A 57671-nucleotide genomic window follows, 5' to 3' on the forward strand; every position below is an offset into this window, starting at 1 on the left:
GGTGACGCTCAGGACGACGGCGCCGAGCACCGAGGCCAGCAGAGCCGAGCGGACGGCGGGCCGTCGTACGAATACGGACATGCGGGATCTCCTTGAAAACGGAAACGGAAAAGGGCAAGGGCTGAGGCAGGTGGGAAGAGTGCGGAGCACAGGCCGCAGCAGAGGATCGACGCCGCGCGGAAGCCGGGTACGGCGCGATGCGGCAGGGTGAACCGGGGAGGGGGCACGCAGGCCCGGAGGAGGACCGGAGGGATCCAGAAGTCCCCGGCGGAGAAAGGTGCGACGCGCGTTCCCCGGTGCCGGACCGGCCGGGAACATCCCCGCATTGGCGGCGCGTCAGATAATCCGGAAGCCGTCGCGGCGGCCGGAGCGCCGACCGCGGTTCAGGCGGAGGGAACCACGGTGCCGCCCTCCCCGGCGGTGACAGGGCCCGCCGCCGGGGTCGGCGTCGTCACCGTCGGGAACAAGGGCCGGTGGCTGTCAGCGTGTGCTGTGCCGGAAAGGACGCCGAGCCCGAGCACGGTGGTGGTGGCGAACGGCATGGCGGTGCGTCGGGCCTGCAAGGAAATCCCCCTGGTGCTGTGAATGTTCGTCGTGCCGCGGCAGGATCACACGACGCACGGGGCCTCCCGGTTCCCCTGCGCCTCCTCCGTGCCGGCTGTTACCCACCATGTCGGACACACTGCCGGAAGTCGTTCGCACAGAGCCCACAGTTATTGGCAATCAGTTCACACTGTTGGCTCAGGACCGCAGAGGGCTTGGAGCCGGTAGTCCCTGGGCGGCATGCCGTAGGCGGTGCGGAAGGCGCGCGTGAAATCGCCGGCGCGGGTGAAGCCCCAGCGAGCGGCGATCGCGTGGATGGTGGCGGAGCTCATCGCGGGGTCGGCCAGGTCGCGGCAGGCGCGTTCCAGGCGCTGGTGGCGGATGAAGGCCGCGACCGTCTCGTGCTCGGCCTGGAAGAGGCGGTGCAGATAGCTGGTGGAGATGTTGTGCACGGCGGCGATCCCACCGGGGGTCAATCGCGGGTCGTGAAGGTTCCGCTGGATGTGGGACCGGATGCGCAGCACGAGAGTCCGGCTTCGTGTTTCCGGCGGAAGGGACCGATCGGCATCCAGAACGTGAGCGAACAGTGCGGACAGCAGGTCGATCACGACCGTCCCCAGACGCGGGCCGTCGGACGGCCGGTAAGGACTGCTGTCCGTCGTCAGCTGAGTGAGGAACTGTACGAGCAGGGCGCCCAGCCCTTCCCGGCCGGACAGTCCTCGGGCGAACAACCGGTCCATCTTGTCCTGCGGCAGGTGCAGCAGCGACTTGGGGATTTCGATCCCGATCCCCGAGAACAGATCCGGGCCGTTGGCGGAGAAGACTTCGACAGCTCGTGAGCTGTCGAAGATCTGTATCTCATAGGCGCCGTACACGGCCTTCTGGTCGGACCAGGAGACCCGGTTGGTCCCGGAAAGGGGAATCCCGATGTGGTACTGCTCGGGGTCGGACCGGCGTATGAGCTTGGGGGTCCTTCTGAAGCGAAGGCTCTGGTGGGTCGTGGGCCAGACGTGGAGCGCCCCGAGCTCCAGCACCCGCTGATACGCCTGGTAGTCCGCAGCGTCTTCGCTGTGCAGGTCCAGCGGCGCGTGGGTTCGGCCGACGCGCTCGCACCAGGAATCGAACCGGATCTCGGGAGGCAGACGGTCGGTCCGGAACTCGTTCTCTATCAGCATCCGTTTTCTCCCTCTCATGGTCTCGGCACTGTCCCCGCCGCTCCCCGGATCAGGCGCCGAGGGGGCAGACAGCAATTCTCGGTGCAGTCCCCGGAACTCTGCCGTCCGGTACCGTTCAGCCATGTGGGCGCCCGTCCAGCGGGCGCTGGCGTTGCGCGGGCACCGCAGCTTCGCCGACAACCTGTTGGCCCCGTTGTACGCGTTGAACGTGGGCGACCCGGCCGCACTCGGCGTCGGGCGGGCGGGCGAGTCACCCTTGCAGCGATAGCCGAATCGCAGCAAGGGTGACCGTGCCCTGGAAGACGTACGCCCTCTGGTCGTACCGCGTCGCCATGGCCCGGACTCCCGAGGAAGACATTGACTGCCCCCGGACCATCGGGGCCTCTGGCACCGGTCGGTGCCTTGGTTCAACTCGATGTCGGCGGGCGGTGCTTCCACCGGTGCTCGACCTTGGCCAGGCGCCAGTAGCCCAGGGCGCAGGCCCATACCGCGATGAAGAGTCCGACGATGATGAAGCCGACGTTGTTGAGGTCGATGCCCGAGATCCAGTCGGTGACCGGGTCGTTCAGCGCGAGCTGGTCGTGCAGGACCCCGACGAGCTCGATGGTGCCGATGAGGAAGGCCACGGCGATCGAGAGACCGGTGATGGTGAGGTTGTAGTAGACCTTGCGGACGGGGTTGGAGAACGCCCAGTGGTAGGCGAAGTTCATGAAGGTGCCGTCGAGGGTGTCGAAGAGGCTCATGCCGGCGGCGAACAGCAGCGGCAGGCACAGGATCGCGTACCAGGGCAGCCCGGCGGCGGCGCCGGATCCGGCCATCACCATCAGGGTGACCTCGGTGGCGGTGTCGAAGCCGATGCCGAACAGCAGACCGACCGGGTACATCTGGCCGGGTCGGCTGATGGATTTGGTGAGGCGGCCGAGGACGCGGTTGAGGAACCCGCGGTTGTCGAGGTGTTTTTCCAGTTCGGACTCGTCGAACTGTCCGGCGCGCATGGCCTTGAAGACGCGATGGATGCCGGCCAGGGAGGCCAGATTGAGCGCGGCGATGAGGTAGAGGAAGCCGCCGGAAACCGAAGTGCTGACCACGCCGAGGGTCTGATGGGCACTGGAGTTGTCGTTGGTGAGTGTGCCCACGACCTTGGCTCCGGCAGAGATGAGGCCGGCGAGGACGACGACGATGGTGGAGTGGCCGAGGGCGAACCAGAAGCCCACCGATATAGGGCGTTTGCCGTCGGCCATCAGCTTGCGGGTGGTGTTGTCGATGGCGGCGATGTGGTCGGCGTCGAACGCGTGCCGCATGCCGAGGGTGTAGGCGGTCACGCCCAGGCCGAGGCCGAAGACCTGATTGCCGACGGTGTAGTGGTGCGGGGCGACCATCGTCACCAGGATCCCGAAGGCGACGACGTGGAGGGCGGCTATCACCGCCAGCAGCCCGCCGGTGCGTATCCAGTCCTTGCGTTCCCAGCGGATCACCGGAGTGGCCGGGACGGCCACTGCATCGGCGACGGACGGTGGGGGAGCGTTTTGGGGCAGGGACATTTCGCGGCCGCCTCTCCAGCACCTCGTGGATGGTCATCGTGCGGTGCCGTGGCCGGTCTCCTGGCTGACGGGTCGAACGCCGATGCACCGGCCTTCCAGGGCGGGGTGCCCCGTGGCTTTCCCGCTCGCGCGGGGGTGAGTGGTGCGTCAGCTTCCCGATCACAGTGGCGAGGGCCGCTCCGGTCTCACACCGGTCTTCCCGAACACCACGGCGGGAACACCGTATTGGCCGAGAAGCATCGGCTGCAAGCCTGCAAAGGTATGCAGGTATCGATTTTTTACACAGCAACGGGTAAGGATGGGATCATGCATCTGATCCCCGAGGGGCGTACGCGCCGAAGCGCGATCGACGAGCACACGGTCTGTGACGCCATTGCGGGCATCGGTGACCACACGCAGGTACGTGCCTGGGCGGAACGATTCGGCTTGCTCTCGGACCCCGGGCGCCTGTCCCTTCTGCTCGCCCTGCACCGGGCCGGCCCCATCGCTGTGTCCGACCTTGCCCTCGCCACCGGCATCAGGGACACCGCCGTGTCCCAGGCCCTGCGCCTGCTGCGCGCCTCCGGCACCGTCCTGGCCGAAAAGGACGGTCGCGTCGTCCGCTACAGCCTCCGCGACCCGGAGATCGCCGCCCTCCTCGACAGCCTTCCCGCCGCCGGACCGATGGTCTGAATCCTCAGGCGGGGACTGGATGATCAGGCCACCAGGTGGTGGGCGAGGGCGGCATGGGGGTCGGCGCCGTCGCTGGTGTGGTCGATGTGCACGGTCGCGGCGGTGAGACGGGGGACTGTGTGGATGAGGGCGTGCTCGGCGGCGACAGCGAGGGCGTGGGCCTGGACGACGGTCAGGTGCGAGTCGACGATGATGTCGGCCTCGGCGCGCAGGGCATGGCCGATCCAGCGCATACGGACCTGACCGACGCCGCGGACACCGTCCACGGTGTGCAGTGTCTGCTCGGCCGTGTCGACGAGTTGAGGATCGACGGAGTCCATGAGTCGTCGGTAGACCTCGCGGGCGGCGTTCCGCAGCACCATGAGGATGGCGGCTGTGATGAGCAGGCCGATCACCGGGTCGGCCAGGCGCCAGCCGAGGGCGGCGCCGCCTGCGCCGAGAAGGACGGCGAGGGAGGTGAAACCGTCGGTGCGGGCGTGCAGCCCGTCGGCCACCAAAGCGGCCGAGCCGATCCTGCGGCCGGTACGGATGCGGTACCGGGCCACCCACTCGTTGCCGATGAACCCGGCCACGGCTGCCCCGGCCACGGCCCACAGATTCGTGATGTCCCGGGGGTTCAACAGCCGGTCGACAGCTTCGTAGGCGGCCAGCGCGGATGAAGCGGCGATGGTGAGCACGATGGCGACGCCTGCGAGGTCCTCGGCACGACCGTAGCCGTAGGTGTAGCGGCGGTTCGCCGCGCGGCGCCCGAGGACGAAAGCGGTGCCCAGTGGCACGGCGGTCAGGGCGTCGGCGCCGTTGTGGATCGTGTCGCCGAGCAGCGCCACCGACCCCGACAGCGCGACGATCACTGCTTGGACCACTGCGGTCGAACCCAGGACACCGAGCGAGAGCCAAAGGGCGCGCATGCCCTCGCGTGAGGTCTCCATCGCGGCGTCGACCTTGTCCATGGCCTCATGGCTGTGCGGGGTCATCAGGTGGGCGAGCTGGTGCCGTATTCGTGCCCACCTGCCGGTACGGCCCTGGTCATGTGTGTGGCCAGGGCCGTGCGAGTGAGTGCGGGTGCCTGCCATGTGCCCACCGTGGCATACCAATTCGATTGCGGCTACAACCGTCGTACTCCTGCTGACCAGGTGCGATGTCGTCGCACCTGCTGAGGCCGGGCATCTGTGCAACGAGGGCCCGGGAGAAAGCTCAGGTCGGTCGCCTCTGGGCAGGTGTGCTCAGGGTGCCGCTCTTGATGGGTCGTATGTGTAGCCGACGTTGCGCACGGTGGTGAGGGCGGCGCGGTGTTCCGGTCCGAATTTGCGGCGGAGGCGGGCGATGTGGACGTCGATGGTGCGGGCGTCGCCGACGGGTGGCCGGCCCCATACGGCGCTGATGAGCTGGTGGCGGGTGTGCACTTGACGGGGGCGGGAGGCCAGGTGGGCGAGGAGTTCGAACTCGACGTACGTCAGGTCGAGCTGTCGTCCGCCGATGACGGCCGTCCGTTGCAGCCGGTCGATGACGAGGGCTCCGGATTGGACGGGGAGGGGCGTGGTGAGCCGTGGGGAACGGGGTGCCGGGCCACCGGAGGGACGCGTGTCCGCCGGGGCGGCGGACGGGCAGCCGCTGTGGAGGCGCTGGAGTCGGGGGTAGCTCAGGTACATGGCTGCTCCTGGCGTGCTGGGCGGAACAGGGGAAGGAGAGAGAGGGGCCGGGGCGGGTCGTCAGGGTTTGGGCTCCAGGAATTCCAGGCGGTTGCCGACCGGGTCCTGGCTGTAGAAGCGGCGGTATCCGGGGAGGTTGTCGTCCCAGACGACCTGGGCGCCGTGGGAGGCGAGCCAGGCGGCGAAGGCGTCGATGCCGGTGACGCGGAGCCCGGGGTGGGCCTTGGCCGAGGGGCGGAACGGCTCCTCGATGCCCAGGTGCAGCTGGACGCGCCCGTCGGCGGCGGTGAACCAGCACCCGCCACGGGTGGCGAGGACGGGTGGCTTGGGGACTTCCTTCATGCCGAGGGCGTCGATGTAGAAGGCGCGCAGGAGGTCCTCGCTGCCGGCGGGGGCTGCGAGCTGGATGTGGTCAAGTGCGGTGAGCATGTCGGGGCCTTCGCTGGTGTGCGGGTGATCGGGGGCTGCGGTGCCAGGGGCGACATGGCCGTATTACGTGCCCGTGGCCTGTCGGCCGACGAGTGCGGCCTCCTCCAGCAGCCCTGGGACGTGCTCGTCCGTGGTCCGGTAGAACATGCGCGTCCCCTCGCGGCGGGAGGTGACCAGGCCCACCGCCCGCAGTCGTGCCAGGTGTTGGGAGACCGCGGCGTAGTGCGAGCCGACCATCTCCGCGAGTTGTCCCACCGACTGTTCCTTCTGGTTCAGCGCCCACAGCAGTCGGAGCCTGGTCGGATCCGCCACGGCCTTGAGCACCACGACCATGCGGACGGCTTCGAACGGGTCCGGCGCCGCGGTCCGGCCGGCCGCGTGGCCGGTATCCGTACGGTTCCGGTGCGGTGCTGTCGCGGTGGTGCCGATGCGGGTGGGGTTCACGCGACGGCCTCCCTGCTGAGCTGGCGAGCCTGCGCGCCGTGCAGGCTCCAGTGCAGGTCACGTACGTCGCTTTCCGCGGACAGTCTGGTGATCAGCTGTTCCAGGAGGACGACGGCGGGGCCTTCGACGGCGAGGGTGACCCACACATGGACCGCAGAGTCATGGTCCTGGCTGGTGCGCAGGCCGAGCAGGTGTATGCCGGGCTTGAGGCCGAGTACGCACAGGGCCCGCACCTTGGCCTCGTTCCGGGCGTCGCACAGCGCGTGCACCGTGGCACGGGAGCCGGGGCCGACGGCTCCGGTCCGAGCGACGCGGGCGGGCGACCCGGTCGTCCTGTGCAGGTGTCGGGGAAGAAAACGCATGGTGGCACCCCCTCTTGGGTACGTCCCGTCGGGCGCCGACGGGGTGGACGGATCAGTGGGCACCGTGCGCTCGCGGTGCCGCCTTCGTCGGGTCGAGTACGTATCCGGCTTGTCCCGCGCTCATGACGACGGCTCCGTAACGGTGGCCGAGCTTGTGGCGCAGGCTGCCGATGTGAACGTCGACCGTGTGCTTCTCGCCCACGGCGCACTGCTGCCACACCAGCTGCATCAACTGATCGTGACTGAAGGGCCGTTTGGGGTGGGCGAGGAGGTGGGCGAGGAGTTCGAACTCCATGCAGGTCAGTTTGACCGGGCGGCCGAGGACCGAGACGGTGCGGCGTTCGAGATCGACGACGAGGCCGTGCAGTCGGTGCACGGGGGCTCGCGGAAGTTCCCCGTCGTCGGAGTGGGGTTGCAGGGGCAGTTGGTTCAGGTGCCAGTGGAGGTCGCTGACGGCGGGTTCGAGCCAGACCAGGGCGAGCAGCTGCGACAGGGCCGCGGTGACGGGCCCTTGGGTCGCGAAGGCCGCCTCCAGGAGTGTGAAGCCGGGCTTGTCGCTTCGGCTGGACATCTCCGTCAGACGGACGTCGTCGCCGGTCAGGGCTTGGGCGAGCCGTTCGCGTACGCGGGGTTCCCTGTCGCTGTCGCACATGACGTGCGCGACGCCGTGCAGGGGAGAGTCGGTGGTCGTGTGCTGGGCGGTGTCGATGAGCCGCTCGACGGTCTCCAGCAGCAGGCCGGCCGGGAAGGACATGTCGGCGTCTCCTCTCTGTTTCCAGGGGAGTTGGGCTGGGTCAGTGGGTCAGGTGCCAGACGGCTTCGAGGTGCCGTCGGCCGTCGGGGCCGGTGACCATGTGCCAGTGGGCGTGGGGGCGTTCGGGCTGGTCGTGTGCGGCAGCTCTGGGGGTGGGCGCCGTAACGGGGGCCGCGCGCAGGACGGTGCTGTCGAGGGGGCTGTCGGCGATGCGCCGGACGGCTGTGGCGAGGAAGGCCAGGACGGTGCCGTGGCGGCGCGTGGAGCGCTGGCGCGTGTGGATGGCGGTGAGGACGGACATGTGAAGGTCACCTCCGTGAGGTGGCGCGCCTGCGGGGAGGCAGGGGGCGGCCAAGGGATGGTGGAACGTTTCGGCAGAGAAAGCCCTCAGGCGCGGGACAGCGCGGCGGCTCCGGCGATGCGGTACGCGGCGGGCAGTGGCAGTCCGGTGAAGCGGGCGAGCCAGTGGGCGTCGTGGCCCTGTCGGGCGAGGATGTAGGCGAGGTGCACGCGCGGGTCGTAGGCGGCGTGTGCGGCATAGGGCCGGGGGCAGGTGCTGGAGTCGTCCAGCCGGTAGTCCCGCTCGGGCCCGTCACCCAGGATCAAGCTCACGTGCAGGCAGACGTGTTCAGCGGGGTCGGCGTGGTGGTGACCGGTGGCATGCGGGCGTCGGCGGGCCGGAGCGGTGAGCTCGGTGGCGTGCGGGAGAAGGCGCACGGTGCACTCCTTTCCGCTAGGGAAGTGGCTGGTGCGGTGGCAGCGGGCGGGTACGGCCCGCTGCCACCCGGGGACGGGTCAGTTGCCCATCGCGAGCTGCACAATGCGGACGATCACCAGGATCATCGCGACGAGCAGGTACGTACGCAGGGCGGTCACGCCGACCTTGCGGCCGGTGGAGATGACGGGCTTGGGGAGCTCGTCCAGCGGAGGCATCCGCCAGGCCTCCTTGCCCGTACGGTCGATGACGCGCCCCGTGCGGGCCCAGCCCTTGCGCCGGCGGCGGGTCTCGGCGTAGCCCAGGGCGAGGATGCCCGCGACACCGCAGATGGCCATGATGTCGAGAATCGCGGCGGAGGTGATGCCGGGGAAGAGGACGGCCGCCGTCAGGATGATCGACAGGGTGACGAGGACGGCGACGACCAGCGAGGTGAAGGCGTTGGTCCAGCGGCCGTTGACCCAGGGGCCGAGGACGGCCTTGTCGTTGCAGAGCAGGAGGAGGAAGACCGAGGCGGAGGGGAGGAGGACACCGGCGAGGGTCTGGACGCCTTCGGTGAGCAGGCCGAGCGGTGAACCAGGAATGATCACGATGATGGCGGCGGCCAGGATGACGCCGGCGAAGATCGCGTAGAACCCCTTGGCACCCTTGACCCCCCGGTGCAGGGAGTGCTTGAGGCCCAGCACGTCACCGAGTGCGTAAGCGGTGGAGAGTGACACGGCGGAGGCACCGATGATCGACGCGTCGAGCAGGGCGATGGCGAACAGTACTCCAGCCGCCTTGCCCGCGTAGGCCTCCAGGCCGTGGGCGATCCCCGCGGCGTCGTCGAAGTTGCCGAACTCCTTGGTGCCGGTGAAGGCGGCGGCGGTGAAGCCCATCATGGCTGCGGCGCCGATGACCACGATGACGATGCCGAGCCACAGGTCGGCCTTCTCGTAGCGCATGAAGCGCGGGGTGATGCGCTTGTCGATGACGTAGGACTGCTGGAAGAACAGCTGCCACGGGGCGACGGTCGTGCCGACGATCGCGATGATCAGCAGCATCACGTCGGAGAGCTGCGAGCCGTGCGGCATGCCGGGGACGACGAAGTCGTGCGCCATCTGAGAGGTGGCAGGGTGGGCGAAGAAGTAGATCGGCACCAGCAGCAGAGATCCGGCGCACAAGATGACCGCAGTGCGCTCGAAGCGACGGAAGGACCCGGTGGAAGCGGCGACGATCACGACTGCTGCCGCGACGAGCACGCTGGCCGTCTTCGGCAGCCCCAGATAACCGACGGCAAGCGTGACACCGATGAACTCGGTAACAATCGTAAGGGCGTTGAGCAGGAACAGGTCGATGACCGAGAACGCGCCCCAGAACTTCCCGAACCGCTCCAGGATCAGCCGCGCGTGCCCCACCCCGGTGACCGCGCCGAGGCGCAGGACCATTTCCTGGTTGACATAGAGCACGGGGACGAGCAGGAGCAGGGTCCACAGCAGGGTGGTGCCGTAGTTCTGTCCGGCCTGGCCGTAGGTGGCGAAGGCGCCGGCGTCGTTGTCGCCGACCATCACGATCAAACCCGGGCCGATGATGGCCAGGAGCGTCTTCAGCTTGGCGGGTATGCCCCGGCGCGGGGCGTTGTCGCCCTGCTTGATGGTGCCCAGCGCGCCGCGGATATCGCCGACGTGGGCGTCGTCCAGTACCGCGGCACGCGGCTGCGGAACGGCCGGACTGGTGATCGTCGTTTCGGTCATGACGGACCTCCCGAGCCCCCCGGCGGGGGGAGGTGGTGGGGCACGCGGCAGCAATCCCCCCTGCGAGCGCGCAGCCCGACGGCCCGGGGCGGCATCAGGCCGCACGGGTGCCAGGGCAATCACGCGAGTACGCGCAGAGAAGGTGGTTACCGCATGCCGAGCAGAAGCGGGGACAGGCGGAGACGGGGCCGATGATGACCCGGACTACTGTGACTGCAATCCATCTCTCGCCTCCTCCCGGCCAAGGCGCACGCGGGCGCCAAAACGACTCGGCAAAGAGCGGACCGACCCCTTGCGGCCGGTTCACCCCCACTCGTCAGAGCTTTGGCACTGCACGGCGTAATCCCCTTTGCGGGGAAGCCACTTGGGATCACCCCTTAGGCCGGGGAGATCTGTCCTGAACCTGGGCGTCTCTCGACGTCGTGGGGTCAGTGGCCTGTGTCCGTGCAGACGCCTCACCGAACGAGGTGTCCTCTTCAAACGCCTAGCAGTCTGCCCTGTACTTGCACATCGACGCAACTGCTTGGCGCAACCTTGACGCCGTCGATCCGCTCCGGACACACCGGTTCGGCGTGGCTCGTCGTGCCGGGGCTGCCGCGTCGACCAGCGCCTGGGCCACCTCTCCGGGCAGGCCCGGGTGATGGACGATCCGATGCGGCGTCGCAGTCGTGTATGGCGTAAACCCATGTGAAGTAGCGTCCGTACCGGCTGCGCACCCGCCGAGGCGGAACCCGGAGCGGTTCAGCAGGTTGTCGAACTCTCGTTCACTCCGGAGGTGAGGAAGGACATCGCGGTGTCGAATCCGGTGCGGCCGGTGAGCAGGGTGTCCTCGATGTGCTCGGCGGAGCGGCGGAACATCTCGTCGGCGAAGAGCAGGGCGCGGCCTGCTGGGAGCCGGGTAGGTCCGCACGCAGGGCGAGCAGGCGGAGCACGTGGTGCAGGGGGGCCGGATCGTGTGCCGGAGCGGGCGGCCAGCTCGCGGGTGGCCGGCTCCGGGGCGGGGGTGGCGGGCAAGGGGGGCTCCTGTCGGTGGTGCGGGCACTTTCCGCACCTCCGTGTATCGATGATTTGCGCAGGTCAGAGCAGATATCGGCCCGCCGCGCGGGTGTATCCGGCCTGACCCACACGGCGCGTCCCAGCATGGCGCGAGCTCGACGATCGGCTCTCCGAGATGCCGCAGAACGCTGCGACTTTGCGGGATAGGTGACACCAAGCCTGTGGCCTGAACTGGGCTTGAGCGACGCAGTTTTCGCTCCGCTTGACATCAGAAGGCCAAGTTTGTTGACACCTATGCCCAGTTTTCAGCCCAGTCGCCACCTACCATCGTGCAACTCGGCTGGCATCTGAGCCCAAGTGGGCACTGCGGAGTGTGCAATTCGGCAGCTTGCCCGGAACATGAGGCATAGGGGATGGGCGGGGCCGAAAGTACCGGGCGGACAGCAGTTCATGCCAGGGTGACGTCCATGCCGCCTTCGGCCAGGGCCTCAAGGACTGCGGCGAACAGGTCGTAGGGCTGGCCGTCTGGTGTCAGGACGTGGGACAGGTGCTCGCGTGCGATCGCGGCGTCCCGCCAGAGCAGGGTGGCGGGGGCGGTGTAACCGAAGGTGCCGCGCAGGCAGTCGTCAAGGGCGGCAAGACAGCCGCCGAAGTAGCCCCCCGGCCCGTTGACCGCCTCGCCGAGCGCCAGGTAGAGGGCTGGTTCGTCGGTGATGTGCCGGCCGTCGAGTTCGTAGGCCTGACCGGCTGACCGGGCACGATGGGATCGTCGGCAGGCCCGCTCTCGGACGAGGTCATGCCAGGCCCCGCGGCGGCGGGTATCGAGACCGGCCCAAGCGTTGACGGCGCCCGGAGGCCCGGCGAGCCACCGCTCCCAGACGGGCCGGGCGTATTCGGGAACGGGGGCGAAGCGGCCCCCATCGAGCTCCAGGTCGATCAGGTCCGCCCCGCAGGAGGATGGGCGCCAGTCGCTGACCGTGCCCCACAGCAGCCGATCAGTAAGCAGCTCACCTTGGCTGTCCCGTATCTCCAGAGCGGACTCCTCCAGATCCAGCGCCCGCCGGGTGCCCTTCATCAGCGCCGCCCTCAGCTGATCGCTCTGGGCGAGCCCCCGCAGGACGAGCGGGGGCGGTATCTCCTCGGGCGACAAGACGCGGGTGAATTCCCGGCAGGAGCCCAGCCAGCGGCGTCCGTCGTGCACGCGAACGCGACCCCTGTACCCCTCGGGTGGACCTTCGTATTCGTCCAGGCCGGTGAGCAAGAGACTGTCCGTCCCGGGAGGCTGCCCCAAGCTCTCCGCGTCCTCCAGCAGCCAGGCGTCGAGTGCCCCGTCGTCCGGCACCAGCCACACCCGGCTGCCGACCCAAGCGGGTACGCCGGTTTTCTCCGGAACCCAGCCGAACAGCTCGTACGTCCCGCGCTGGGGCTCTCCGAACAGCCCCTCCGCCTCGACGCAAACGCCCCAGACATGGCCGTGCTCGGTCCCAGTCAGCTTGTACCGCGCGCTCCTGCGCTCGTTCTCGTCCTCATGCACAGCGCAAATCATGCCCGCCCAGGTTCCGACGACGAAGCCGGGATCTTCTGCCGGCCACAGGCTCAGGGCCGTCCCTGGTCGGCGGCGCACGCGCTCAGTGTCAGCTGGCATGACTCGATGTCATCCATCTCGAAAAGTCGCAAACGCACAGTGCGACATGGCGGCACGATCCGCTTGGCCTTAACGCCCACTGACAACTATCGCGACCAGTCACAGCAGTGCCGCACATGGCCGGGTGATCATGCGCGAGCAGTGCGAACATGTATTTGATTGAGGGCCCGGCCGAGCGCCTCGCGTGAGCGGCTGCTGGGTTCGGCGGCGAAGGCTACGCTGTCACCCGTTGCGTGGCCCGTGTCCGCGTTCCGGGATCAAGGCCCCTTGACCAATTCCTGAAGGCGCCTGGAGGAAGCCGTGACCACTGAACTACCTGACTGGATGATCCCGCCCAGGCCGAGCGGCTGGGAGGCGGATGATCTTGACAACCTCCCGCAAGCGCCGAGGCACACCGAACTCATCGATGGAGCCCTGATCTTCATGATGTCGCCGCAGCGATCCTGGCACTCCCGGCTCGTGGAGAACCTCACTTTCGCACTGAGGCAGGCGGCCCCCGATGGGTTCGAGGCCGAGCGTGAGATGACCATCCGCCTTGACAAGAAGAGTCGCCCCGAGCCGGACATCCTGGTCTCGACTGCCGCATATGATCCTGACCGCACCTGGTACGTACCCGAGGAAGTCGTTCTGGCCATCGAGGTCGTCTCAGAGGAATCAGCGGACCGTGATCGGTCCCTGAAACCTTTCAAGTACGCCCAGGCCAAGATCGCGCACTTTTGGCGCATCGAGGACGAGGCCGGAGCCCCCACTGTCCACGTCTACGAACTCGATGCCTTGACCAGTTCTTATGTGCCCACTGGCATCCACCGGGGCAGGCTGCGGGTCGCCGTCCCCTTCCCTCTCGATATCGATCTCAACGTTCTTGTGCCGTGAATCGCACGGCTCGGCTCGATCGGTGCCGGGGAAGCGGGGGTCTATCGGAGGCCGTGGCGGTCGAGGCGGTGGATGAGGCCGGGGCGGCGTTGACTGTCTTCGCGTAGACGGGTCAGGCGCTGGTGGTAGTCGGATTGCCGTCCGGTGTGAGCGTAGGCGTCGCGCAGTTCCGTGAGGAGGGTGACGGCCTGGTCGTAGGCGCTGGTCTTCCTGGTGGCGATGTGGGCCTCGATCTGCCGCCAGGCGGATTCGGCCTCGCGCGCGAGGGCGGTCAGGCGCTGGGCGTGGGCAGTGGCTCGTTCGTGTTCGGCGCGCTGCCGGCGTTCGGTGCGCAGGGTGTTTGCGGCGTCCAGGAGGTGGGCGGCGGATCGGCAACCGGAGACCGCGATGGGGGCGGTGGTGCCCTGCAGACGGTGCAGGAGTTCGGTGTGCAGCCCGGGTTCCGGGCCGAGCGCGAGCCGCAGGAGCAGGGCGTCCTTCTCCTTCTGGGGCATTGCGGCGATCAACGGGGCGAGTTCCTTCTTCGTGCGTTTGGGCGGCCTCTTGGGCGCGGCGGTACTGGCCTGGGCCGCGACTGTCAGCAGGTCGTCGTCCACGCGCAGGAAGTCCGCGAGCGCGCGCTGCGGTGCGGTCAGTTCGTCGAGCCCGGCCGGGACGGGCGGCTCCGGGCAAGTCTGGTATTCCGCTTCGGAGTCGTCCTCGAGTTCCCAGGCGGCGAGTGCGGAGAGCCAGGCGAGGTAGAGGGGACGCAGGTCGCCGGTGGCGAGTTCGTCGCGTACGCCGATGAGGGCGGCCAGCGAGTCGTCGGCGCCCTCGATCCAGTCGCCGCCCTCGTCCTCGCTGGTCAGGTCGAGGAGAAGGTGGGCGCGGGTGGTCCAGGCGTCGACGTGGTGGTCGAGGCAGTAGGGCTGGACGGTGGGGAGGTTCAGGGTCTGTTTGGGCAGGCGGAGCATCAGCCGGTGGGTGCCCCAGTTGGTGACGTACAGGTGGGCGTCGAAGTAGCGCTCGGTCATATGGCGCGGATCCCCGCTCAGGTCACCCCAGTTGTAGGTGTTGGTGAAGCTGGTGGCGGTGATCCGGGCCCGGGTGGAGAGGGCCCGCAGCTCGTCCTGTTCCTCGCGGCTGAGCGGACGGTCGAGGGCTTGGAACTCGTAGTACTGGTACTCGCTCACACGGCGGACCCTATCGCCGCCGCGGATGGGCGCGGATGGGGAGCGGGCAAGCTCGGCATCGCGATCCAGGGCCAAGGAGCATTCCGCCACTTCGAGGACATGCCGGCCACCTCGCCGTCACGGCTGTGACGGTACCGGTTGTTTGCCGCGGACCGGCAGTACGGCCGGACCTGGGCCTGGCTCGCCGGTCAGGGCTACCGGCCGATGCCACCGGGCGACCAGTGATCGGGGTGCCTTCATGACCCCCAGCGCCGGTAGGCCTCAATCCACTCAGCCCCCTCGGGCGCCGGATGCGGCAACGGAAGGTCGAGAACACCGATTGCCTGCCGGTGCCTGGCACGGGCGCAGACCGCCACGATCTGGCTGCCGGGCAACAAGTCCACATTCTTCACGGTGACCTCGACCCCGAGAACGACCGTCTTGAACGGGACGGCCAGATGCTCAGCGAGCATGGTGAAGAGACCCATGAGCTGCTCCGCATCGCCGTAGGCGTCCACGGTGGCCTGCTCAACCAGCTCATCGAGTTCCGCGTCACTCAGCTGTCCGTTCACAGGGAACACGGTACCGACGGAGCCCGTGGCTCTCCCCCCTCTTTACCGGATCGCCCCCGGCACGGGGCGCAACCCGTACACCACTTCGTCGGACGCAATCGCTTCGCACTCAGGACTACTACGAACACCGCATCAAGGAGTGTGACGCCCGGACACCGATGAGGAATAGCCCGGAATTCCTCCGGATCGCGTTACCGGGATGCACTTTTGATGGGGAGTCATATGCTGTGCGTTACGTGGGCCGAGGGGTCGGAAGAGGGCGAGGGTCGGTGTGCTCTCTTCTCGCGAAAGGCGGTCTCGTCCGGAATGGCCGGATCTCAACTGAAGGTCCACTTGATCACGTAGGTGAAGGCGTTCACCGGGAAGGCGAACGGAGTCATCCGCGATAGCCTTCTTCACCGGTAGCATATTTTTCCCGTCAAGACGGGATATTCGGACTCTTGGTTGCAGACGGTGCAATCACCCCGAAAGGCCATGGTGTCCGGGTGCCGGAACTGCTGGAGGGCATGGCTGGCCGGACTGGTCGCGACGTCGAAGGGCTGGAGATCATCTCGGAACTCTTTCTTTCTCGTGATCGCAGGGCGCCCTGTGGGCAATTCGGACGAAACGGCCGTCCCCGCCCCGCCCGCTGCGGGAAATCCGTAGAAGCCCGCAAGATTTCTGCGGGTTGGTCGCAGGAAATTGAACTTTTGACCGTCCGTTGCAGGAATTCCGTCGGTTGACAAGATTGGCCACTACATCGGAAAGTGAATGCATCCAATGGGGCGACAAAGCAGCCATGTTTCCCCGTGCCCGAAAAGGCTATGCAGAAGGTGGGGGATCCCGTGCGAGTGGTCCTGGCCGAGGATCATCCGACCGTACGAGCTGGAACCCGGGCGCTCCTGGAGCCCGAGGGCTTCATCGTGGTCGGGGAGGCGGCCTGCGAACGCGAGGCGTTGGAGATCGTTTCCGAGCAGCAGCCCGATGTGCTGATGCTGGACATGAAGCTGGAGTCGGGGCTGGCGCTCAATGCCATTCCCCAATTCCTCGCCGCCGCACCGGGGATGGGAATTCTCGTGCAGAGCTGCTACGAGGACCGGGCCATCATCTGCGGGGCACTGGCCGCGGGTGCCGCAGGCTATCTGCTGAAGAGCAGTCCAGTGTCCGAGCTGGTCCTGGCGGTACGGACGGTGGCGTCGGGAGGACGGTACGTACAGCCCTCGCTCGGTGCCGGGCTGGCCCGTGCGCAGGGCCGGGAGCCGGAACTGCAACTGCGGGAGCGGCAGGTCCTGGGCCTGCTCGCCGAGGGGCACACCAACCGTGAGGTGGCCGCGCGGCTGACGGTCAGCGTCCGCACGGTGGAGAGCGTCAGGGCCGCTCTGCGCGCCCGGCTGGGCCTGGTCACCAGGGCCGACCTCGTCGCGTACGCCCGGCAGAACCGCTCCGCCGATGTGTAGCGGAACCGCCCGGCCGGCCACCGCACGACAGCCGCTCGACCTGGGCGCACTCAGCAGCTTCTGTGTCGCGATCAGCCTGGTCAGCCTCGTGGCCTACGTGGTCAACTTCCTCGCCCACGACCGGATGCCGCCCCGGTCGATCTCGACCCTGAGCGTCGCCCTGGCCACCGGTGTCCTCGCGCTGCTGACCTGCGGGCTGCGGCGGGCCCGCCGGGTGCTGATCATGATCTGCTGCGGATTCACGGTCCTGAGCGTGGACAGGTTCGCGCACTCCGCACCGATGGATCACGCGGCCATGGCGTTCCTGCTGGCGGCATCGGTGTACGCCGTCCCGGCCTGGCCCGAGATGAAGGTGGTCCTCAGCGGGGGAAGCGCCAGCGCCATGGTGGAGCGGCAGGAGCACCATGCGGGCCTGCTCGCGGGCGAGTTGCACGACGAAGTCCTCCAGCTGCTGGCACTGACCTGTCGGCGGCTCGACGCGGCCCGCGCACTGGACGACCCCGGTGCGCTGCGCGCGGCGATGGAGGACGCGTCCCGCACCCTCGACGAACAGGCCGGTACGCTGCGCCGCATCATCGCCACCGTGAGCCCGGCAGCCGTCCAGGGGCTGGGGCTCGCCGAGTCGGTCACCTCCCTCGCCGGACAGATCGCCGCCGAGAACGGGCTCGTGGTGGACGTGGACGTCCAGGGCGACCGGCCCCATGCGTGTGCAGGGGAGAACGGCGTGAATCTTGCCGTCTACCGGGTCGCCCAGGAAGCGCTCACCAACGTGGTCAAGCACGCCGACGCCCGGCGCATCACCGTTGCCCTCACATGCCGCGACGAGGGCATCAGCCTCACCGTCACCGACGACGGACGCGGCCTCGGCCCGAACCCGCCGAGAGCCACCGAGGGGTACGGCATGCAGGGCATGCGCTGGCGCTGCGAAGCGTACGGCGGCACATTCAGCGCCAGAACCGCCGACACCACCGGCACGGTCGTCCGGGCCGTGTTCCCCCTGCGTAACTGCCGGAAAACCCGGGCGTCCTAGGCTGGCCGACCGCGTCGGCACCAGCCTGCCCCTGGCCCGCGCAAGCCGGCCAGGGGCAGGATCCGTGGGCAACGCGAGACGGTATCGAGCGCCCGCACGCCCGGCGACGCCCGGATCGCCGGGCGCCTGGCCTCGTGGGCCGGGCGCCCGGCTGTGGGCGGGATCAGGCCGAGCGGCGTCGGCGGCGCAGATGAAGGACCGCCGCGCCCGACACCGCCAGGGCTGCCGCGCCGGCGGCGGCCGGGAGCCAGGAGCGGGAAGGGGCGGTGGCGGTCTGCTCCTCGGCGAGGGCGTAGCCGCCCGCGAGACCCTTGCGGTCGTAGGCCGAGCCGGGGAGCTTGTCGCCGTAGCGCTTGGCGACGAGTTGCTGGTACGCCGCGAGTGGGACGCGGGGCTTGCCTTGCAGGGCTGTCCGGGCTTCCTTGTTGAGGGGCTCGACGGAGCCGCTGCCGGTCAGCCGGTACCAACCGTGGATCTGCGGCTCCATGAAGGTCTGCGCCTGGTCCGTGCCACGTTCGGCGGCGCTGATGTCCGCGTCGCCGTCGCGGATGCCGGCCAGTTGCCAGGCACGGCCGTCTTGCTCCGGGGCGAGCAGGACGGCGGCCTGACGGCCGTTGGCGGCCGAGACACGGGAGGCGAGGTAGGACAGCCGCAGGGCCGCGCCGGCGGTGGCCTTGGTCTTGCCGGCGACGAACTCGGGCGACAGCTCGTAGAAGGGGACCGGCTTCTTGAGGTCGAAGCCGGGTGCGGCGGCAGGTGCCTGCGCGGGGCCGGGCGGGGCGCCGGCCGCGCCGCCGTCCTCGCCGCTGTCCGCGCCGCCGTCCGGGGTGTGGCCCGCGACGGCCGTCAGGAAGCGGGTGACGGTGTCGTGGACCTTGCCGGAGCGCAGTACCTTCTGAGCGGCGGTGTAGTCGGTCTCCGCGGGGGTGGTGGGTTCGTCGGCGGCCTGCGCTGGAACGATTCCGCAGAGGGCGGCGACGGCAGTGGCCGCGCACAGGGTGGCGGCGCGTCTGGTCGTACGGTGCATGGTCGGTGGTCTCCTCAGCCCTGGATGCCGGTACGCGTGTGGGTCCACCGGAAGGAGTTGTTTCCGGAGTAGGCGGAGTAGTTCCACCAGGTGTAGGTCTTCGTGGTGGGCCAGGGGTCGCCGACCGCGATCATGTTGCTGGTGCTGTCGTAGCCGTAGACGACGTTCATGTGGCCGCCGCCGGAGTTCCAGCCGATACGGACGGCGAACGGACGCCCGTTCGCGATCTCGGTCCGGGTCTCGCCGAAGGAAGCGTTGCGGTAGAGGTCGTTGCCACTGCTGCGGAAGCCCATGTTGCGGAGGGCGTTGGCCATGTCGCCGAGGGTGGCGGGGCGGTTGTTGCAGTCCAGCCGGTTGTTCTGGGCGGCCAGGCGGCAGAAGTCGTACTGGTTGTAGCGGGTGTAGCCCCAGAAGTTGGCTATGGTCAGGCCGGTGGCGTCCCAGCACCACTGGTCCTTGACCTGCTTCTGCATGCTGATGTCGAGGGCCTTCCGGCCGGTGGGATTGCCGGTCGGATTGGTGGTGGGCTTGTCGGTGGGCTGAGTGGAGGTGCAGACCGGCAGCCTCCCGGTGTTCTCCCGGATGAACGCGTCGGCGATGTAGTACTTGCCGGACCAGATCCAGCGGGAGTTGTTCTCGACGACGTCGCCGGTGGTACGGCAGGTCATCGGGATCTGGTCGCCGGCCCACGACTTTCCGGTGATGCCGGCCGAAAGTGACGGCTGGGACCGCTGGTTGACGGTGCTGAAGTTGCCTCGCCCGCCGGTGACCGTGCCGGTGACGCTGGCCTGGGCCTGGGGGGAGATGCTCAGCAGGAGCACGCCGGACAGGACGGCGGCGCCCGTCGTGGCCAGAAGTACCTTTTTGCGCCTTGACGTAGGGGCGGCGTGTGTCTGCGTTGATATGCGGGTTGATCTACGGAATCTGTGCATGGGGGATTCTTCTCTTGCTGATCGGTGAGGGCGGATACGGCCCCGCCGCAGCCAGAAGGCGGTGAGGCCGTATCCGGTGAAGAACGCTCTTCGGGTACCGATCGGGCGGATCAGTACTGGATGGTGTGGTTGTAGAGGATGTTGCGGGCCTTCGCTCCGCTGTCCAGGCCGTACGCGGGCCGGTCGGTGAGGAAGTACTCACGGAAGGTGGACTGGCGCTCGCGGGACATCATGGTGTTGCTCTTCGTCCAGCCGCCGTCGACCTGGGACCACAGGTCGACCAGCGCGGTGGCGACCCGGGCCTCGCAGGCGTCGCCCCAGTCGATGCCGCGTGTGGTGCGGTCGTTGGCGAGGTTCGTGGAGCTGCCGTTGCCCCAGGTCATGACGGTGTCATTGAAGGCGCGGAACGCCACGGCGTCGGCGAAGCCCTCGGTCCAGCCGCAGGTGGTGGAGGAGGTGCGGTTGACGTAGTGGGGCGAGCAGTTGGTGACGTTCGGCCACCATCCGTTGTAGAGCTTGCCCATGAGGGAGTGGCCGGCCTCGTGGACGGTGGTGTGGCCGGAGTCGGGGTCGCTGTCCGCGAGGTGGACCTTGTCGTCGCGGTTCGTCCAGTACGTACCGTCCTGGGAGCCCGGGTACCACTGGACGGTGATCGGGGAGCAGCGGCCGTCCTTCTCGTTGCTCGTCCAGCAGGTGCTGGTCGAACCCCGGTCCCACCAGAGCTTGTTGAGGGTGTCGAAGGCGTGCCAGGCGCGGCTCTGGCCGCTGTTGGCGTAGACGGTGCCCAGGCTCTTGTTGCCCGAGACGTTGCCGAGGGCGTTCGAGGTGGTCGAGTAGCGGCGGTTGTATCCGTCGACGACCGACCACATGCCGCCGGCCTGGGTCTGGAACTCCGCCCAGACCTGGGAGGTGACGGACGTGGTCGGCGTGTAGCAGAGCTTGAACGTGCCGTCTCCGTTGCCGGTCAGACCAGCGGCGAGCTTCTGCGTACTGCCGCCTGCGGTCGCCCTGCCCCAGAGGGTGACGTTGGCGTTGCTGACCGGCAGGTCCCGGTCGGCCTTGCGGTTCCAGCTACCGCCCTCGGAGGACTGGAAGCGGTTGCGCAGAGTACCGCTGACGCAGACCGGGGCGTAGGGCTTGCCGGGGGCGGCGGCCTGTGGGGGAGTGCTCGGTGCGGCCGGGGCGGCGGCGCCCGGACGTGCCGGGCGGTCGTGTGCCGTGGGCCCGTCGGCCGGAGTCGCGTCGGCCTTGGTGACGGACATGCCCTTGGCGGTGGAGCCCTTGGCCTTGCCGATGGTCAGTTCCACCGAGGCGTGACCGGCGCGGCGCGGGTCGGGGCGGTCGATGTCGCTGATGTCCGCCTGGATCTGGGCGGGGCCCGCGGCGACGGCCTCGACCTTGAGCCTGATGGTGCGGGTGCCCGGGGTGAGGGCCAGCGTCCGGCTGGTGCGTTGGCCGAAGGGGTCCGTCGCGGGCGCGGCGAGGGCCGGGTTCCGGTCGACGATCCGGAGGGCGGGCGGCAGTTGGAGGGAGAGGCCGGCGCGCTTGACGTCGGTCTGCGCCGTGACGGCCACGGTGAGGGTGGTCCGCTCGCCGATGGCGGGAAGGTGCTCGAGGGAGGCGGTGACGCCGAGACAGCTCAGCGGCGCTTCGGAGTTCTTGTCCGCGGGGCGGACAGTGCAGCTGTCCGCCGGGGTGGGGGTGACCGCGTAGGCGGACGGTACGGCGACGGTGGCGATGCAGGCACCTATGCCGCCCGCTGCGATCAGCGCCGCGGGTCTCGGTATTCGTATTCGGAACATGGGCATGCCTTTCTAGGGCGTGCACGACGGGTCCGGTGCACGCCGATTCGAACCGTGGGGGGTGAGAACTGCCGCGATCATCAATCACTGGTAAACGGCAGTGTCTTGATCGACAACTCGCCGAGACTTTACGTCATATGGATTGCGCATGTCACATTCGGCATGCAACTGCATGGCGTAGAAGGCAAATAGACGCGATGTCACCTGCGATGTTGCGGTAAACCCGCAATAAACAAAGGGCATTGGGGCAGGGGAATCACCGGCCACCCACACGGCGACGGGGTCTCACCTCCTCTGCGTTGCCGTGTGGGCCGAGCGTCGGTGTGTCAGTTGTGCCGGGGCTTGCTGCCGCCGGACTGGTCCTTGTCACCCGGTTTCGTGTCGTCCTGCGGAGTGCGCGGCTGGGGGATCCGTATGGCTCCCTTGCCGTGTGCGAGTTGCACCTCGCGCTGCACCTTGGGCATCGGCAGGCGCACCGCGAGCGCCTGTACGCCGCCGATCTTCAGATACGGCATGACCCAGCCCTCCAGGTCGACTCCCGCGAACAGCTTCCAGTCGGCGTCGACCGCAGCCTTGCCCTCGGTCGACCCGCTGACCCCGCCCTTGACCTCGGTGCGCACGTACGGCGCGGCGACGTCGCCCTTCACGCCCACGCTGCCATAGAGACCGAGGTTCGCCTCGGTGCCGAACCGGACCTTCGCGTTGACCGCGGCCGAGGCGCTCGCCTTCAGCGTCGCGGGGGTGAAGTTCGCCTTGGCCTCCGGCTGCCAGCCCTTGCGCAGACTGAACGCGGAGCCGAGGGCGAAGTCGCCCTTCACCGGGTCCTGTTGGACGTCCAGGCTCGCCTTTCCGTTGGCGTCGATCAGGACGTAGCAGGTGAGGTCGATGTTGACGGTGACCGGAAGTTCACCGATGTAGAAGGTCGGGTTGGCGTGCAGGACGACGAACGGTATCCGCAGCGGCTTGCCGTTGGTTGTGGGGGCCGTCCGCCCCTTGAAGTGGAACCCCGAGGACCAGTCGCCGCTCAGCCGCAGGCCGGCCCCCGACGGGCCGTCGCCGGAGCCGCGGCCGTAGTAGTTGAAGTCGACCTCGGGCGCGAGCTGGACGAAGCCCTTGAACGACGCCTTGGTGGGGCTTTCCACTCCTTCCTTCTTCGCGTCCTTCTCCGTGTCGACAGTGGTGTCGACGTCGACGCGCAGGCTGCCGAAGGGCAGTTTGAGGCCCTCGGGTCCGGCGTGGACGTTGCCGCGCTTGGCCCAGGAGAACTTCACCCCCGGAACGAGCGAATCGGCCTTGAAGCCGGACGGGTCGACGGGCAGCTTGTTCTCGACCTTGGAGTCTCCCAGCACCGTGGAGAGATCGACCGGGGCGGTACGGACCTCGGTGCCCTCCGAGGTCTCCTTCTCCACCTTCGTGACCTTGGCCAGGACGCCCTGGGGCGCGCCGGGCACGGGCTTGCTGGCGATGATGTCGCCCACGGCGACGGGCTTCTTCGCGGCAGGCGTCGCCGACGGCCCCGGCTTGCCGGACGGGCTCGGGGAGGCCTGTGCGACGGTCTGGGAGATGACGGCGTGCCCGCTGTTCCGGTCGATGGAGTCGACCTTCACCGCCGACTTGTGCGCCTTGACGCCGCCGCCTGCCGGAATGGTCACCGCGCTGGGGTCGGTTCCCCGGGGGGAGGGCACGCGGAGGCCGACGTCGCCTTGGGGGGCGCCGGCTTCACTGCTGCTCTCCGCCTCGCCCAAGGTGGGTTCGCTGTCAAATGGCGAGCAGCCGGCGAGGGCAAGGGTGAGGGAGGCGAGCAGCACTGGTGCCAGTGCCGCTCTTCTGTAGGGGTTGCGCATAGTGGATCCTTGTGGATTGGTGTGAGGGGGCTGTTTTCCCCAAGAGGGGTGGCGGGAACATGCCATGTCAGGGCATGGGTGGCACCTCTCATTCGGCGGGACCTGCGGGCCGGCGGGTCACTTCGCCCTCGCCGCCAGGGCTTCGAGGTGCACGGCCGCGGCCGTGGCACCTCCCGCGGCGCGGAACGACGCGCGCACCCTCCCGGCCGCCTCGCGGCAGTCGGGCTCGCGGAGGACGGTGTCCAGCGCCGCGTCCAGCACTTCGGCGGTTGCCCGGTTGAACCGGACCCGTACGCCCGCCCCGGCGTCCGTCACCTGGGCGGCGACGGCGGGCTGGTCGTCCCGGATGGGCGCGACGATCAGAGGGAGGCCGTACCACAGCGCCTCGCACACGGTGTTGTGCCCGCCGTGGCAGACCACCGCGTCGCACCGTTCCAGCAGGGCCAGTTGGGGAACGCGCGGCCGGACCAGCACCCGGTCGGCGAACTCCGGCACCGTGCCCGTCGGGTCGACGACCACCGCCTGCGCCCGGTCCGGCCGTCCGCGCACCGCCTCGGCGCACGCGGTGAGGAAGCGGGGCGCCGCCTCGGCATTGGCCGTGCCGAGGGTGATCAGCACGGTGGGCGTCCGGGGGTCGAGCCGGTGCCAGGGGAAGTCGTCCGCGGTCGGGCGGGCGGCGAGCGACGGTCCGACGAACCGGACCTGTTCGCCCGCGGACGGGAGCGGCCCGGCCAGGGCCTCGGTGCTGAAGGCCAGCACCAGCCGGTCGGACAGCCGGGGGTCCACGGTGCTCCAGGGGTCGCCGATCCGCTGCCGCAGCTCCCTGATCAGCCCGGCGATCCAGGAGTCGACCTTCGGCAGGCCGGACAGCGAGGTGAAGCCCGCCGTGGTGGTCGCCGAGGTGGCCCACACCAGCCCCATTTGCTCGGCCACGAGGCCGCCGGCGACGGCCTGTTGGTCGGCCACCAGGACGTCCGGCAGGAACTCGCCGACGGCCGCCCGCACTCCGGGCGCCATGTGCTCGGCGAGCGGCCCGAGGAACCGCTCCCACAGGAACTTCAGCGCCGCCGGGCCGCGGAGCGAGGGCGGCCGCAGCAGGGCGGGGTCGGCCAGGTCCGGGGAGGAGCACCGGAACACGGTCGCGCCGCCGCCCACCAGCGGTCCCACGACCTCCGGCAGGCCGGCCCAGGCCACCTGATGCCCGCGCCGGACCAGCTCGGCGGCGACGCCGACCGTGGGGTTGACGTGCCCGGTCAGGGGTGGCACCACGAACAGGAAGCGGCTCACCGGATCATGTCCCCGGCCGCCGGTACGGGCGTGTGCGCCCGTATCCACTCGAGGATCAGGTCGCCGGCCGGTTCCGTGGCACCGACGAGGACCCAGTGTTCCTGGTCCGGCAGCACGACGGTGCGGCAGACGGGGAGGAGGGACCGCAACCAGCTCTCCTGGGCGGCGAGTTCGGACTCGGCGCCGTAGAGGGCGAGTACGGGGATGCCCATCGACCGGATCGCGTCCTCGTCGAGCACCTGGCTGGCGGGGACGTCCCGCACCGTGGTGGTGGAGTGCAGCAGCCGGGCGGCCGACCGGATGCGTTTGGTCACGTGCTTGCCGTGCTTCTCGGTGAGTTCCTCGAAGAGGCCGTCGCGGGCGAGCTCCTCCGCCCCGCGCGCGAGGTTGGCCGCCATCTTGCGGGACCAGGCTGCGGTGGCCGGCTCCGACTCGATCATCGAGACGCTGGCCACCCGGCCGGGGTGCCGCGCCGCGTGGCCGAACGCGATGGTGCCGCCGTAGGAGTTGCCCACCAGGTGCACGGGGCCCGCCGGGTCCAGCCGGTCGAGCAGGGCCTCCAGGTCGTCGAGGTGGTCCTCCAGCCGGTAGCCGGCCGACGGCCGTTCGCTGAGGCCCTGCCCCCGCAGGTCGTACATGATCACGTCGAGTCCGGCGGCGGCGAACCGGGGCGCCAGGGTGAAGTAGTAGCTGATGAGGCTGTCGATGAGCATCCCGTGGACGAGCACCACGGTGGGCGGCGGGGCGGTGCCGGCCGGCGTCCGAGCGGGTATTCGTTCCACGTGCACCGCAAGGCCGTTGGCGTCGATCATGGCCATGGGTCACCGCTCCCCGGGGGCCCGCAGGCAGCCGGTGATGTGCTCGACGAGCTGTCCGACCGTCAGGCCGATGATCTCCTCCAGCCCGAGCCCGGCCAGGTACTCGGCGAAGTTCACCAGCTCCCCGTACCGCGCCTGGAGGTGGCCGCCGAGGGTGACCAGGTCGATGCTCTCCAGGTCCAGGTCGTCATGGAACCGGGTGTCCATGGTGATATCGGCGTCCATCACGCCCCCGTACTCGCCGAGGACGGTGTGGAGCATGCCGCCCACCTCCTCGAACACGGCCTCCTCGAACACGGCCTCGGGGGTCGCGGCGGCCGGTGCCGCCTGGCTGCTGTTCATTGCTGACTCTCCTGTCGTTCGTCTTCCGGCCGGGCGTCCCCGGGGGCCGGACCCGTGGTCCACGCGACCACGTACTCCCTCTCCGGCAGGCCTTGCGGGTTGGTGACGGTGCGGCAGCGCACCGGGTACCGGCGGCCGCCCACGACCACCACCAGGGCGTGGGCTCGTGCCTCGGTCACGGCGAAGTCCTTCGGCCGTCCCCGCAGCCCGGTGCCCTCGGCCTTGGCCACCGCCTCCTTCGCCGCCCAGAACCGGGTGAACCACAGCGGCTGCGGTTCACCGGTCCGGAAGCACAGCGCGACGAGGAGCTCGCGCTCGGCGGGGCCGAGGGCGGTGGTCAGGGTTCCCGGTGGCCGTTGGGTGACCTCCTCGACGTCGATGCCGACCGGCGCCGGGTGCCCGTCCGTGCCGGGCGGCCGGACCAGGGCGACCGCGGCCTCGGCCCGGTGCGCCAGTGAGATGTCGAGGGCGGGGAGAACCCGGCCGTGCGCACCGGTCACCCGCGGCCGGCCGGACGCGTCGTTGTCCACCCGGATCTCGGCGGGGAAGACCGGCCCTTCGCCGTGCTGCCACAGCCACCGGCGGACCGCGTCCTTGGCCGCGATGCGGCCGAGCAGCCACTGGCGGCGGCCGGACGGCGGGCGCCGCTCGTGGTCCTCGCGCTCGGTGGTGCCGAGGTGCCGCCGCATCACGAGGTCGCGGGACGCGAGGTCGTGGCACCCGTCGAACAGGAGCACCCAGCCGCCCGGTTGGACCGCGGAGAGGGTGTGCTGTTCGGGGAACCGTTCCTGCGCCTTGGTGTCCGTGCGGCTGTCGAACCGGTGGTCCTGCCAGCCGTGGATTTCCGCCCAGACGCGACCGTCCAGGAGCAGCTGCACGTCCGCCTCCACCGTGGCGTCGGTGACCGAGACGATCCTGATGAGGCACTCGACCCGGGTGCCGGGCGGCGGGTGCGGGCCGAAGAACCGGATGTGCCGCACGCGGACGGGGAACACCAGGGTCCGCTCGGTCAGGGTGGTGAGGATCCAGTAGCCGAGCAGCTGCCCCACGTTGTCGAGCAGGGCGCCCGGCGCGGACGGGGCGGTGAGCACGCCGCGCACATGCGCGTCGCCGACCGCCGTCAGCCCGGTGACGCCCTGGAATGCCGGGCCGTGGAACATCCAGCGGTCCTCGTACAGTTGCCCGGCCGTGATCCCGGGGGCCCGTTCCTCCTCGGGTGCCCACTGCCAGGGCCGGGGCGCGCCGCCGGGGTACCGGTCCGCGAGTTCCACCTCGCCGTGCGCGTACGCGCCGAACGTCACACCGGCCCGGCCGGTGCCGGACGCCTCGACGGTCACGGGCACGTCGACGGCGGGGGCCGCGGCCACCCAGCGGTTCAGCCGCACCTCGTGCACCGCCACCGCGGTCGTCCCGGGCCGGGCCCGTTCGGCGTGCTCCATCATGTGGTGCACCACGGTCGTGGCCGGGACGACCGGCCACCGGTCGGCCTCGTCGGGCCAGCCGGGGCGCTGTGCGAAGAAGCAGTGGTCGCGCAGGTACGGCATGGTGCCCGTGGACACCCGCAGCAGGGTGCGGACCGTGGGCGCCGCCGCGGCGCGGGACACCGCGACGGCCACCTCGGCGGTGTCCTTCAGCAGGGCCCGGAGCTCGGCGGTCAGCGGGGAGCCGTCCGGGGCGTCCACAGCATCCGGCACGTTCCGGACCGCGAGCGCCGAGCGCACCGCGGCCACCGTCTCCCGGTCCAGGGACACCAGCTTCCCGCCCAGGTCCAGTCGCGAGGGCGGCATCCGGCGGGCGTGGCTGCCACCGTCCACCGGGACCCCGGTGGACGGGTCGCCGCCGGCCGTCCACAGCGCCGTGGCGACCCGAAGCAACTGCGCGGTCCCGTCCCGGTGCGGGGAGTTGGCCGACACCACCAGGTGGGGGAGACCGCGCAGGGTGTTCTCGACGAGCGAGCCCACCTGGCCCGTACCGGCCTGGACGAAGACCCGGAAGCCGGCCGCGTACATGGCCTCGATCAGCGGGCGGAAGCGGACGGGCTCCAGCAGGTGGCGTACGAAGAGCTCCCGTACCTCGTCCTCGGTGCCGGGGTACTCCGCGGCGGTGGTCGCCGACCAGACGGGCACGGTCGGCCGGTGCAGCTCGAACAGGCCCGCGTAGTGCCGGATCCGGTCGAGGTAGGGGGCCAGCATCGGGGTGTGGAAGCCCGAGCGGAACGGCAGGACCTGCCCGATGACGCCGCGTTGCCGGAAGTGCTTCACCAGATCCTTCACTTGGCCGGGCGGGCCGCAGATCATCGACTGCTGCGGAGCGTTGTCGTGCGACAGCACCACATCGGGGCGGTCGGCGAGCACGGCGGTGACCTGCTCGGCCGGTGCACCCAGCGCGGCGAAGGACAGCCCCGCCACCCGCACCTGGTCCGGGTCGAAGGAGCGGGTGAACTCGTCGACCGCGTCCCCGGCGTACAGCCCGGCGGTGGCCATGGCCGTCCACTCGCCGATGCTGTGGCCCGCGACGGCGTCGGGCACGATGCCCATCCGGCGCAGCGCGGCGTCCAGCACCCGCCCCACGGCGATGACTCCGGCCCCGTGCCGTCCGACGTCCGCCACATCGGCCCCGGACCCGCCGAACCCCGTGGGCAGCAGCGCCGAGAGTCCGAACCGTTCGACGACGTCGTCGATCCGGGGTCTGAACTCGGCCTCCAGGCCGGGGAAGACGAAGGCCAGCCGCCCGCCCGCAGGGCCGCCGAGCAGTGGTTCCGGGGAGAACCACACGTCGCCGCGCCCGCGCCAGGGAGAGCCCTTGGCCACTGCTTTCCGGGCCAGGGCGAGGCGCTGGGGGTCCGGGGCGACGACGCCCAGCCGGGTGCGTCCGTCGTGGGAGGACCGTCGTGCGCGGACGACGGCGTCGTCGGCGTCCAGCAGCGCGGCGAGCTCCTCCGGGGTGTCGGCGGCCAGCCGCAGCACCTGTTCCGGTTCGCGGACCTCCACCGCCGGACGGTCAGGGCCGGGGGCGGCCTCGAGCACCACATGAGCGTTGATGCCACCGAAGCCGAAGGCGTTGACACCCGCCCGCCGGGTCCGCCCGTCACCGGTCTCCCAGCCCCGCGCCGCGGCGATCGTCCGGAAGCGGGTACGGGCCAGGGCCGGGTGCGGCTCCTCGCAGTGGAGGGTCGGCGGCAGTACGCCGTGGTGCACCGCGAGCGCGGCCTTGACGAGACCGGCCACGCCGGCGGCCGGCATGGTGTGCCCGATCATCGACTTGACCGACCCGAGCACCGGCCGGTCCTTGTCATCGGACGGGCCGAACACCTCGGCCAGGGTGGCCAGTTCGGCCGCGTCCCCCGAGGGGGTGGCGGTCCCGTGTGCCTCCAGGAGTCCGACCGACCCCGGTGCGGCGGGATCCAGTCCCGCCTCGCGCCAGGCCGCCCGTACCGCCTTCACCTGGCCCGAGGGGTCGGGGTTGACGAGGCTGCCGCTGCGGCCGTCGCTGGCCACGCCGGTGCCGCGGACGACGGCGTAGACACGGTCGTCGTCGCGCAGCGCGTCGGAGAGGCGCTTGAGCGCCACCACGCCGGTGCCCTCGCCGATCAGCAGGCCGTCCGCGTCCCGGTGGAACGGGCGGATCCGCTGGCTCGGCGACATCGCACGCAGCCGGGAGAACAGGGACCACAGCGTGATGTCGTGACAGTGGTGGACCCCGCCCGCCAGCACCAGATCGCAGCGGCCCGAGGCCAGTTCGCCGACCGCCTGGTCGACCGCGACCAGCGAGGACGCGCAGGCGGCGTCCACCGTGTACGCCGGGCCGCGCAGGTCGAGCCGGTTGGCCACCCGGGAGGCGGTGAGGTTGGGCACCAGGTTGATCGCCTGCTCGGGCTCGTCCGGCCCCAGCTGCTGCGTGTACGCCCGGCGGACCCGCTCCAGCAGGCCGGCGTCCAGCTCGGGCAGCAGATCCGCCAGGGTGCGCACCAGTTGATTGGACGTCTGGACGGACTGGGTGCCCCGCGCCATCCCGGGGGACAGATAGCCGCCCCGGCCCAGGATCACCCCGATCCGGTCCCGGTCCGGCAGCCGCGCCTCGCCGCCCGCGTCGGCGATCGCCCCGGCGGCCACGTGCAGCGCGATGAGCTGTTCCGGCTCGGTGCCGGGCACCGAGTTGGGCATGATCCCGAACCGGGTCGCCTCCACCTCGGCCAGCTCGTCGACGAATCCGCCGCGACGGCAGTACACCCGGTCCGAGCGGCCGCGGGCGGCCGCCGGGTCGTAGAAGGAGGGGTCCCAGCGCCCGGGCGGGACCTCGGTGATCGCGTCGGTCCCGGCCGTCAGATTGCGCCAGTACGTCGCGAGGTCCGGTGCGCGGGGAAAGAGGACCGCCATGCCGACGATGGCGACGGCGGGCCGGCCGGACGGCGTGTGATGCGTGCTCATGCTCACCAGCCCGTTGCGGTGTAGACCACGGCGTCGGCCGATTCCTCGCCCCAGGCGAGCTCGCGCAGCAGGCACAGCGCCCCCTCCTCGGGGTCGATGAGTCCGACGCCGCGCCGCGCGTACTCCCGGGCGAGCTCGGGGGTCACCATGCCCGCGTGCTCCCCGTCCGGCGCCCAGGGCCCCCAATGCACCGTCAGCGTGCGGGACGCGGACTTCTCCGCCCACCGGCTGCCGAGGGACTGCAGGGCGTCGTTGGCGGCCGCGTAGTCCGCCTGGCCGCGGTTGCCGAGAACGGCCGCGATGCTGCCGAAGAACACGACGAACCGGGAAGTCTGCGGCAGCTCGTCCAGCGCCGCCAGCAGGGTGCGCGCGCCGTCGACCTTGGTGTCGTAGACCCGGCGGAAGGACTCCGGGTCCTTCTCGGCCAGGACCCGGTCCTCGATGATCCCGGCCGCGTACACCACGCCGTCCAGCCGGCCGTGTTCGGCGTGGACGTCCGCCACCAGGCGCCGCACCGCCTCGGGATCCCGGACGTCCACCGTGTGGTAGCGCACCGGACTGCCCAGATCCCGCAGTGTGCCGAGGGTGTGGCGGACCTCCCGGCGGGCGAGGATCTCCGAGATCGCCCGCTCGACCCTGGCCGGGGAGCGTTCTCCCCGACCGGCCAGGACGGCCCGCAGCGCGGCCCGGTCCGGCGCCTGCCGGGTGGCTGCGTCTTCGAGGTCCTCGGGGGCGTTGTCCGGTAGGGCGGTCCGGCCGGCCAGTTCGATCCGGCAGCGGGAGGCCGCCGCCAGCGTCGCGGCGACCCGGGCGGAGATGCCCCGGGCCCCGCCGATCAGCAGCACCACCGAGTCCCGGTGCAGGCCGATGGCGGCCGCCTCGGCCGTACCGTCCCCGGCCGGGCCCGCGCCGCGGTCGCCCAGGGCGCCGAGGCCGACGGCCGCGGTCTCGAAGCCGGACCGGACACCGTCCGGCGACCGCAGCACCACCGGGGCCGGCTCCTCGGACGCCAACTCGCCCACCAGCGCGGCCGCCATCTCGGCGGCCGTCAGCTGCGGGGACAGCTCGACGAACCGGGCGAGGGTGTCCGGGTACTCCCGCGCGACGGTCCGGAACATGCCCCGCAGCCCGTCCGCCCGTCCGCCGGTCCCGGCGTGGACGTCCGCGTCGGCGGCGGGCGCGGCCGCGAGCAGCCAGCGCGGCCCGCACCGCAGCGCGGCCTGGAACACCGGGAAGGACTCGGGCAGCAGCGGCCCGCCGCCGTCCTGCGACAGCGCCTCCAGGTGGAACACCCCGTCCAGCGGGCCGTCCGCGTCCGTGAGCACGTGGTCCGACGGCAGGGTGACCGCCTCCGCGCCGCGGGCGCCCAGCAGGGTGGCCAGCGCGTCCGGCACCGGTCCGGCACCGCCCAGCAGGGCGAACCGTGTCCCCTCCAGTACCGCGAAGTCCCCGTCGGGGGAAGGGAGGCGGACGCTGCGCAGCACCAGCCTGCCGGGTGCCCCGCCGGTGACGGCCGGACCGGGGTCTTCCGTGGGGGCGGGGGTCTGCTGCGCGGGAAGTGTTCCCCTGCCGGGCAGCCGCTCCTCCAGCAGTTCGGCGATGCCGGACGCCGTACGGGCCTTCGAGACCGCTTCCAGCTCCGCGTCGTCGAGCCGGGGCAGCTCGGTCCCGCCGGTGCCGAAGCCCAGCCGTGCGGCCAGCTCGCCGACGATCTCGACCCGCTTGATCGAGTCGATGCTCAGGTCGGCCTCCAGGTCGAGACCGGGCTCGATCATGTCGAGGGGATAGCCGGTGCGTTCGCTGATGATGTCCAGGACGGTCGCCAGCACGTCCGCCGGTGCCGTGGGTGCCGCTGCCGGGGACAGCACGGGATCGGCAGCGGGAGCGGGCTGCGGCACGGCCGGCCGGAGCGCAGCCGGTACCGGCGTGGCCGGTATCGCCGCTGGCGTGACCGGCGGCACCCCCGCCGCCCCGCCGAGATACGTCAGCAGCACGTCGCGCTGTGCCGCGACCAACTCCCTGCTGGTGCACAGGAATTCATGGACCATCCGGTCACGGTCGTCCGCCGTGCCGCCGTCCTGGGCCCGGATCACTGTCATCTCCTCCATCGGTATGCGTCGGGCGGGTGCGAGCGAGCCGGGCAGCAGGCCGCCGTCCCGGGTGCGTGTCAGCTGCCCGTTGACGATCCAGCCGGGTGCCGCGGGGCAGGTCCCGGAGACGGCTTCGACGCTGTCGCGCCCGCGGTGTGTCCAGCCGGTGCGGACGGGGACGCCGGCGACGGCGAGCCGGGCGAGCAGGCCCAGGAAGCCGCGCAGTCCGGGACCCTCGGGCCCCTCGCACCCCGCCGCGGTGTGCGGGCGGTCGCCGAGGATCCGGCCCACCAGGCCCGTGATCACCGAACCCGGCCCGGCCTCCACGAAGACCCGGACGCCGGCCTCGTACATCCGCTCGATCTGCTGCACGAAGCGCACGGGGGAACCGATCTGGGCCGCCAACTCGGCTCCTATTCCGTCCGGTTGACCGGGATAGACGGCGGCCGTTCGGTTCGCCCACACCGGTATCTCCGGTGCGGCCACCTGCCGGGCGGCGAGAACCTCGGCGAACCGCTCGCCGGCCGGGGCCACCAGGGGACTGTGGAAGGCGCACGCCACCGGAACGGTCTTGGCGCCCAGGCCCCGCTCGCGCAGTCGGCGCACCGCCGCCCCGACCTCCTCGACGGGACCGGAAATCACCGTCTGCCGCGGTGCGTTGTGGTTCGCGACCACCACCCGGTCGGCCAGCCCGGCCGCCCGCAGTTCCTCGGCGACCTCCTGGTGCCCGGCCGCCACGGCGGCCATGGTCCCCGGCTCCGCGCCGGCGGCGGCCAGGATCGCCTCCGCGCGCGCCGCGCTCAGCTCCAGCAGCGTCTCCGGGTCGAACGCCCCGGCCGCGCACAGCGCGACCAGTTCGCCGTAGCTGTGTCCGGCCACCGTCGCGGGCCGGACGCCGGCCCGGCCCAGCAGCTCGGACACGGCCAGCCCCATGATGCCGAGCGCGGGCTGGGCGGTCCTGGTGTCGGTGACCCGGGCGCGCCGTGCCTCCTCGGCGCCGGGGTCGAAGGCGGTCGGCGGGAAGATGACGTCCGCCCACTCGCGGCCGGTCCGCAGATACCGCTGGACCTCCGGGAAGGCGATGAACAGCTCGGCGAGCATGTCAGGACGTTGACTGCCCTGGCCGGGGAAGAGGAACGCCACCTCGCCGCCCGGCCCGTCCGATCCGTCCGGCCCCGCGCCGAAGATCCCCGCCCGGGGATCGTACTCTCCCTCCCGGGCCCGTCCCAGCAGCCCGGGCAGCTCGTCCAGGTCACGGGCCACGACCGCCGTCCAGGCCGGTTTCCCGGACGCGTCGGCGCGCCGGGCGGCGCTCAGCGCCAGGTCGCGCAGCCGCCAGGAACGGCCCTGCCGGTCGTTCTCCGCGACCAGCTCCAGCAGTCGGCCGATCTCCCGGGCGGCCTCCGCCCGGTCGGCGCCGTGGAAGACGAACAGCTCCGCCGGCCAGGCGTCGAGCCCGTGCCGGGGCGGCGGCCCCGCCTCGTGCCCGCGCAGCACCACGTGGAAATTGGTGCCGCCGAAGCCGAACGCGCTCACCCCGGCGACCCGTTCACCGGGCGCGGCCGCCCACGGGCGGGCGACGGTGTGGAAGGCGAACGGGCTGCTCTCGGCCTCCCAGGCCTCATTGGGCCGGGTCAGCTGCGCCGTGGGCGGCCTGACCCCGGTGTGCAGGGCCAGGGCCGTCTTGATCAGGCCGGCCAGTCCGGCCGCGCACTTGGTGTGCCCGATCTGGGACTTCACCGAGCCGAGCGCGCATCCGCCCGGCGCCGCCCCGGCCTCGGTGAACACCTCGGTGAGCGTGGTGAGTTCGGTGCGGTCGCCGACCACCGTCCCGGTGCCGTGTGCCTCCAGCAGGCCCACCTCGGCCGGTGAGATCCCGGCGTGGCGGTAGGCCCGTTCCAGCGCCGCCCGCTGACCCTCCGGGCGGGGTGCCGTCAGTCCCAGGGACCTGCCGTCGCTCGAACTGCCGACGCCCTTGACGACCGCGTAGACGCGGTCGCCGTCCCGCTCCGCGTCCGCCAGCCGCTTGAGGACGACGCAGGCGACGCCCTCGCCGAGCGCGATACCGTCCGCCGCGCTGTCGAAGGTGCGGGAGCGGCCGGTCGGCGACAGCGCGTGCACCGAGGAGAACAGCAGATAGTCGTTGATCCCGTTGTGCAGGTCCGCGCCTCCGCACAGGACGAGGTCGCTGGTGCCGGCGGACAGTTCCTTGCACGCCACGTCCACCGCGGCCAGCGAGGAGGCGCAGGCCGCGTCGACGGTGAAGTTCGCGCCGCCGAGGTCGAGCCGGTTGGCGATCCGTCCGGCGATGACGTTGGCCAGCATGCCCGGGAAGGAGTCCTCGGTCAGCCGGGGGAGTTGCTCGTCCAGCCCGGGCGGCAGTTCCCCCATGTAGGCGGGGAGCACCGTGCGCATGGTGGTGGCGTTCGACAGGTCGCTGCCCGCCTCGGCCCCGAACACGACCGAGGCCCTGGAGCGGTCGAAGGGGCGCTCCTCGTAGCCGGCGTCGGCGAGGGCCCGCCGCGCGGCCTCCAGCGCGAGCAACTGCACCGGCTCGATGCTGCCGAGCGAGGACGGCGGGATGCCGTAGCGCAGCGGGTCGAAGGGAATGTCCGGCAGGAAGCCGCCCCACTTCGACGCCGTGCGGGCGCCGTCGGCGTCGGGCGCGTAGTGCAGCTCCGGGTCCCAGCGTTCCGGTGGCACTTCGCCGACCGCGTCGGTGCCCGCGACCACGTTCGCCCAGTAGGCGGCCAGGTCCGGCGCGCCGGGGAACATGCAGGCCATGCCGACCACGGCGATGTCGAGCGGGGCCGGGACGCGCTCCGGGGCGTCCTGACCGAACCCCTCGCGCAGCCGCCGGGCACGCGCGGCGAAGAAGCCGGCGGCCTCCGCACTGACGGCGGTGTGCAGTTCGGGGACGGTGGTGACCGCGGACCGCAGCACGGCCACCTGGCCGGCCATGAACATGCCCTCGGTCAGCTGCCGGGGCTCGTCCACCTCCGTGAGCGACTCACCGGTCCGCTCCACGCCCTTGCTGGCGATCCTCAGCCGCCCGACGTTGAGCTGTTCCAGCCGCTCCCAGGCCCGCCGCTCCGGGACGCCCCGCTCCCGCAACTCCTCCTTGGCACCGCGAAATTCGTCGGTGAACGGGCTGCTCACGCAGCGTGTGGCATGCCCGGGCGCGGTCTCCAGCAATTCGGTTCGCCGTGCCGCCAGGACCTGCCGCTGGAACGACGGCTGCACGGCACCCCGGTCCACCGCCTCTTCGGTGAACAGGTACGCGGTGCCCATGAGCAGTCCGACGGCCACTCCGCGGGCGGTCAGCGGTGCGGCGAGCGCGGCCACCATCGCGGCCGACCGCTTGTCGTGCACGCCGCCGGCGAAGAACACCCGCAGCTCCGCGGGGTCCGCGCCCTCGACCGTGTCCAGGAACTCCTCCAGTACATCGGCCTGCGCCTCCCACAGCGCGAAGCTGCTCCGCGGTCCGACATGGCCGCCGCACTCCGAGCCCTCGAAGACGAACTTGCGCGCGCCCGCGTCCAGGAACTGCCGGAGCAGCCCGGGCGAGGGCACATGCAGGAAGGCATCGACGCCTGCCGCCTCCAGCTCGGCCGCCTGCGCGGGCCGGCCGCCCGCGATGACGGCGCAGGAGGGCCGGATCTCCCGGACGAGCTCCAGCTGCGCCGTCTTGATCTGCACCGGTGCGAAGCCGAGGATGCCCACGCCCCAGGGACGTCCGCCCAGTTCGTCGCGGGTCTGCTCCAGCAGGGTCCGGGTCTCCACCGGCCCGGCGAGGGCCAGCGCGAGGAACGGCAGCCCGCCGTGGCCGGCGACGGCGGCGGCGAACCCGGCCCGGTCGCTGACTCTGGTCATGGGCCCTTGGGCGACGGGCAGCGCGGTGCCCAGCGCGCGGCTCATCGGGGAGCCGCGGAGCAGCGCGTCCGCGGCGGCGTCGTCGCGCACGGCCTCCCGGATGGCGGTGGTGACACCGCGGACGGCCGTGCCCACATCGCCCCAGCGCCGCGCGAAGGAGGAGGCCAGGAAGCCGTCCTGGCCCACGGCCAGCAGCCGGGCCCGGGGGTCGTCCGCGCCCAGCAGCCGGGCGACTTCGCCGGGCTCGTCCGGCAGGGGCGGTGCGTCCGGTCCACGGCGGCGCAGCACCCGGTGGCCGGCGGCCATCACGGTCTCCGAGCCGTCCATGGCCCGGACGGCAGCCGCCACTTCCTCCGGGACGCCGGATTCGTCGAGCAGCGCCAGCTGGGTGTCCAGGACGACGCCTGCCGCACCGCCGACGACGGCGGCCGCGGCGGTGCGCGGCCCGATGCCCCCGCAGGCCCAGACCGGCAGGCCGAGCTCCGGGTCCGCCACCAGCTGCTGAAGGAGGACGAAGGTGCTCAGCTCGCCGACCCGTCCGCCGGCCTCGTTTCCCCGGGCGACGAGACCGTGTGCCCCGGCGCGCGTGGCCGCGAGGGCTTCCTCGTGGCAGGTGACCTCGACCAGGACGCGGTGCCGGCCGGCGGCGAGGTCGCCCGGGGTCAACCTGGCGTCCGCGGCGAGCAGTACGGTGTGCACGTCCCCGTCGGCCTTCAGGTCGTCCGGTCCGAGTGCGCATCCCGCCCCGACGCGCACTCCGAAGGGGCCCGGCACCCATTGCCGCACCAGTTGGAGGGCCGCGAGGGCCGCGCGGCGCCGGCCCCTTCCGAGATCGAGCACGCCCAGACCGCCGGCCCGGCAGACTGCCGCTACCAGACGTGGATCGGGTTCGCCGAACGGGCTGACGCCCAGGATTGTTTCTGTGGACACGGGCACTCCGGGAGGCAAGAGGGTCGTTCGGAAGCACCGGGAAGGCGCGGGGGCCTCGGGCACCCGAGGCCGGAGGAATGCCGCGATCGGTGCCGGTGAGGTGGGGCGAGACAAGAGGCGCGCGACCTCGAAGGCCGTCGGAAACGCGGCCCGACTTTCCCGGTGGGCCTGGCTGGATCATTGCACGGCAGGGTGCGAATGGAATACCCGGTTCAGCATTGTCGCGTGAATGGTGTGCATCACATCAATGGTCGGGCCGATATCCTTTGCGGGCTTCCCGCAAAGGAATTGCGGGAAGCCCGCAGTGGGTGTGGAATTACCGCAAGAATAGTCCGTACCAATTGCGGCGATGGCTTCAACTCCACTGGAAACATTGCCTGTTGACGACTTGCGGGATCGGACCTGAATTCCGTGCGGAAACTTTTCCCCGCCCCGGGGTTGCCATTCGGAATCCGTGTGCGAGGATTCCGCTACCCGGCTCGAAAAGGGCTGGATGGAGAATGGAGTCCTGTGAAATCATTGACGCTGAGAACCGCCGCCGGGGTGGTCGCCTCCCTGGCGGTGTCGGCCGCGTTGGTGCCGACATCCCCCGCAGGGGCTGCTGCCCGGCCCGGGGGCACGGACAGGGTGACGGCCGATTCCTTCGGCCGTATCGCGGGTGTCGTGCTCACCGACCGTACGGCGACGATCGTCGACGGGAAGGCGCAGGGGCACACCACCCCGCCGCCCACGAAGAAGGTGCACCTTTCGTCCGCGATGGCGCGTTCGGAGAAGTCCGTCGTGGCCTCGCTGCATCAGCGCAAGAACAAGCTCAAGGCCCTGGGCGAGGCGTACTCCGCCGGCGACACCCGGGTCGCGGTGGACCGGACCAGCGTCGACGGCAAGAAGGCCACGCTGCGGGTGACCGAGACCACGCGGCTGACCTACCGGAAGATCCGAGGTGACGAGCCGGTCGACACCGGCTTCCAGGCCCACCACGAGCTGAGCTTCGCCGCCGCAGGGAACGGGAGGTGGGAGCTGACCGGCATCAGGGCTCTGGACGAGATGCCGCAGATCAACGCACCCGCACCGGCGGCGCCCAAGGCGAAGGCCGCCGCAGCGGGCGCGGGCGACATGCCGAACGCGCCCGAGGCGAGTGTCTGGCCCTTCCCCAAGCGACTGCCGAAGGACACGACGACCGGCCTCGACTACAAGGCGATGGCTGAATACGCCGAGAAGTACTGGAAGAACTACAACCCGGCCTACCGGTCGTATCCGCTGGGGACCGGCGGCGACTGTACGAACTTCGTCAGCCAGGCGCTGAAGGCAGGCGGCTGGAAGCACGCTCCCGGCAAGGCCGGTGACTACACGAAGTGGTGGTACGGGTCCGACACCCAGTCGGATTCCTGGACCGGAGTCAACGAGTGGTCCTGGTTCGCGCAGAACTCGAAGCGGGTGAAGCCGCTGAAGTATGCCTACCAGATGGAGGTCGGGGACGTCCTCCAGGCGGACTTCGACCGCGACGGGTCCAAGGACCACACCATGCTGGTGACTTACCGCGACAGCCTTGGCACTCCCTATCTGACGTACCACTCCTTCGACACCTACCGGCGGTCGATGCTGAGCCTCTCGGTGATGCTGCCGCTCACCAAGTGGTACGCCTACCGGACCTGATGCGTACGGCACGCGGTGGGGTGGTCCTGGTGACCGGGACCACCCTCGTGCTCGGGCTGCTGTCGGGCTGCGGCCCCGGTGGGCACGAAGCCGGGAAGAGGGCGGCGTCCTCTCCCTCCGCCCGTTCCTCGTCCGCCCCGCCGTCCCCCGCACCGTCCGCGTCGGAGACAGCGAAGCCGGAGGAGAAGTGGGACGGAAAGGTACGGATTCTGGGAGACGGCTCGACCTCCTACACCGGCCCGCAGCCGCTCCAGCCCAAGCCGGTGAAGCTCAAACCGGGCGAGAAACCACCGCAGTTCGTGGTGTTCTCCTGGGACGGCGCCCTCCAGGGCGACGACGAGCAGTTCTCGCACTTCCGTGAGGTCGCCAGGGAGAACAACGCGCAGATGACGTTCTTCCTCACCGGGACCTATCTGCTGCCCAGGTCGAAGGCGTCGAAATACCGGCCGCCGCAGCACAAACGCGGTGAGATGGAGATCTCGTACGCCACCGACCAGCACATCAGGGACACCCTGGAACAGCTGCGCGGCGCCTGGCTGGAGGGCAATGAGATAGGCACGCACTTCAACGGGCACTTCTGCGGTGCCAAGGGCGGCGGCGACTGGAGCGTCGCCGAGTGGAAGAGCGAGATCGAGCAGTCCTACTCCTTCGTCGAGAACTGGAAGACCAACACCGGCTACAAAGACCTGCCCCCGCTGCCCTTCGACTACCGCAAGGAGCTGGCCGGCGGCCGGGCTCCCTGCCTGGAGGGCCAGAAGAACCTGCTGAAGGCCGCCAAGACACTCGGCTGGCGCTACGACGCCAGTTCACCGGGCGACTTCCAGATCTGGCCGTCCAAGACCGATGGCATCTGGAACTTCCCACTGCAGCTCGTCCCTTACCCCGGGACCGAGCAGCAGGTCCTCTCCATGGATTTCAACTTCCTCTACAACCAGTCCGGTGACAACACCAAGGGCGACCCGGCCAAGTACGAGCAGTGGCGCAAGCTGACCAGGGACGGCTATCTCAACGGCTTCGAGCGCGTCTACAACGGCAGTCGCGCGCCACTGTTCATCGGCAACCACTTCGAGGACTGGAACGGCGGCATCTACATGAAGGCCGTCGAGGACGTAGTGAAGTCGGTGTGCACACGCGACGGCGTGCGCTGTGTGACCTTCAAACAGCTCGCCGACTGGATGGACGTCCAGGATCCCCGGGTCCTGGAGAAGATGCGCCAATTGGACCCGGCGCAGTCCCCGGACTGGAAGTCCCTGGTCAAGTAACTCCCCGCCCCTGCCCACCCCCACCCTGTGAGGCACTCCCATGTCCCCGCACAAGAGATCCGTCCCCGCCCTCGCCTGCACCGCCTCGGCGCTGGCCCTGGCCATTACGGCAGTCGCCGCCTCCGCGTCCGCCGCCCCGACCGTCGCGAAGACCGGAGAGGCCGGCAAGACCGTCACCAGCGGCTGGAACAACTGGTCCTGCAAGCCGTCCGCCGCCCACCCCAACCCCGTCGTCCTCCTCCACGGCACCTGGGCCAACCAGCTGGACACCTGGTTCGTCCTGGCTCCGGAACTGGCCGCCAAGGGCTACTGCGTCTACTCCCTCGACTACGGCAAGCTGCCCTACATGCCGGGGCTCAACGGCCAGGGGCCGCTGGTCAAGTCGGCCGGAGAGGTGTCCGCCTTCGTGGACAAGGTCCTGGCGTCCACGGGCACGAAGAAGGTGGACATCGTCGGCCACTCCCAGGGCGGCGGCCCCCTGCCCCGCTACTACATGGAGTTCATGAACGGCGCCTCCAAGGTCGACAAGCTCATCGGCCTGGCCCCGGACAACCACGGCGCGACCGCGTCCGGGCTGGGCACCCTCGCGCGCAAGGTTCCCGGCGTGAGCAACGTGCTGTCCCTCTCCCTCCCCGGCCTGGAGGACCAGATCGTCGGCTCCGCGTTCATGAAGAAGCTGAACTCGAAGCCCGACACCGTGCCTGGGGTGAAATACACGGTCATCTCGACCAAGTACGACGAGATAGCCACGCCCTACAAGTCGCAGCAGCTCTCGGGCCCGAACGTGCGCAACGTCGTGGTCCAGGACCTGTGCAAGCTCGACGTCTCCGAGCACATCGCGCTGGGCCTGGTCGACCGCATCGCCTTCCACGAGGTGAAGAACGCGCTCGACCCGGCGCACGCGACCCCCACCACCTGCATGTCCGCCGTCAGCTGACCCCGTCTGCCGGTACGAAGCCGGTGCTGTCACTCCCCACTTGCGAGGTAGCTCCATGTCCGTACGCAGAAGAACGCTCCGCGTCCTCGCCGGTGCCGTCTCGGCGCTGGCGCTGGCCCTGTCCTTCGGGTCGCCCTCCGCATCGGCGGCCACGGCCGGTACGACGGCGGAGAAGACCGTCACCAGCGGCTGGAACGACTGGTCCTGCAAGCCGTCCGCCGCCCACCCCCGGCCCGTCGTCCTGGCGCACGGCACCTTCGCCAACTCCTGGGACAACTGGCTCGTGCTGGCCCCGTACCTGGTCAAGCGCGGCTACTGCGTCTACTCGCTCGACTACGGGCAGAAGGCCGGGGTGCCGCTCTTCAACGGCCTCGAATCGATCGAGAAGTCGGCCGGGCAGCTGTCCACGTTCGTGGACAAGGTCCGGCAGTCGACCGGTGCCGGGAAGGTGGATCTGGTCGGTCACTCCCAGGGCGGCGGCGCCCTGCCGCGCTACTACCTCAAGTTCCTTGGCGGCGCCGCCAAGGTCGACAAGCTCGTGGGCATCGCCCCGTCCAACCACGGCACCACCGCCTCGGGGCTGTCCCGCCTCATCGACGCTGTACCGGGCGCCCGCAAGGTCGTCTCCCTCGCGATGCCGGGCGCCGAGGACCAGTTGGTGGGGTCGGAGTTCATGAAGAAGCTCAACGCCGGCGGTGACACCGTGCCCGGGGTGAAGTACACGGTCATCGCGACCAAGTACGACGAGGTGGTCACCCCGTACAAGACCCAGTTCCTGTCCGGCCCGGACGTCCGCAACGTCGTCCTCCAGGACCTGTGCAAGTGGGACATCTCCGAGCACGCCGCGATCGGCACGATCGACACGATCGCCTTCCACGAGGTGGCCAACGCGCTCGACCCGGCGCACGCGACCCCCACCACCTGCAAGTCCGCCGTCAGCTGACCCACCACCCCCCGTACCGGCCCGGCCGCCTCCCCCCGGCGGCCGGGCCCCTGCCCTGTTGCCGGACGGTCCAGTGATCATTCGCCCCCGCCTGTACGCACTCCTGCCCCGGACGTGGGAAGTCCCGCCCGTCGGGTCACGATTCCGACCCGCCTATCCCCGCCCCGGCCGGACGGGGTTCAGGCGCTGGATACCGTCGTGGCGCCAGACCCTGGGGCTGCTCGGCTCCGCCGCCACCGTCATGGCCGGGTTGCTGACCGTCATGTACCTGCGCACCGGGATACCCGCCGACCTCAAAGCCTTCGCCACTCAGCAGGACAACGTCTACTACTGGGCCGACGGCAGTGAGATGGCCCGCACCGGCGAGGTCGACCGGCAGGACACGCCGCTGGACCAGGTGCCCGAGAAGGTCCGCTGGGCGACGCTGGCCGCGGAGAACGAGACGTTCTACTCCGACAGCGGGATCTCCCCCAGCGGCATGGTCCGCGCGGTCTCCAAGATGGTCACCGGGGGCGACACCCAGGGCGGTTCGACCATCACCCAGCAGTACGTGAAGAACGCTTATCTCAACCAGGAGCAGACCTTCTCGCGCAAGCTCACCGAGATGTTCATCGCGATCAAGCTCGACAACAGGATGAGCAAGGACGAGATCCTTGAGCAGTACCTCAACACCAGCTGGTACGGGCGCGGTACCTACGGCATCCAGCGGGCCGCCCGCGCCTACTACGGCAAGGACGTCTCGCAGCTGAACGCGAGCGAGGGCGCCTTCCTCGCGTCCCTGCTCAAGGGGGCCGCGCTCTACGACCCGGCGGCCGGCGCCGAGAACCACAAGCGCGCGGTGGAGCGCTGGAACTGGGTCCTGGACCGGATGGTGGCCACCGGCAAACTCTCCAAGCGGGAGCGCGCGCAGTACACGCACTTCCCCGAACCCATCGCCCCGCCCAAGGCCACCGGGCTGACCGGCCAGACCGGCTACCTCGTCGACACGGCCCGCGCCTATCTGCTGGCCCACTCCGACGTCTCCGAGCGGGACTTCGCGCTCGGCGGCTACCAGATCCGCACAACATTCGAGAAGAAGCGGATGGCAGCGCTCACCCGGGCGGCCGAGCAGGCACGGGACGGTCTGGCCCCGGACCGGCGCGCGGCCGACCGCGATGTGCGCATCGGGGCCGCGTCGGTGACCACCGACGGACGCATCGTCGCCCTGTACGGTGGGCCGGACTACCTCGAACAAGGCTTCAACGACGCCAATTCGTCCGTCGTGCCGGCGGGCAGCGCCTTCACCCCCTTCGTCTACGCGGCGGCCTTGCGCGACGGGGTGCAGCGCGAGCGCGGCAAACCCCGCACACCCGTGACCCCGGCGACGCTCTACGACGGCGACAACAAAGTCTCGCTGCACACCCCGGAGGGCCCCTACTGGGACCGGTCGGGAAAGATCGTCAAGGCGGTCAACGACGGCGACGAGTCCTGGGGGAAGATCTCACTCAAGGACGCGGTCGCACAGTCGGTCAACACCCCCATGATGCAGCTGGGCATGGACGTGGGGCTGGACCGGGTCGGCAAGGCAGGCGTGCAGGCAGGCCTGCTGGAGAACAGCCTCGGAGAGAAACTGCCGTCGTTCCCGCTCGGCACCTCCACGCCCAGCGCCATCCGCATGGCCGACGCCTACGCCACATTCGCCGCCAAAGGCCGGCACACCGAGCCGTACTCGGTCGCCGGACTCCGGCGCAACGGCGACGACGTGCCCGTGGAGAGGCCGGAGCCCGAACAGGCCCTGCCGCCGCACGTGGCGGGCGCCGTGGACGACGCGCTGCGCGAGGCGGTCCGCGACGGCACAGCGAAGCCGGCGCAGGCCGCCGGGCCCGGCACGGCCGGCAAGACCGGCACCGCGCAGGACAACAAGTCCGCTTGGTACGTCGGCTACCGCGACTCCCTGTCGACCGCGGTCTCGCTCGCCCGTATCGACCCCAGGACGCAGGAGCTGCTCCCATTGGACGGAATCGGCGGAACACCCAGCTGTACGGTGGGCAGTTCGCTGCCGATCGAGCTATGGACGCGCTACATGACTGGCTGAGCTGAACCCCGAGGTACTGACGACCAGATGCTCAGCAACAGGGAGTTGCGGGCCGTTATTCTGTCGGTATGTCAGAGCGTGTCATGCCCGGTCGCACGGACGGCCTGATCACCCTGGGCGTCGCGGATGCTTTGTGGGTTGATTTGACGGCCGGCAGTGCTGTGCCGACGGCTTCTGGGACATTCACCCGCTCTCCTGCCTGTGCCCGGGTGGGGTACGTCCTGCTCGGCGGCCACGTGGTGGCGACGGTGAGGGCGAGCGGTGGTCAGTGGAGTGTTGCGGAGGCTGAGGTGCGCCGGGCGGCCGCGGAACTGAACGCGGTGGGCATGGACCGGCAGGACTTGGTCCGCATCGGTCCCTTTCGTGGGGCTCCACGGCAGGAGTGCCACGAGGAAACACCGCTGCGCTGGCGCCGGCGCATCATGCGGGAAGTGCAGGGTGAAGACGGCCGGCCGTACCCTCTGGCGGGCATCGACTGGCACCAGATACTCGTGGAACGCACCCGTGACGGGGCTCAGCGGACGTGGTGGCTGCCGCGTGCTGTGGTCAGGCTGCTCGATGCGGCCGAGCACGCCGAAGCGCAGTGGGTACAGGCCGCGCGGACCCGCCAGGCAAGCGCAACCGTCAGCGGGCCGCCCTCCCGCCCCCGGCAGACCGCGACCCCCGAGGGCATCACTGCCTCACCGCGCCCGTACAACGCAGAGCTGGAAGGCCAGCTGTACTCGGTGCTCAGCAGGAAACCCGGCATCTCCCGCAGAGTGGCCGGGTGGGCATGCGCCGTCTGCCGCACCGCGCCCGCCACCGTCCTCGACCACTGCCACGAACACGGCTACGCCCGCGCCCCCGTCTGCCAGTCCTGCAACACACAAGAACGCCCCGACCACCTCTACAGCAACGACATCCGCGTGGCGAACCGCTACACACGCCTCTTCCACACCGACACCGACAACTGGCTCCGCCACTGGCACCGCTGCCCCGGCTGCCGCGCACGCACCACCCTGCCCCTGCCACACCTCGCCGCATGGACCGCCCACATAGCCTGCCGGTCACTGCGCCCGACCCACCCAGCCTCCCGCGGACGCGAACCCTGCGGAGTCCTGCGAGTGTCCTGGACAGGCAGCCAGCAGGCACCCCGTTCCTGCCTGCTCACGGTCGCCGTCGACTTCTGCCCTTCCGGCGAGCACCGTGTCCTGGCGCAAGTCCCCTACCGCGAAGCCGTCGAACGGTTTCGTGTCTGGCTGGCCGAGACGGCCCCTGCCGTGGCCGCCGCGGCCGGACCCGACCGCCTGGACGGCCTCCCCACCCAGCCCCGGCCGGTCATCGCGGACACCAGCGGCGAGGGCCTGGCACTGTTCTGATTGGATCTCCGTATCACCGACCAAGGCGTTGATCAGCGCCGCGGTGACGCGTTTCGACATGGTGGTGCGGTCCTCTCGCGATCCGGTGGTACGAGATCACCTTCTCGTGAGAGGACGTCCGGCAGTAGAGCGCTCTGTCATCGGTGCACCTTGACAGATGTCATGAGCGGGCCGTTGTCCGCCGACCGGCCTGTGCGAAGTCGAGCGGGTGGCGGACGGATTCCGGGCCGCGGACGTGGGTACTGAAGACCACCAGCTCGCAGGCGCCCTCGGTGCGGCAGTCGACGGTGTGGCCGTCGATGCTGGTGAAGGTCGCGGAGAGGGTGACCGTCTGGTCGACCCGGCCGTCGTCACTGGTCGCGGGCGGCCTTGTGACGTGACGGCAGCCGCGGCCGGGGCTGCCGGTGGCGCACTCCATGACGGCTATGTGGGACTGCGGTTCGTAGCCCTGACCCGTCGCGCGCACCGCCTGGCCGTCGACCAGGTCCTCGTCGGGGTCGACGTCGAGGGTGGGCGGAGCCTCCGGGCGGCCGTGCGGGCGGAAGCGCAGCGGGGTGGTGGCGAGCAGGGCCCCGGTGTTGTCGGTGAGGGCCAGGGAGCAGGGGTTGCCGGACGGTGCCGTGCGGCAGTCGACGTGCCCGGCTGTGGTGGTGAGCCGGGCGTACAGCTTCTTCGGCGACTCCTCGTACGTGCCGTCCGGGGACACGCGGAACTGGCGCCCGGTGGCGTTGTCACAGGTGGTCGCGGAGGCCGAGGGCCCGCACTGCTTGACCCAGACATATTGCTTGGGCGGGCCGCCCGCGATCGTGAACTCGACGATGTCGCCGTCCAGGAGGGCGTCGGTCGGGTTCACGTTCAGCCGTGGCCCGGCGGCGGGGACGGCCTGCCGGGCGTGGGCGGAGACCGGGGACAGCAGCTTCCAGGCGTCCCAGCCGCCGCCCGGTGCCGCCTGGTAGACCTCCCACGTGCGGTCCCTGTTCCACTCGCGGGCGGTCAGATGGAGCCTCCCGTCCGCGAGTTGCTCCACGGTGCTCGGCTGGCTCAGCCCGGCGTTCGGGTCCGGGACCCGCCCGGTGGATCGGACCGGGCCCCAGCCGTCGTCGGCGTTCCGCTGATGACGCAGCTCCATCGCGTTGCCGTTCCCCGGCCCCGAGGCGAAGGCGTCGATGCTGCCGTCCCGTTCCTTGAACAGCACGACTCCGCCGTGGTACGGCGACGGTGCGAGGCCGAACGTCTCCGGGGTGCTCCAGCCTCCTTCACTGTCGTCCTCCACCATGTGGCAGAACGTGCCGAAGGTGGGGAACAGCAGTTCCAGATCGCCCGCGGAATTCTCGATCGCGGCGACCGAGTAGTTCTTCGGGCCCACGGTCGTCGTGCCCACCCGCTGCCAGGGCCCGTACGCGCCGCCCGGCGCGTCCTGCTCACGGTGCCAGACGAAGGGCAGGCCCCTGGTCGCCGTGGCGTCGTAGAAGAGCTGGAACTGGGCTGTCCGGCCGTCCGCACGGGCCACGGAGACCAGGCTGCCGGAAACCGGACTGCCGGCCAGACCCTTGGCGCCGGTGTCCGTGGAGCACGCCGCCCCGGAGACCGTTCCGGACGATGTGGCCGGTGCGGGCGTGCTCGCTGCTGCGGGGGCGGCCACGGCCCCGGCCCCGGCGCAGGCGAGCGCCAGCGCGACCGCGCCATGCGACAGTGCCCCAACCCGTCCGCCCCGCAACCTTCTTCGTCGTAAAGCCATCCGCTTCCCACCCCTCAGACCGGCCCCATACGGCAGGGGAGCATCTTCGTCGCGCGAGGTGGCCGCCGCCAGCCTGTGATTTCGGCCAGATGTCCACTGGCCGGTCGCTGCGCGGATTCCAAGCACAGATTCCGAATAAGCAACCCATGTCCGAAATAAGAGGACATCGTTAGTCGTGGTGGAGCCGACAAGCCCAACTCTGCCGAAAGGGAGCCCCCATGAGCGCTGTCACCCAGTCCCCGCCCGCGGTTCGCGAACTGCGCTACGCCGCGGACCTCACACTTGCCGACGTGGACGCCCTGGAAGCGTTCCTCACGTCGCAGACCGACGACGTGCGGCGTGCCCACGGCTTCGGCAACGGCGTCTACTGCACCGTCGTGTCCTTCCAGCACGCTCTCTTCCTCCTGTGCCGGGAACTCCGGGACGTATTCGAGTGCGACGACGGTTCACGCAGTGCGCTGCGCGCGAAGTTCCGCCTGTGGAACCAGCTGTGCGGAATCGCCGGACCCTGGGCCGACACCATCGGTTACGACAGTGCCCGCTGGCGCCGTGCCGACGGCTACGACGCGGTGGGGGAGACCGGGAGCGTGAGGTACCGGCGCAAGCGGCTGTGGTGACGCGCCCCCGGTCAGAGCCCACGAACCCGGCGCACCCCGGTCGGTTCCTGCCCGCTCCCCGAGCGGGGCCGGCTACAGCATGGGCAGTTCGAACCCGAGGGCGGTCAGGGCTTCCTCGGCGGCCTGCTGGTCCTGCTCGTAGGTGCCGCCGGAGATCCCGAGTCCCCCGACGCACCGGCCGTTCTCGATGATCGGGTAGCCGCCGCCGACGGGCATCAGGCGGGGGTGGCCGGCCAGCGGTGCGATCCGCGGGTTGGTCAGGTAGTCGTTCCACGCGTGGGTGGGGGTGTGGAACGAGGCGGCGGTCCAGGCCTTGTCGAGGGCGACCTCGGCGGTCAGGAAGGGCGCGTCGTCGGCGCGGTCGAACGCCTTGAGGTGCCCGCCCCGGTCGGTGACGGCGACGGCCGCCATGAAGCCGATCCGGGCGGCTGCGGTGCGTACCGCGGCGATGAGTGCGCCGGCGGCGGCCTGAGTGATCGAGGAGGCGGGGGACGACTTCGGAATCGTGTCAGTGCTCATGAAGGACTTCCTTGGTTGCTCTGCGGTGCGGGTGGTGCGTGGCGGGCGGCCGTGGCCTGCCTCATCGCAACAGTGAGGCAGGGGTGGGGACCACACGGGTGACGACGGATTCCTCGGGGATTAGCGGGCTGTGTAGCGCACTCACTCCGCCCGGCGTCCGGGCTGTGCCTGGTAGCGGCGGATCTCGTAGTACACAGTGTCACTCCGAAATGCTTGCTGTGATGGTCAGTTGGTGACGGTCAGGACGAGCTTGCCGCGGGTGCGGCCTGCCTCACCGCGGGCGTGGGCCGGGCCGGCCTGCTCGAGCGGGAAGGTGTCCTCCACCTCGACGGCGACCTCGCCGGCGTCGATCAGTCCGGCGATCGTGGTCAGCGCGGTACCGTCCGGCTCGACCATGAACGGGGTGACCCGCACTCCGGCCGCCTCGGCGGCCCGGGCCAGCTCGGGCGAGACGCCGGCCGGGACGGCGACCAGGAGGCCGCCGGGGCGCAGGACCTTCAGCGAGCGGGTGCTGGTCCGGTCGTGGGCGTCGCCTACCAGGTCGATGACCACGTCGACGTCCTTGGTGGCGTCCTCGAAGCGGGTGGTGGTGTAGTCGATGGACTCGTCCGCACCGAGTTCCTTGAGCCAGGGATGGCGGGTGGCGCCGGCGGTAGCGATCACGTGGGCGCCCAGGTGTCGGGCGAACTGGACCGCGAAGTGGCCCACCCCGCCGGCGGCGGCAGTGATCAGGACCCGCTGGCCGGCCTGCACGTGGGCGGTGTCGACCACGGCCTGCCAGGCGGTCAGCGCCGCCAGCGGCACGGCGGCGGCGTGCACGTGGTCGACGGTGGCCGGCTTGTGGGCGAACTGTCTGGCCGGGGCGGTCACGTACTCGGCGTAGGCGTTCGCGGCGCGCGGGAACCACGGCATCCCGTACACCTCGTCACCGACCTTCAGTGTGGTCACACCGAAGCCGACCTGCTCCACCACACCCGACACGTCCCAGCCCAGCGTGAACGGCGGCTCACCCAGCAGCCCGGCCATCCCGGTGCCGCCGCGGGTCTTCCAGTCCACCGGATTGATCCCGGCCGCGTGCACCCGCACCAGCACCTCCGTCGGCAGCGGCTGCGGCCGCGGCACCTCCTGGACCCGCAGCACCTCCGGTCCGCCGAAACCGTCCTGAACCACCGCGCGCATCGTGTCTGCAGACATGTGTCATCTCCTGAAATACCGGCCTGTGGAAGGCCTTTCGACGGCCCTCCCTCGACGTCGACGACGCTATCCCCGTGGGTATGGTTACCTTCAAGGTCTGCTACTTCCCATTGTGAAGTGACCTCGTGAGGAGAGCGAACGTGACGACCACCTGCCCCAGCGGCCAGCACGCGCACCACGACGTCTACGCCGCCCAGTGCCCCTGCCGCGCGCTGCTCGACCTGCTCGCCAACAAGTGGTCCGCCCTCGCCATAGGCGCCCTCGAAGAGGGCCCCGAGCGGTTCGGCGCGCTCCAGCGCAGACTCCAGGGGGTCAGCCCCAAGGTGCTGACTCAGACCCTGCGCCGGCTGGAGGACATCGGCATCCTCGACCGCACGGTCTACCCCGCCGCCCCGCTGCACGTCGAATACTCCCTCACCCCCCTCGGGCGGAGCGCCGCGATCCCGCTCAACGCGCTCCGCTCGTGGGTCGAGGAGAACGTCGACCACGCCTTCCGGCCGGAACCGGTCGCAGGGTAGCGAGGCGACCGGACCGCCGCCTCGCCTTCCAAACCCGGGCTTGGTCTCCGAGCGGTCGACTACGGCCCCCGTCGACGGCCCTGGCGAGCAGGGCATCCCAGTCAGGCAGGCTTACGTGATCTGCCGGGTCACACCCTGCGCGGAGCCGGGTCGGGCTTCGGTGGCCGAGGCAGTCGTCCGGGGCGTGGACCGTAAGGCGCGTGCGGGCGGAGTGCTCGGGGGAGACCAAGTCGTACCAGCGGTACGACCGGTAGACGTTCATGGGCCCGGCGAGGAGGCGCCCCTCACTTGTCCGTGCCGTGGCCGGTGATCGGGCGGAGTCGGCGGCGACAGGGGTGAGGCCGTCCAGGTTCGCCGTGACGTCGAGCAGCAGGCTCGGGTCCTTCTCCAGGGTGTCGTCCGGGCCGATCGTGGCGGCCTTGCACTGTATGCCCAGGTCTCGTCGGCGGGTCCGTTGAAGGACGGCAGGCCGACCTCGAACCAGCCGGGGAGCTTCTGTTCCGTGTAGAGCGCACGCCCGGCCCTGAGGGCGAACGGGTTGTTACACACCACATGGAGGCGGGCGTTGCCGAGCAGTTGCCGGTGACCGCCGTTGACGCGGACCCTGCTGGAGCCGCCATCCCGCCGACTCGGGCTATCCGGCCTCGGAACTCCCGGCGATCGCCGACACCGAGCAACTGGTGCCCCACGGTGGAGGCGTTCGCGGCGTGCCCATGGTGTTTGGGCTGGCACTGGTGCAGCCGGCTGGAGAACCTGCAACGCGGCTTCGGGCAGTAATTTCGATATTCTTGCATCTTGACGATATTCGGCTACAGTGGAGGAGTGCCGTTCAGGGGGCCGGTGCCCAGCAGATGAACGCGGCATCGTTCGGCACCGTCGGCAGAGACTCGGGCCGCTCCGGACGCAGTCCTGGCCCACTGACCATCCAGTACGGCAATCCGCGGGTGCCACCGCCCGACGACACCAAGAGGAGCGATATGAGTGCCACGGATAAGCCGTCCACACCCCAGCCGGTATGGGATTCGGGGCTGCTCGGGACGTGGTCCCTGCGCAGTATCCGCGAGTTGAACACCGACGGCACCCTCTTGGCCGAGCCGTATGGACGACAGCCGGCCGGGAGGCTGCACTACGGGCCGGCGCACCAGGTGGCCGTGGTGATCCCCGGCCACGCGGACGCGCCCGCAGTGGCGTACATCGGCGATTACGAAGCCGACACGACCGGCCTGCTCCGGCACGTCGTCCGCGTCGGGCTGCCGCCCTTCACCGAGGACCAGGTCCGGTGGGCGCGGCTCGACGGCGACTCTCTCGTCCTGTCGACCGACCGCGACGGGCGGCGCCGCACCGAGTTGCGTTGGGCGCGGGCCTGAGGCGTGGCCCGCTCCGGACCGACCCTTTCGACCCATGACACATGCGTGACAGTCAGTACCTGGGCAGCAGTCGGCAATCTGCGGACGAGCCCCTTATCTGAAGGAGAACGCGATGGCCCTGCACCGCCTGACGTCGATCACCCTCGGCGTCCCGGATGTTGAAGCCGCGGCCGGATACTACGAGGAGTTCGGCCTCACACCGGTGGGCGACGGGAAGGTACGCCGCTTCGCCACCCAGGATGGCGGCGAGCAGTTGAAGCTCGCCCATTCCGCACAGCGTCGGCTGGTCGAGCTCGGCGTCGGCGTGGACGACCAGGACGACCTGGACCGCGTGGCCGCCGGCTTGTCGAAGCTGGACGTGCCGGCTCAACGGGGTGCCACATCTCTGCGAGTCGCCGACCCGAACTCCCACCTGACGGTGGTCCTGGAGATCGCCCCGCACCTGGAGCAGACCCCGGCCGAGCAGATGCCGTACAACGGCCCCGGCCGCTCCTCCCGCCCCGACGGCCGTGCCCCCGCGGTGGAGCGGACGAACCGGGTGCGGCCGCGCAAGCTGGGCCACGTGGTGATCGGCTCGCGTGACCAGGACGCGAGCCAGCGCTTCTTCATCGAGGGCCTCGGCTTCAAGGCCACCGACCACGTGCCCAGCCTGGCCAGCTTCCTGCGCTGCTCCACCGACCACCACAACATCCTCGTCCAGAAGGCGCCGGTGGACTTCCTCCACCACACCGCGTGGGAGGTGGACGACGTGGATGAGGTCGGCCGCGGCGCCACCGCGATGCTGGAGGAGCACCCTGAACGGCATGTCTGGGGCCTGGGCCGGCACCACATCGGGTCGAACTTCTTCTGGTACCTCAAGGACCCGGCCGGCAACTTCTCGGAGTACTACAGCGACCTCGACTGCATCGTCGACGACCAGCTGTGGAAGCCCTCGGTCGTCGACGGAGCCCGCGGTATCTACAACTGGGGCCCGCCGCTCCCGCCGTCCTTCATCAAGCCGGAGGACCTTGCCGCCCTTATGACGGGCTCGCACAGCCCCCGCTGACTTCCGCAGCACACAACCTCACAGGAGTAGTCATGCGCATTGGCAGGATCGACGGCAGGCTCGCGCTGCTGCACGACGATCGAGCACTGGATGTCGAGACCGCGAGCGACGGCAGGTTCGCGGCCGAGCCCGACCGCATCTTCGAGCGGTGGGACGAGTTCTCGAAGTGGGCCGAGAGCCGCTCGCTGGACGACGCCGTCCCCTTCTCGGCCGCGCAGGTCGGTGCCCCGGTCCTGCGGCCGGCCCAGGTCTTCGGGATCGGCCTCAATTACCGGGCGCACGTCTCCGAGGCGGGCGTGCGGCCGGAGATCACCTCGCCTGCGGTGTTCACGAAGTTCGTCACCAGCATCGCGGGCCCGTACGACACCGTGGCGCTGCCCAGCGACCGGGTCGACTGGGAGGTCGAACTGGTGGCGGTCATCGGACGCCCCGGACACCAGGTGCCGGAGAAGAACGGGTGGAGCCATGTGGCGGCACTGACCGTGGGTCAGGACCTGTCCGAACGGACGGTCCAGCTCGCCGGACCGGTACCGCAGTTCTCCCTCGGCAAGTCCTACCCGGGATTCAGCCCGATCGGCCCCTCGCTGGTGAGCGTCGAGGAGTTCGCCGATCCCGACGACCTGGCACTGTCCTGCGCCCTGGACGGCGAGGTGCTCCAGGACGGCAGGACCCGGGATCTGATCTTCTCCGTTCCCGAGCTCGTCGCACGGCTGTCCGCGGTCGTCCCGCTCCTTCCCGGCGACCTCATCTTCACCGGCACCCCTTCCGGGGTGGGAATGGCCCGGGACCCGGAGCGCTACCTGCAGCCGGGCGGCACCCTGGTCAGCACTGTGGAGGGCATCGGTTCACTGACCAACCGGCTGGTGGCGGGATCCGGAGCGCAGGGCGCTGCCTGACCGGCCTGCAGCCCGGCATCAACTACGCAAAAGCACAGTCTGAGAAGCCGAACCCGTTCGGCGGAGATGGAGACAGTCATGAGCGACCAGACACGCGATGTGGTGAACGAACTCCTCAAGCGCATGGGGGAGGGTGACATCCCGGCCGTGGTGGAGCTGTTCGCGGACGACGCCCACTGGGAGATCCCCGGGGACCCGGAGATCGTCCCCTGGGTGGGCCGCCGCCAGGTCGACGCCATCCCGGAGTTCTTCCGGACGATGGGTGGACTCACCGACCGCGAGCTCTTTGAGATCGAGCGCGTCATCGTCGATGGTTCCAACGCGGTGCTGATCGGTCGGGCACGGGTCGTGGTGCGCTCGACGGGCAAGGTGATCGACACGCCGTTCGCGGTGGACATCGTCGTCAATGCCGAGGGCCGCATCAGCCGCTACTACATGTTCGAGGACTCCTGGGGTGTGGCCCTGGCACTGCGTCCCTGAGCAACGCGCTCCCCACCATGTCGCCGCACCCCCATTTCCCAGAAAGGGGTGGCGCCGCGTCCAAGCTCGGGATCATCGTGGCCCCCACCCGCCCCGGCAGGGTGGGGCCTTTATGTCGTTGATCCAGCCAAATGTCGTTAATTGCAAGTTATTGCGTTAGGTGGCTAGAGTGTTCGGGTGGCCAAGGAGAATTCAACGCGTACCGAAGACGTCTTCGACGGGATCCGGAGCGACCTGCTCAACGGGGTCCTCGCTCCGGGGCAGCGGCTCAAGCTGGTCGCCCTCGGGGCACGATTCGGCGTGAGCATGTCGGTGGTTCGCGAGGCGCTCACCCGGCTCGCCGAGCAGGGGCTCGTCGTATCGAACCCGCAGCGTGGGTTCAGCGTGATGCCCCTGTCGGTCGACGATCTGTCCGACCTGACGCAGACGCGGGTGCAGCTGGAGTCGCTCGCGCTGCGGCAGGCGATCGCCCTGGGCGGACTGGAATGGGAGTCTGCAGTCGTGGCGGCGCACCACACGCTCGAGCGCACCGCGGTCGACGGAGCGGACGGTCGGTTGAACGAGGACTGGCCCGCCGCCCACAGGGCCTTCCACCAGGCGCTGCTGTCGGGCGCGCGGAGCCCGCGCCTGGAGGGAGTCGTCAACTCCCTGCGCGACAACGCCGAACTCTACCGGCGCTGGTACTGGGCCCTGACCGAAGACCAGGTACGCGACCTGGCCACCGAGCACCGCCAACTGCGGGATTTCGCCCTGGCCCGGGACGCGGATGCCGCCGTGGCCGCCCTGGCCGAGCACATCGGCCGGGCGCCGCGCAAGCTCATCGCCTACGCGCGCGAACACGACCTGGAAGACCCCACTCACGGGCCGTCTCGGGCGTAGCCCCCGGTTGAGCGGACGATCTGCAGGATCTCCTCGCGCAGTGAGCGCCCGAAGCGATCGGTCGGGTCAGGAGAGGCACCCGGCCTGCCCGAGAGAGGATGACAGGTGATCCAACGACGTCTCAGCAAGGGCGAATTGAAACCCCTGGCGCAGTTGCTGGCGCAGATGGGACTCGGCGAGGCCTTCCACGGTGACGCGGCCTTGCACGGGAGTGACCCCGTCATCCGCTCCCCGCACCGCCTCGGCGAGGCCTCCGCCACGGCTCAGCTCGCGATCGGCGCAGCCGCAGCCGCGATCTGGGAGCGGCGCACAGGCCGGACCGGCGACGTGGAGATCGACATCCAGCACGCCCTGCACTACCTCCACCCCACGCACTTCGTCCGCCAGTCTGGTCACGGCATCGACGTGGGCGCCGAACACGTCGCCACCAATGGACTGTTCGCGTGCGCCGACGGCCGCTACGTGATGCTGGAGGCCGGGCCTCCCTACGCCAAGCTGCTCGATGGCTACCTGAACTTCTTCGACTGCGGCAACAACCGCGAAGCTCTCGCCCGCGAGGTCGCGCGCTGGGACTCGGCGGACCTGGAGGAGGCCCTGGCGGCCGTGGGCCTGCCGTGCTGCCGGGCCTTCACTCGGGAACAGTGGCTGGAACAGCCGCAGGGTCGGCTCCTTGAGCGTACGCCCGTCGTGGAGATCGTGAAGATCGCGGACAGCGCCCCCGTGCCCTGGACGCCGGCCGCCGCCTTCCCGCTCGACGGGCTGCGCGTCCTGGACTTCACTCACGTCCTGGCCGGCTCGCGCAGCGCGCGGACTCTCGCCGAATTCGGTGCCGAGGTGCTCCACATCAGCGCCCCTCGGTATGCGGACACCTTGGCCCAGCACCTCGGCGTCGACGTCGGAAAGCACTGCGCATACCTCGACCTGCGCGAGCCCGTCCAACTCGGTGTCATGCGGGAACTGGCCGCCGGAGCCGACGTGTTCACCACCACCTGGCGACCGGACGTCAACGACCGGTTCGGCCTCACCCCCGCCGAGCTGGCGGCCGGCAGCTCGCGCGGCATCGTGTACATGAGCGCCAACGCCTACGGCCACGAGGGCCCCTGGGCCGACCGGCCGGGCTTCGATCAGAACGGACAGGTCGCCTCCGGCTTTGCCGCGCGCGAGGGGGCGCCGGGCCGGCCCCGGTTCTCCCCGGTCTTCTACCTGGCCGACCTCGTCACCGGCTACCTGGCCGCTGCAGGGATGATGGCCGCCCTGCTGCGTCGGTCCGTGGAGGGCGGTTCCTACCACGTGCGCCTCTCCCTCACGCGCAGTGCGATGTGGGTACAGGAGCTCGGCCTGATCGACGAACAACTCCTGGCAGGAGCGCCGGAGAAGGACACCCACCCGCCGCGGACAGTCACATTCGACACCGCCTACGGCGCCGTCACCAACCTCGCCCCACCACTGACATTCTCCGACATGTCACTGCCGCGCGTCGAACGACTCGTCCCCTACGGTGCCGACCCGGCGGCCTGGAAGCCCCACGTCGGCTGACCACCGCAACGGCGACCGGTTGAGGCCGCCGAGTACGTCCGTCCGGCCGGAAGATCTCGAACCCCGATGGAGTGGGCCGCCGGTCGTGGAACGCGTGGACGGTCAGCGGCGCTGCTCTGTCAGGAACGCCTGAAGCTGTTGTGCGGTCTGGACGGGAGCCTCCTCGGGGAGGTAGTGGTCGCACGGCAGGGCCTGGCCGTGCACATGGTCGGCGTAGTCACGCCAGACCTCCAGTACGTCGTAGTGCCTCCCGACGAAGCTGTGCTCGCCCCACAGCGCCAGGACCGGGGCGCTGACGCGGTGGCCGACCGAGGCGTCGGCGTCGTCGTGTTCCAGGTCGACAGTGGCTGCGGCCCGGTAGTCCTCGCAGGAGGCGTGAATGGCGTCGGGACGGGAGAAGCAGCGGATGTATTCGGCCTGCGCGGACGGGTGGAAGGGCGTGCCCCCGGAATGGCGGGCGCCCATTCGGGCCCGGATCCAGAACTCGGGATCCTGGCCGATGAGATGTTCCGGGATCCCGTTGCCGGCGGTGAGGAAGAACCAGTGGTAGTAGCCCTGGCCGAACGCGGCATCGGCGTTCCGGAAGGCGTACCGGGTGGGCACGATGTCGAGCACCGCGAGTGCGCGGACGGCCTTCGGGTGGTCGAGGGCCAGCCGGTGGGCGACCCGGCCTCCTCGGTCGTGCCCGGCAACGGCGAAGCGCTCGAACCCCAGTTGCCGCATCACGAGCAACTGATCGTGCGCCATGGAGCGCTTGGCGTATGGGGCATGTTCGGCGTCGGAGGGCCGTTTGTCGCTGTCGCCGTAGCCGCGCAGATCGGTGAGTACCACGGTGTGTGTGGCGGCCAGGAGAGGGGCGACGTGGTGCCAGATCAGGTGCGTCTGCGGGTAGCCGTGCAGCAGGAGGACCGGTGGGCCGTCCCCGGCGACGCGGACGTTGATGCCGACCCCGTCGGCATCAATCGTCCGGTGGTCGAATTCGGTTAGCAACTGATCGCTCATGCCCCGATCACAGCAGGAAGGATGGAGCCACGTCCAAGATGCAATTCAGGGCAGCCTTATAGGCTGCTCCTATACTCGGTGGCGAGTGGGAGGCAGAACATGGACGTACGGCAGCTGGAGTACTTCCTGGCTGTGGTCGACCACGGAGGAGTGAACCGGGCCGCCTCGGCGCTGTACCTCTCCCAGCCCTCCCTGTCCCAGGCCATCCGCGCTCTCGAACGCGACCTGGGCAGTGACCTGTTCCACCGCATCGGCCGGCGGATGGTCTTGACCGGGGCAGGCACTGCGCTGATCCAGCCTGCCAGGGAAGCCGTACGCAGTCTGCAACTGGCCCGCGCCACGGTGGAGTCGGTTCAGGGACTCCACCGCGGCCGGGTGGACATCGCCGCCATGCCCTCCCAGGCGATCGAACCCCTTACCACGATGATTCGAGACTTCGGTCGCTCGCACCCCGCGGTCTCGGTGCGTGTGCAGGCCGCGTTCACACCCCGTGACGTGACGGACATGGTGCGCACCGGGCAGTGCGAGCTGGGACTGCTCGCCTCACCCGGCGAAATCCCG

Annotated in this window: 47 protein-coding genes, 1 pseudogene and 2 riboswitches (2 of these 50 only partly in view); of the genes and pseudogenes, 19 read left to right on the plus strand and 29 right to left on the minus strand. The window is 70.1% G+C overall.

The features are described 5' to 3' along the window. From ABD269_RS16815 to nicT, 4 genes and pseudogenes are all read right to left on the minus strand, one after another. Window positions 1-81 carry the start of an FG-GAP repeat domain-containing protein gene (locus ABD269_RS16815; protein WP_344118600.1) on the minus strand. The gene continues 1260 nt to the left of window position 1, outside the view, so the window shows 81 of its 1341 coding nt (coding positions 1-81); the start codon lies at window positions 79-81; the stop codon falls past the left edge of the window. Window positions 82-728: 647 nt separating this feature from the next. Then, entirely contained in the window at window positions 729-1718 is a 990-nt protein-coding gene (locus tag ABD269_RS16820; RefSeq protein ID WP_344118601.1) for a helix-turn-helix domain-containing protein, read from the minus strand. 250 nt (window positions 1719-1968) lie between these two features. Beyond that, window positions 1969-2064: pseudogene (locus ABD269_RS35380) on the minus strand (IS5/IS1182 family transposase); the annotation flags it as partial. Between the two features lie 61 nt (window positions 2065-2125). Then, the gene (gene nicT, locus ABD269_RS16825) at window positions 2126-3259 is read right to left on the minus strand and encodes a Nickel transporter NicT (RefSeq protein WP_344118602.1); all 1134 of its coding nucleotides are present in this window, start codon (window positions 3257-3259) and stop codon (window positions 2126-2128) included. A gap of 33 nt (window positions 3260-3292) precedes the next feature. Further along, window positions 3293-3485, minus strand: a riboswitch (cobalamin riboswitch). A gap of 80 nt (window positions 3486-3565) precedes the next feature. Here nicT and ABD269_RS16830 point away from each other — a divergent pair. Beyond that, on the plus strand, window positions 3566-3931 hold the full coding sequence (locus tag ABD269_RS16830; RefSeq protein ID WP_344118603.1) for an ArsR/SmtB family transcription factor: 366 nt from the start codon (window positions 3566-3568) through the stop codon (window positions 3929-3931). Between the two features lie 23 nt (window positions 3932-3954). Here ABD269_RS16830 and ABD269_RS16835 read toward each other — a convergent pair whose 3' ends face one another. From ABD269_RS16835 to ABD269_RS16880, 10 genes are all read right to left on the minus strand, one after another. After that, the gene (locus ABD269_RS16835) at window positions 3955-5004 is read right to left on the minus strand and encodes a cation diffusion facilitator family transporter (protein WP_344118604.1); all 1050 of its coding nucleotides are present in this window, start codon (window positions 5002-5004) and stop codon (window positions 3955-3957) included. A gap of 150 nt (window positions 5005-5154) precedes the next feature. Beyond that, complete coding sequence (locus tag ABD269_RS16840) at window positions 5155-5580, minus strand: winged helix-turn-helix domain-containing protein (protein WP_344118605.1); 426 nt, start codon at window positions 5578-5580, stop codon at window positions 5155-5157. Window positions 5581-5640: 60 nt separating this feature from the next. Continuing rightward, window positions 5641-6009: a VOC family protein gene (locus ABD269_RS16845; RefSeq protein WP_344118606.1), complete on the minus strand. Its 369-nt coding sequence runs from the start codon at window positions 6007-6009 to the stop codon at window positions 5641-5643. Between the two features lie 63 nt (window positions 6010-6072). Beyond that, entirely contained in the window at window positions 6073-6453 is a 381-nt protein-coding gene (locus tag ABD269_RS16850) for an ArsR/SmtB family transcription factor (protein WP_344118607.1), read from the minus strand. Beyond that, the gene (locus ABD269_RS16855; protein WP_344118608.1) at window positions 6450-6815 is read right to left on the minus strand and encodes a hypothetical protein; all 366 of its coding nucleotides are present in this window, start codon (window positions 6813-6815) and stop codon (window positions 6450-6452) included. Before ABD269_RS16855 ends, ABD269_RS16850 begins: the two co-directional genes overlap by 4 nt. A 52-nt stretch (window positions 6816-6867) precedes the next feature. Then, window positions 6868-7569, minus strand: a complete 702-nt coding sequence (locus ABD269_RS16860) for a winged helix-turn-helix domain-containing protein (protein WP_344118609.1) — start codon at window positions 7567-7569, stop codon at window positions 6868-6870. A gap of 40 nt (window positions 7570-7609) precedes the next feature. Then, complete coding sequence (locus ABD269_RS16865) at window positions 7610-7870, minus strand: hypothetical protein (RefSeq protein ID WP_344118610.1); 261 nt, start codon at window positions 7868-7870, stop codon at window positions 7610-7612. Between the two features lie 86 nt (window positions 7871-7956). Then, entirely contained in the window at window positions 7957-8286 is a 330-nt protein-coding gene (locus ABD269_RS16870; protein WP_344118611.1) for a hypothetical protein, read from the minus strand. A gap of 78 nt (window positions 8287-8364) precedes the next feature. Beyond that, entirely contained in the window at window positions 8365-10017 is a 1653-nt protein-coding gene (locus ABD269_RS16875) for an NRAMP family divalent metal transporter (RefSeq protein WP_344118612.1), read from the minus strand. Window positions 10018-10317: 300 nt separating this feature from the next. After that, a riboswitch (M-box (ykoK) riboswitch) is annotated at window positions 10318-10491 on the minus strand. Window positions 10492-11461: 970 nt separating this feature from the next. Further along, window positions 11462-12559 carry a barstar family protein gene (locus ABD269_RS16880; protein WP_344118613.1) on the minus strand — a complete coding sequence of 366 codons (1098 nt, stop codon included), beginning with the start codon at window positions 12557-12559 and terminating at the stop codon, window positions 11462-11464. 423 nt (window positions 12560-12982) lie between these two features. Here ABD269_RS16880 and ABD269_RS16885 point away from each other — a divergent pair, with 423 nt between their 5' ends. Further along, window positions 12983-13531 carry a Uma2 family endonuclease gene (locus ABD269_RS16885; RefSeq protein ID WP_344118678.1) on the plus strand — a complete coding sequence of 183 codons (549 nt, stop codon included), beginning with the start codon at window positions 12983-12985 and terminating at the stop codon, window positions 13529-13531. Window positions 13532-13572: 41 nt separating this feature from the next. On the opposite strand, the gene ABD269_RS16890 is transcribed toward ABD269_RS16885, so the two are convergent. Continuing rightward, complete coding sequence (locus tag ABD269_RS16890; RefSeq protein WP_344118614.1) at window positions 13573-14703, minus strand: hypothetical protein; 1131 nt, start codon at window positions 14701-14703, stop codon at window positions 13573-13575. Window positions 14704-14939: 236 nt separating this feature from the next. Further along, window positions 14940-15254, minus strand: a complete 315-nt coding sequence (locus tag ABD269_RS16895; protein WP_344118615.1) for a hypothetical protein — start codon at window positions 15252-15254, stop codon at window positions 14940-14942. Window positions 15255-16078: 824 nt separating this feature from the next. Here ABD269_RS16895 and ABD269_RS16900 point away from each other — a divergent pair. Together ABD269_RS16900 and ABD269_RS16905 are read left to right on the plus strand one after the other, a co-directional pair. Further along, window positions 16079-16690 (plus strand): response regulator, encoded by a 612-nt coding sequence (locus ABD269_RS16900; protein WP_344118616.1) that lies wholly within the window; start codon window positions 16079-16081, stop codon window positions 16688-16690. Beyond that, window positions 16683-17720, plus strand: a complete 1038-nt coding sequence (locus ABD269_RS16905; protein ID WP_344118617.1) for a sensor histidine kinase — start codon at window positions 16683-16685, stop codon at window positions 17718-17720. The genes ABD269_RS16900 and ABD269_RS16905 overlap by 8 nt, the downstream gene beginning before the upstream one ends. Window positions 17721-17883: 163 nt before the next feature. Here the strand turns inward: ABD269_RS16905 and ABD269_RS16910 are convergent, their stop codons facing one another. From ABD269_RS16910 to ABD269_RS16950, 9 genes are all read right to left on the minus strand, one after another. Then, entirely contained in the window at window positions 17884-18747 is an 864-nt protein-coding gene (locus tag ABD269_RS16910) for a hypothetical protein (protein ID WP_344118618.1), read from the minus strand. Between the two features lie 14 nt (window positions 18748-18761). After that, window positions 18762-19568, minus strand: a complete 807-nt coding sequence (locus tag ABD269_RS16915; RefSeq protein WP_344118619.1) for a papain-like cysteine protease family protein — start codon at window positions 19566-19568, stop codon at window positions 18762-18764. 221 nt (window positions 19569-19789) lie between these two features. Continuing rightward, a complete protein-coding gene (locus tag ABD269_RS16920) occupies window positions 19790-21481 on the minus strand; it encodes a mycolysin (protein WP_344118620.1) in 1692 nt (563 codons plus the stop codon). Window positions 21482-21807: 326 nt separating this feature from the next. Further along, window positions 21808-23325, minus strand: coding sequence for a hypothetical protein (locus tag ABD269_RS16925; RefSeq protein ID WP_344118621.1), 1518 nt, complete (start codon window positions 23323-23325; stop codon window positions 21808-21810). Between the two features lie 117 nt (window positions 23326-23442). After that, window positions 23443-24612 carry a glycosyltransferase gene (locus tag ABD269_RS16930; protein WP_344118622.1) on the minus strand — a complete coding sequence of 390 codons (1170 nt, stop codon included), beginning with the start codon at window positions 24610-24612 and terminating at the stop codon, window positions 23443-23445. Next, on the minus strand, window positions 24609-25430 hold the full coding sequence (locus tag ABD269_RS16935) for an alpha/beta fold hydrolase (RefSeq protein WP_344118623.1): 822 nt from the start codon (window positions 25428-25430) through the stop codon (window positions 24609-24611). Before ABD269_RS16935 ends, ABD269_RS16930 begins: the two co-directional genes overlap by 4 nt. Before the next feature lie 3 nt (window positions 25431-25433). After that, window positions 25434-25772, minus strand: a complete 339-nt coding sequence (locus tag ABD269_RS16940; RefSeq protein ID WP_344118624.1) for an acyl carrier protein — start codon at window positions 25770-25772, stop codon at window positions 25434-25436. Next, complete coding sequence (locus ABD269_RS16945; RefSeq protein WP_344118625.1) at window positions 25769-30199, minus strand: beta-ketoacyl synthase N-terminal-like domain-containing protein; 4431 nt, start codon at window positions 30197-30199, stop codon at window positions 25769-25771. The genes ABD269_RS16940 and ABD269_RS16945 overlap by 4 nt, the downstream gene beginning before the upstream one ends. Window positions 30200-30201: 2 nt before the next feature. Next, window positions 30202-37092: an SDR family NAD(P)-dependent oxidoreductase gene (locus ABD269_RS16950; RefSeq protein ID WP_344118626.1), complete on the minus strand. Its 6891-nt coding sequence runs from the start codon at window positions 37090-37092 to the stop codon at window positions 30202-30204. Window positions 37093-37602: 510 nt separating this feature from the next. On the opposite strand from ABD269_RS16950, the gene ABD269_RS16955 reads away from it, so the two are divergent. The 6 genes from ABD269_RS16955 (at window position 37603) to ABD269_RS16980 (ending at window position 45319) form a co-directional block, all read left to right on the plus strand. Further along, window positions 37603-38745, plus strand: a complete 1143-nt coding sequence (locus ABD269_RS16955; RefSeq protein WP_344118627.1) for an amidase domain-containing protein — start codon at window positions 37603-37605, stop codon at window positions 38743-38745. Further along, a complete protein-coding gene (locus ABD269_RS16960; RefSeq protein ID WP_425572910.1) occupies window positions 38745-40007 on the plus strand; it encodes a polysaccharide deacetylase family protein in 1263 nt (420 codons plus the stop codon). Before ABD269_RS16955 ends, ABD269_RS16960 begins: the two co-directional genes overlap by 1 nt. Window positions 40008-40047: 40 nt before the next feature. Next, complete coding sequence (locus tag ABD269_RS16965; RefSeq protein WP_344118629.1) at window positions 40048-40944, plus strand: esterase/lipase family protein; 897 nt, start codon at window positions 40048-40050, stop codon at window positions 40942-40944. 55 nt (window positions 40945-40999) lie between these two features. Further along, window positions 41000-41887: an esterase/lipase family protein gene (locus ABD269_RS16970; RefSeq protein ID WP_344118630.1), complete on the plus strand. Its 888-nt coding sequence runs from the start codon at window positions 41000-41002 to the stop codon at window positions 41885-41887. Window positions 41888-42128: 241 nt separating this feature from the next. Then, window positions 42129-43961 (plus strand): transglycosylase domain-containing protein, encoded by a 1833-nt coding sequence (locus ABD269_RS16975; protein ID WP_344118631.1) that lies wholly within the window; start codon window positions 42129-42131, stop codon window positions 43959-43961. A gap of 422 nt (window positions 43962-44383) precedes the next feature. Further along, the gene (locus ABD269_RS16980; protein ID WP_344118680.1) at window positions 44384-45319 is read left to right on the plus strand and encodes an endonuclease domain-containing protein; all 936 of its coding nucleotides are present in this window, start codon (window positions 44384-44386) and stop codon (window positions 45317-45319) included. Window positions 45320-45479: 160 nt separating this feature from the next. Here ABD269_RS16980 and ABD269_RS16985 read toward each other — a convergent pair whose 3' ends face one another. Continuing rightward, entirely contained in the window at window positions 45480-46961 is a 1482-nt protein-coding gene (locus ABD269_RS16985) for a neocarzinostatin apoprotein domain-containing protein (RefSeq protein WP_344118632.1), read from the minus strand. 314 nt (window positions 46962-47275) lie between these two features. Here ABD269_RS16985 and ABD269_RS16990 point away from each other — a divergent pair, with 314 nt between their 5' ends. Continuing rightward, entirely contained in the window at window positions 47276-47674 is a 399-nt protein-coding gene (locus tag ABD269_RS16990) for a hypothetical protein (protein ID WP_344118633.1), read from the plus strand. Between the two features lie 72 nt (window positions 47675-47746). Here the strand turns inward: ABD269_RS16990 and ABD269_RS16995 are convergent, their stop codons facing one another. Together ABD269_RS16995 and ABD269_RS17000 are read right to left on the minus strand one after the other, a co-directional pair. After that, the gene (locus ABD269_RS16995) at window positions 47747-48193 is read right to left on the minus strand and encodes a GlcG/HbpS family heme-binding protein (protein ID WP_344118634.1); all 447 of its coding nucleotides are present in this window, start codon (window positions 48191-48193) and stop codon (window positions 47747-47749) included. A gap of 225 nt (window positions 48194-48418) precedes the next feature. Continuing rightward, window positions 48419-49387 (minus strand): NADP-dependent oxidoreductase, encoded by a 969-nt coding sequence (locus tag ABD269_RS17000; protein ID WP_344118635.1) that lies wholly within the window; start codon window positions 49385-49387, stop codon window positions 48419-48421. A gap of 140 nt (window positions 49388-49527) precedes the next feature. Between ABD269_RS17000 and ABD269_RS17005 the strand changes: the two genes are divergently transcribed. The 7 genes from ABD269_RS17005 to ABD269_RS17035 all read left to right on the plus strand — a co-directional run bounded on the left by ABD269_RS17005 (window position 49528) and on the right by ABD269_RS17035 (window position 56108). After that, a complete protein-coding gene (locus ABD269_RS17005; RefSeq protein WP_344118636.1) occupies window positions 49528-49905 on the plus strand; it encodes a winged helix-turn-helix transcriptional regulator in 378 nt (125 codons plus the stop codon). A 977-nt stretch (window positions 49906-50882) separates the two neighbouring features. After that, a complete protein-coding gene (locus tag ABD269_RS17010; RefSeq protein WP_344118637.1) occupies window positions 50883-51272 on the plus strand; it encodes a lipocalin-like domain-containing protein in 390 nt (129 codons plus the stop codon). A 112-nt stretch (window positions 51273-51384) separates the two neighbouring features. Then, window positions 51385-52317, plus strand: a complete 933-nt coding sequence (locus ABD269_RS17015; RefSeq protein ID WP_344118639.1) for a VOC family protein — start codon at window positions 51385-51387, stop codon at window positions 52315-52317. Window positions 52318-52349: 32 nt separating this feature from the next. Beyond that, complete coding sequence (locus tag ABD269_RS17020) at window positions 52350-53213, plus strand: fumarylacetoacetate hydrolase family protein (protein WP_344118640.1); 864 nt, start codon at window positions 52350-52352, stop codon at window positions 53211-53213. 78 nt (window positions 53214-53291) lie between these two features. After that, on the plus strand, window positions 53292-53693 hold the full coding sequence (locus tag ABD269_RS17025) for a nuclear transport factor 2 family protein (RefSeq protein WP_344118641.1): 402 nt from the start codon (window positions 53292-53294) through the stop codon (window positions 53691-53693). A 177-nt stretch (window positions 53694-53870) separates the two neighbouring features. Further along, window positions 53871-54572, plus strand: a complete 702-nt coding sequence (locus tag ABD269_RS17030; RefSeq protein ID WP_344118642.1) for a GntR family transcriptional regulator — start codon at window positions 53871-53873, stop codon at window positions 54570-54572. Window positions 54573-54677: 105 nt separating this feature from the next. Continuing rightward, entirely contained in the window at window positions 54678-56108 is a 1431-nt protein-coding gene (locus ABD269_RS17035; protein WP_344118643.1) for a CoA transferase, read from the plus strand. A gap of 102 nt (window positions 56109-56210) precedes the next feature. On the opposite strand, the gene ABD269_RS17040 is transcribed toward ABD269_RS17035, so the two are convergent. After that, window positions 56211-57110, minus strand: coding sequence for an alpha/beta fold hydrolase (locus ABD269_RS17040; protein ID WP_344118645.1), 900 nt, complete (start codon window positions 57108-57110; stop codon window positions 56211-56213). Window positions 57111-57209: 99 nt separating this feature from the next. Between ABD269_RS17040 and ABD269_RS17045 the strand changes: the two genes are divergently transcribed. After that, on the plus strand, window positions 57210-57671 hold the 5' portion of the coding sequence (locus tag ABD269_RS17045; protein ID WP_344118646.1) for a LysR family transcriptional regulator. Its footprint extends 435 nt past the window's final position; 462 of the gene's 897 nt are visible here — the first part of the coding sequence; the start codon lies at window positions 57210-57212; its stop codon lies off the right edge, out of view.

The organism is Streptomyces blastmyceticus (assembly GCF_039521185.1).
In the GTDB taxonomy this organism is placed as follows: Bacteria; Actinomycetota; Actinomycetes; order Streptomycetales; family Streptomycetaceae; genus Streptomyces; species Streptomyces blastmyceticus.

Bases quoted from the DNA above. Each gene is read 5' to 3' on its own strand.
- ABD269_RS16965 (WP_344118629.1), top strand. From the start codon at position 40,048: ATGTCCCCGCACAAGAGATCCGTCCCCGCCCTCGCCTGCACCGCCTCG.
- ABD269_RS16980 (WP_344118680.1), top strand. From the start codon at position 44,384: ATGCGGGAAGTGCAGGGTGAAGACGGCCGGCCGTACCCTCTGGCGGGC.
- ABD269_RS16995 (WP_344118634.1), bottom strand. From the start codon at position 48,193: ATGAGCACTGACACGATTCCGAAGTCGTCCCCCGCCTCCTCGATCACT.
- ABD269_RS16835 (WP_344118604.1), bottom strand. From the start codon at position 5,004: ATGGCAGGCACCCGCACTCACTCGCACGGCCCTGGCCACACACATGAC.
- ABD269_RS16945 (WP_344118625.1), bottom strand. From the start codon at position 30,199: ATGAGCACGCATCACACGCCGTCCGGCCGGCCCGCCGTCGCCATCGTC.
- ABD269_RS16920 (WP_344118620.1), bottom strand. From the start codon at position 21,481: ATGTTCCGAATACGAATACCGAGACCCGCGGCGCTGATCGCAGCGGGC.
- ABD269_RS17020 (WP_344118640.1), top strand. From the start codon at position 52,350: ATGCGCATTGGCAGGATCGACGGCAGGCTCGCGCTGCTGCACGACGAT.
- ABD269_RS17010 (WP_344118637.1), top strand. From the start codon at position 50,883: ATGAGTGCCACGGATAAGCCGTCCACACCCCAGCCGGTATGGGATTCG.
- ABD269_RS17000 (WP_344118635.1), bottom strand. From the start codon at position 49,387: ATGTCTGCAGACACGATGCGCGCGGTGGTTCAGGACGGTTTCGGCGGA.
- ABD269_RS16820 (WP_344118601.1), bottom strand. From the start codon at position 1,718: ATGCTGATAGAGAACGAGTTCCGGACCGACCGTCTGCCTCCCGAGATC.
- ABD269_RS16940 (WP_344118624.1), bottom strand. From the start codon at position 25,772: ATGAACAGCAGCCAGGCGGCACCGGCCGCCGCGACCCCCGAGGCCGTG.
- ABD269_RS16970 (WP_344118630.1), top strand. From the start codon at position 41,000: ATGTCCGTACGCAGAAGAACGCTCCGCGTCCTCGCCGGTGCCGTCTCG.
- nicT (WP_344118602.1), bottom strand. From the start codon at position 3,259: ATGTCCCTGCCCCAAAACGCTCCCCCACCGTCCGTCGCCGATGCAGTG.
- ABD269_RS16880 (WP_344118613.1), bottom strand. From the start codon at position 12,559: ATGATTTGCGCTGTGCATGAGGACGAGAACGAGCGCAGGAGCGCGCGG.
- ABD269_RS16845 (WP_344118606.1), bottom strand. From the start codon at position 6,009: ATGCTCACCGCACTTGACCACATCCAGCTCGCAGCCCCCGCCGGCAGC.
- ABD269_RS16925 (WP_344118621.1), bottom strand. From the start codon at position 23,325: ATGCGCAACCCCTACAGAAGAGCGGCACTGGCACCAGTGCTGCTCGCC.
- ABD269_RS16855 (WP_344118608.1), bottom strand. From the start codon at position 6,815: ATGCGTTTTCTTCCCCGACACCTGCACAGGACGACCGGGTCGCCCGCC.
- ABD269_RS16960 (WP_425572910.1), top strand. From the start codon at position 38,745: ATGCGTACGGCACGCGGTGGGGTGGTCCTGGTGACCGGGACCACCCTC.
- ABD269_RS16865 (WP_344118610.1), bottom strand. From the start codon at position 7,870: ATGTCCGTCCTCACCGCCATCCACACGCGCCAGCGCTCCACGCGCCGC.
- ABD269_RS16830 (WP_344118603.1), top strand. From the start codon at position 3,566: ATGCATCTGATCCCCGAGGGGCGTACGCGCCGAAGCGCGATCGACGAG.
- ABD269_RS16875 (WP_344118612.1), bottom strand. From the start codon at position 10,017: ATGACCGAAACGACGATCACCAGTCCGGCCGTTCCGCAGCCGCGTGCC.
- ABD269_RS16840 (WP_344118605.1), bottom strand. From the start codon at position 5,580: ATGTACCTGAGCTACCCCCGACTCCAGCGCCTCCACAGCGGCTGCCCG.
- ABD269_RS16885 (WP_344118678.1), top strand. From the start codon at position 12,983: ATGATCCCGCCCAGGCCGAGCGGCTGGGAGGCGGATGATCTTGACAAC.
- ABD269_RS16910 (WP_344118618.1), bottom strand. From the start codon at position 18,747: ATGCACCGTACGACCAGACGCGCCGCCACCCTGTGCGCGGCCACTGCC.
- ABD269_RS17015 (WP_344118639.1), top strand. From the start codon at position 51,385: ATGGCCCTGCACCGCCTGACGTCGATCACCCTCGGCGTCCCGGATGTT.
- ABD269_RS16990 (WP_344118633.1), top strand. From the start codon at position 47,276: ATGAGCGCTGTCACCCAGTCCCCGCCCGCGGTTCGCGAACTGCGCTAC.
- ABD269_RS17025 (WP_344118641.1), top strand. From the start codon at position 53,292: ATGAGCGACCAGACACGCGATGTGGTGAACGAACTCCTCAAGCGCATG.
- ABD269_RS16975 (WP_344118631.1), top strand. From the start codon at position 42,129: ATGGCCGGGTTGCTGACCGTCATGTACCTGCGCACCGGGATACCCGCC.
- ABD269_RS16905 (WP_344118617.1), top strand. From the start codon at position 16,683: ATGTGTAGCGGAACCGCCCGGCCGGCCACCGCACGACAGCCGCTCGAC.
- ABD269_RS16860 (WP_344118609.1), bottom strand. From the start codon at position 7,569: ATGTCCTTCCCGGCCGGCCTGCTGCTGGAGACCGTCGAGCGGCTCATC.
- ABD269_RS17040 (WP_344118645.1), bottom strand. From the start codon at position 57,110: ATGAGCGATCAGTTGCTAACCGAATTCGACCACCGGACGATTGATGCC.
- ABD269_RS16935 (WP_344118623.1), bottom strand. From the start codon at position 25,430: ATGGCCATGATCGACGCCAACGGCCTTGCGGTGCACGTGGAACGAATA.